General features: G+C 68.8%; 32 protein-coding genes and 1 pseudogene. 13 read left to right on the forward strand and 20 right to left on the reverse strand.

The features are described from left to right. Positions 1–114 precede the first annotated feature (114 nt). The 3 genes from AVL48_RS21275 to ndk all read right to left on the reverse strand — a co-directional run bounded on the left by AVL48_RS21275 (position 115) and on the right by ndk (position 4,800). Positions 115–3,459: a phosphodiester glycosidase family protein gene (locus AVL48_RS21275; protein ID WP_061988963.1), complete on the reverse strand. Its 3,345-nt coding sequence runs from the start codon at positions 3,457–3,459 to the stop codon at positions 115–117. A 131-nt stretch (positions 3,460–3,590) separates the two neighbouring features. Continuing rightward, positions 3,591–4,334, reverse strand: coding sequence for a maleylpyruvate isomerase family mycothiol-dependent enzyme (locus AVL48_RS21280; RefSeq protein WP_061988946.1), 744 nt, complete (start codon positions 4,332–4,334; stop codon positions 3,591–3,593). 55 nt (positions 4,335–4,389) lie between these two features. After that, positions 4,390–4,800 carry a nucleoside-diphosphate kinase gene (gene ndk, locus AVL48_RS21285; protein WP_037310703.1) on the reverse strand — a complete coding sequence of 137 codons (411 nt, stop codon included), beginning with the start codon at positions 4,798–4,800 and terminating at the stop codon, positions 4,390–4,392. 95 nt (positions 4,801–4,895) lie between these two features. On the opposite strand from ndk, the gene AVL48_RS21290 reads away from it, so the two are divergent. Then, positions 4,896–5,186, forward strand: coding sequence for an imine reductase family protein (locus AVL48_RS21290; protein WP_244162652.1), 291 nt, complete (start codon positions 4,896–4,898; stop codon positions 5,184–5,186). Here the strand turns inward: AVL48_RS21290 and AVL48_RS21295 are convergent. The 4 genes from AVL48_RS21295 to folC all read right to left on the reverse strand — a co-directional run bounded on the left by AVL48_RS21295 (position 5,140) and on the right by folC (position 10,111). Further along, positions 5,140–6,711: an alkaline phosphatase D family protein gene (locus AVL48_RS21295; protein ID WP_061988942.1), complete on the reverse strand. Its 1,572-nt coding sequence runs from the start codon at positions 6,709–6,711 to the stop codon at positions 5,140–5,142. The two genes, AVL48_RS21290 and AVL48_RS21295, sit on opposite strands and share 47 nt — an antisense overlap. Before the next feature lie 71 nt (positions 6,712–6,782). Beyond that, positions 6,783–7,796: a metallophosphoesterase family protein gene (locus AVL48_RS21300; RefSeq protein ID WP_061988939.1), complete on the reverse strand. Its 1,014-nt coding sequence runs from the start codon at positions 7,794–7,796 to the stop codon at positions 6,783–6,785. A gap of 243 nt (positions 7,797–8,039) precedes the next feature. Then, complete coding sequence (locus AVL48_RS21305) at positions 8,040–8,438, reverse strand: DUF4233 domain-containing protein (RefSeq protein WP_061988937.1); 399 nt, start codon at positions 8,436–8,438, stop codon at positions 8,040–8,042. Beyond that, positions 8,435–10,111 carry a bifunctional tetrahydrofolate synthase/dihydrofolate synthase gene (gene folC, locus AVL48_RS21310; protein ID WP_061988935.1) on the reverse strand — a complete coding sequence of 559 codons (1,677 nt, stop codon included), beginning with the start codon at positions 10,109–10,111 and terminating at the stop codon, positions 8,435–8,437. Before folC ends, AVL48_RS21305 begins: the two co-directional genes overlap by 4 nt. A gap of 69 nt (positions 10,112–10,180) precedes the next feature. On the opposite strand from folC, the gene AVL48_RS21315 reads away from it, so the two are divergent. Together AVL48_RS21315 and AVL48_RS21320 are read left to right on the forward strand one after the other, a co-directional pair. Further along, positions 10,181–10,810 carry a class I SAM-dependent methyltransferase gene (locus AVL48_RS21315; RefSeq protein WP_061988933.1) on the forward strand — a complete coding sequence of 210 codons (630 nt, stop codon included), beginning with the start codon at positions 10,181–10,183 and terminating at the stop codon, positions 10,808–10,810. A 107-nt stretch (positions 10,811–10,917) separates the two neighbouring features. Further along, complete coding sequence (locus AVL48_RS21320; RefSeq protein ID WP_061988931.1) at positions 10,918–11,793, forward strand: SGNH/GDSL hydrolase family protein; 876 nt, start codon at positions 10,918–10,920, stop codon at positions 11,791–11,793. 70 nt (positions 11,794–11,863) lie between these two features. On the opposite strand, the gene AVL48_RS21325 is transcribed toward AVL48_RS21320, so the two are convergent. Next, on the reverse strand, positions 11,864–14,497 hold the full coding sequence (locus AVL48_RS21325; RefSeq protein WP_061988929.1) for a valine--tRNA ligase: 2,634 nt from the start codon (positions 14,495–14,497) through the stop codon (positions 11,864–11,866). Positions 14,498–14,619: 122 nt separating this feature from the next. Between AVL48_RS21325 and AVL48_RS21330 the strand changes: the two genes are divergently transcribed. Together AVL48_RS21330 and AVL48_RS21335 are read left to right on the forward strand one after the other, a co-directional pair. Then, positions 14,620–14,943: a hypothetical protein gene (locus tag AVL48_RS21330; RefSeq protein ID WP_061988927.1), complete on the forward strand. Its 324-nt coding sequence runs from the start codon at positions 14,620–14,622 to the stop codon at positions 14,941–14,943. A 126-nt stretch (positions 14,944–15,069) separates the two neighbouring features. After that, complete coding sequence (locus AVL48_RS21335; RefSeq protein ID WP_061988925.1) at positions 15,070–17,382, forward strand: FdhF/YdeP family oxidoreductase; 2,313 nt, start codon at positions 15,070–15,072, stop codon at positions 17,380–17,382. Positions 17,383–17,495: 113 nt separating this feature from the next. Here the strand turns inward: AVL48_RS21335 and AVL48_RS21340 are convergent, their stop codons facing one another. From AVL48_RS21340 to AVL48_RS21350, 4 genes are read right to left on the reverse strand one after another with little or no spacing between them, the layout of a single operon-like run. Continuing rightward, the gene (locus AVL48_RS21340; RefSeq protein ID WP_061988923.1) at positions 17,496–18,902 is read right to left on the reverse strand and encodes an LCP family protein; all 1,407 of its coding nucleotides are present in this window, start codon (positions 18,900–18,902) and stop codon (positions 17,496–17,498) included. A gap of 48 nt (positions 18,903–18,950) precedes the next feature. Beyond that, positions 18,951–19,709 carry an SDR family NAD(P)-dependent oxidoreductase gene (locus tag AVL48_RS21345; RefSeq protein ID WP_208616293.1) on the reverse strand — a complete coding sequence of 253 codons (759 nt, stop codon included), beginning with the start codon at positions 19,707–19,709 and terminating at the stop codon, positions 18,951–18,953. Positions 19,710–19,728: 19 nt separating this feature from the next. After that, positions 19,729–19,857: an MFS transporter small subunit gene (locus tag AVL48_RS40580; RefSeq protein WP_279626671.1), complete on the reverse strand. Its 129-nt coding sequence runs from the start codon at positions 19,855–19,857 to the stop codon at positions 19,729–19,731. Further along, positions 19,854–21,215: an L-lactate MFS transporter gene (locus tag AVL48_RS21350; RefSeq protein WP_061988921.1), complete on the reverse strand. Its 1,362-nt coding sequence runs from the start codon at positions 21,213–21,215 to the stop codon at positions 19,854–19,856. Before AVL48_RS21350 ends, AVL48_RS40580 begins: the two co-directional genes overlap by 4 nt. Positions 21,216–21,317: 102 nt before the next feature. Between AVL48_RS21350 and fdhD the strand changes: the two genes are divergently transcribed. Then, a complete protein-coding gene (gene fdhD / locus AVL48_RS21355) occupies positions 21,318–22,148 on the forward strand; it encodes a formate dehydrogenase accessory sulfurtransferase FdhD (protein WP_061988919.1) in 831 nt (276 codons plus the stop codon). 2 nt (positions 22,149–22,150) lie between these two features. Here fdhD and AVL48_RS21360 read toward each other — a convergent pair whose 3' ends face one another. Further along, positions 22,151–23,590, reverse strand: coding sequence for a carotenoid oxygenase family protein (locus AVL48_RS21360; protein ID WP_061988917.1), 1,440 nt, complete (start codon positions 23,588–23,590; stop codon positions 22,151–22,153). 73 nt (positions 23,591–23,663) lie between these two features. Here AVL48_RS21360 and AVL48_RS21365 point away from each other — a divergent pair, with 73 nt between their 5' ends. Both AVL48_RS21365 and AVL48_RS21370 read left to right on the forward strand, forming a co-directional pair. Then, the gene (locus AVL48_RS21365) at positions 23,664–24,362 is read left to right on the forward strand and encodes a TetR/AcrR family transcriptional regulator (protein WP_061988916.1); all 699 of its coding nucleotides are present in this window, start codon (positions 23,664–23,666) and stop codon (positions 24,360–24,362) included. A gap of 96 nt (positions 24,363–24,458) precedes the next feature. Next, positions 24,459–25,397, forward strand: coding sequence for an alpha/beta hydrolase (locus AVL48_RS21370; RefSeq protein ID WP_061988914.1), 939 nt, complete (start codon positions 24,459–24,461; stop codon positions 25,395–25,397). A gap of 91 nt (positions 25,398–25,488) precedes the next feature. On the opposite strand, the gene AVL48_RS21375 is transcribed toward AVL48_RS21370, so the two are convergent. From AVL48_RS21375 to tig, 6 genes are all read right to left on the reverse strand, one after another. Further along, the gene (locus AVL48_RS21375; protein WP_061988912.1) at positions 25,489–26,379 is read right to left on the reverse strand and encodes a sensor histidine kinase; all 891 of its coding nucleotides are present in this window, start codon (positions 26,377–26,379) and stop codon (positions 25,489–25,491) included. Positions 26,380–26,483: 104 nt separating this feature from the next. Next, positions 26,484–26,864, reverse strand: a complete 381-nt coding sequence (locus AVL48_RS21380) for a hypothetical protein (protein WP_061988910.1) — start codon at positions 26,862–26,864, stop codon at positions 26,484–26,486. 118 nt (positions 26,865–26,982) lie between these two features. Continuing rightward, entirely contained in the window at positions 26,983–28,278 is a 1,296-nt protein-coding gene (clpX, locus tag AVL48_RS21385) for an ATP-dependent Clp protease ATP-binding subunit ClpX (RefSeq protein WP_061988908.1), read from the reverse strand. A gap of 260 nt (positions 28,279–28,538) precedes the next feature. After that, positions 28,539–29,210 (reverse strand): ATP-dependent Clp protease proteolytic subunit, encoded by a 672-nt coding sequence (locus AVL48_RS21390; protein ID WP_061988906.1) that lies wholly within the window; start codon positions 29,208–29,210, stop codon positions 28,539–28,541. Between the two features lie 27 nt (positions 29,211–29,237). Further along, positions 29,238–29,840 (reverse strand): ClpP family protease, encoded by a 603-nt coding sequence (locus tag AVL48_RS21395; protein ID WP_037310765.1) that lies wholly within the window; start codon positions 29,838–29,840, stop codon positions 29,238–29,240. Between the two features lie 206 nt (positions 29,841–30,046). Then, a complete protein-coding gene (gene tig / locus AVL48_RS21400; RefSeq protein ID WP_061988905.1) occupies positions 30,047–31,417 on the reverse strand; it encodes a trigger factor in 1,371 nt (456 codons plus the stop codon). A 463-nt stretch (positions 31,418–31,880) separates the two neighbouring features. Here tig and AVL48_RS21405 point away from each other — a divergent pair, with 463 nt between their 5' ends. The 5 genes and pseudogenes from AVL48_RS21405 to AVL48_RS21425 all read left to right on the forward strand — a co-directional run bounded on the left by AVL48_RS21405 (position 31,881) and on the right by AVL48_RS21425 (position 40,848). Continuing rightward, positions 31,881–33,902 carry a fatty acid desaturase gene (locus tag AVL48_RS21405; protein ID WP_061988959.1) on the forward strand — a complete coding sequence of 674 codons (2,022 nt, stop codon included), beginning with the start codon at positions 31,881–31,883 and terminating at the stop codon, positions 33,900–33,902. Between the two features lie 296 nt (positions 33,903–34,198). Next, positions 34,199–35,738: pseudogene (locus tag AVL48_RS21410) on the forward strand (sensor histidine kinase). Positions 35,739–35,742: 4 nt separating this feature from the next. Next, a complete protein-coding gene (locus tag AVL48_RS21415; RefSeq protein WP_082857719.1) occupies positions 35,743–37,650 on the forward strand; it encodes an ArnT family glycosyltransferase in 1,908 nt (635 codons plus the stop codon). A gap of 74 nt (positions 37,651–37,724) precedes the next feature. Further along, on the forward strand, positions 37,725–38,984 hold the full coding sequence (locus tag AVL48_RS21420) for a bifunctional glycosyltransferase family 2/GtrA family protein (RefSeq protein WP_061988956.1): 1,260 nt from the start codon (positions 37,725–37,727) through the stop codon (positions 38,982–38,984). Positions 38,985–38,988: 4 nt separating this feature from the next. Then, positions 38,989–40,848 (forward strand): ArnT family glycosyltransferase, encoded by a 1,860-nt coding sequence (locus AVL48_RS21425; RefSeq protein WP_061988903.1) that lies wholly within the window; start codon positions 38,989–38,991, stop codon positions 40,846–40,848. Between the two features lie 556 nt (positions 40,849–41,404). On the opposite strand, the gene AVL48_RS21430 is transcribed toward AVL48_RS21425, so the two are convergent. Further along, positions 41,405–42,373 (reverse strand): IS30 family transposase, encoded by a 969-nt coding sequence (locus tag AVL48_RS21430; protein ID WP_156515773.1) that lies wholly within the window; start codon positions 42,371–42,373, stop codon positions 41,405–41,407. Positions 42,374–42,459 lie beyond the last annotated feature (86 nt).

A 42,459-nucleotide genomic window follows, 5' to 3' on the forward strand; every position in this document is an offset into this window, starting at 1 on the left:
GCCCGCTGCAGCACCCACCGCGTCACCACCCTCACCAAAGCCATCCTCACCCTCGAACAAACACGATGAAAAAGGCTCATTGCAAATTTTGCTATGAAGGGGCCTTTCATTGCACTAGCGGACGGTGACCGACAAGCTCCGCGTCACCCCGTTGACGGTGACCGAAAGCCGCGCCACCCCCGGCCGCAGCGCGGTCAGGACCCCGGTCCCCGGGTCGAAGGACACGACGTCCCACGGCATCGCGGGCCGGAACCCGTCGGCGACGTGGGTGCCCCAGCCGCCCTCCCAGTCCGCGCTGACCGGGTACGACACCGGAACCTGACGCGTTCCCTGCGTCACCACCGCCCGGACGTCCGCCTTCTCCCCGCTTCCCAGCGACGAGGGCCCCGAAAGCGTGAGCGCGTCGACGTTCGGCCGCGTCTCGAACCGCACCGGCTGTGCCTTGTCCCCCGGCTCGAACCGGACCATCGTCCAGCCGACGAACCCGCCGTCACCGGGCGCGGCCGCGGGTGACTTCCCGGAGTTGCCGTTCACCAGATACGGCACGCCGTCCACCCGCGACAGGCTGAACACGCCCGCGTGCGAAGCGATCGCGGCCGCCTGCTTCCCCGATTCGCGCTCGAACGCGGTCAGCCAGCCGGTCAGCATCGCGGCCTCCTTGCGGTCGGCCAGTTGCGAATTCCCGGCGGGGCTCGGGTCCTTGACCGGGTGGTGCATCGCGACGGCCACCCCGCGGATCCCCCTGTCGGCCTTCGCGCCGTCCAGCGCCTCGCGCAGCAGCCGGATCTGGTCGAACCCGCCCGCGCGCAGGGAACCGCGGGAAGAGTCCAGCAGTACCAGGCGGATCCCGGCGACGTCGACGACGCGATGGGTCCGCCCGAACGCCGCCTGGAACTCCGTGAGCCCGTGCCCGCCGTCGGCTTCGTGGTTGCCGGGGACGTAGTACCAGGGTGCCTTGCCGACCAGTTCCGCGTCGATGATCGAGCGGGCCAGCGCGAAGTCGGCGGCCGTGCCGCGGTCGACGAAGTCGCCGTTGATCAGCACGAGATCCGGTTTCGCCGCCACCGCCTCGCGCAGCGCGCGCCGGGCCTGGGCGACCAGCGGGCCGTCCGGGGCGTCGGCGGTGAACTGGGCGTCGCCGACCACGGCGATCCGCAGGCCGCCGGTCGCGGTGCCGTCGGTGATCAGCGCCGGGTCACGCGGCGCCGGATCGGCCGGGACGCTCGCCGCGGGCGCGACCTCGAAGGTGAGGTCGTCGAAAACCAGCCGTCCTTCGTATTGCTGGTCCGGAACGTTCTCGACGGCGTAGAACTTCGTCAGCCGCTGCCCGTCGGGAAGACCCGCCGGGACCGCTGCCTTGACGTAGCGCCAGCCCGTCCAGTCCACACTCAGCGACAGGTCCACAATGGACGGAACGTTGGCCGCGTCGCGGAGTTCCGCCCGTAGCCAGGCGCCCTTCGCGTCGCCGTTGACCCACAACCCGATCCGCTGGGTGCCGGGCGGCAGCGTTATCGGCGCCGCCGAGTTGACGTAGGCCGCGCGCGTGGCGTTGGTCCCGTTCAGCCGGTAGTCCAGCGCCAGCCCGCGCCCGCCCTCACGGCCGGGAGCCTCGGACAGCGCGGCGCCGACGACGGCGGGGAAGACACTGGCCGTCCAGCCCGCCGGACCGTCCAAAGCCGCCGCCACGCGGGAGTCCGTGCCGACGGACGCCGCCAGATGCGTCGGCTTTCCGCCGACGGTGGCCGTGATCGCCGAAGCGCCCGACGCCTTCAACGCGGTGACCGCGAATCCGTCGTCCGACGGCTCGATCCGCACCACCGCGGGGTCGTAGTCGAGTTTGACGTCGTCGGGCTCGATCCATGTGCCGTAGCCGTCGGCGTCGTAGCCGTAGACCTTGAACGTGCTCCGCGCGCCCTCCCCCGACAACGCGACCTGCTCGGTGCTGGTGCCCAGCCGGACGGGTGGACCGAGCACGTTCAGCGTGGTCTTGCCCTGGACGCCGCCGCGCTTGGCGTAGACCTCGACGTTCGCGGGCGCGTCCGGCCGGAGCCGGTCGGCGTGCGCGGTGAAGACGCCGTCGGTCACGGTGCCGCGGAAGGGATTCATGCTGTGCCAGCGGGCTTCGCCGTCGACGGCGGCGCCGGTCTCGTCATGGCCTCCGGCGACGAGCTTCCGCGTCAGCCCGGAAAGTACGCGCGCCGCGTCGGCGGTGTCCTGCGCGGGACGGGGCGAAAACCCGCTCAGCCGACCGCTGCCGGGCACCGTGGCGACGCCGATGCCGTTGGGCACCAGACGTTCCCCGCCGTCCGACGGCGAATTGCGCACCAGCGGTGCCTTCTCGCCTTCCTCTCGGACGAGCATGGTCGAAGAACCGCCGCCGTCGAGGTTGATGGCGTCGTCCGCGCCGAGCGACTTCAGATGGCGGGCGAGTTCCAGTTCCGTCATGCCGCGGCTGTCGGCCTGACGGCCGTCGACCGTGGCCAGCCACATCTTCGTGCCGTCGGCGGAGAACCCGACCGCGGTCCGGGGGTGCATGGCGACGTTGTCGACCGGCTGGATCGCGCCATCACGCACCAGGACGACGTTGCCACCGACCGACACGGACAGCTTGCCCGCGTCGCTTTTCGGCGCGTAGGCGACGCCCACCCGGTCGCCGGTCTTCAAGGCGGACAACGTGTCCACGCCGCCATCACGGGCGAGCAGGACGGTGGCGCCCGCCGCGATCGGACCGTCCGCGGGCTGCGGACGCACCCGCGTGACGACGCCGTCGGAAACCTCGACCTCGATGACGCGCCGGGCCCCGGCGACCGAGGTCCGTCGCGAAGACGCGCCCCACAGCGGCGTGTAGACGCCGATCGCGTCGCCGCTCAGCACCGGGCTGTTGAAGTTCGACGCGGGGACGACGCGGCCATCGGGCAAGGTGACGGACGCGTCGAGGAAGACCTCCGCGAGGCGCGCCTTGCCTTCCTCGGTGATCGACGCGGTCAGGTTGTGCCCGCGCGCGGGCGCCGTCTGGAGTTTCCCGGCGTCGATGCCGACGCCGATCGGGGCGCCGCTGGCGTTGATGTCGAAGAAGTCGCCGTTCACCCCGGCGACCGCGCCACTCCTGGCGACCTGCTGCGAAAGCGGCGTCCGCGCGGAAACCGTGCCAGGGCTGAGATAAGTCGGTTTGAGGGTCTTGCTGGTGAGTTCGACGGCGAGGGTGTCGCCGCGGATCCAGCCCGCCGGGTCGTACCGGTCGAACTCGGTGAGGCTCAGCCCCGGTGCCACGCGCGAAGTCGCGCTGGTGGTGACGAGACCGTCGTCGGGCGCGGCCACGGCGTACGCGGACGGGCCCTCTTTCGCCGAGGACGCCGCCGGGGCGGCTTCGACGGGTGCGGGACCGAGCGGAGCGGCCAACGGATCGGCGGACACCGGCGCGGCGATCAGCGATCCGGGTAGCAGCAGGGCAGCGAGCAACAACAGGCGTGATTTTCTCACGAAGTACCCCACGATCGAGTGAGAGTCGGCTCAGCTCAGCACAGCGGACGCGAGCCGCCAGGAGAAGACCCGGAGGTGAACGTGAACCGAACGGCGTAGGGCGCTGAAGGTCAGGGCGTTAGAGGGCCGGCGAGGAAGGTCTCGGCCGCCGCGACGTCGCCGGTGATCTTCAGCCCCGATTCGGCGAGACCGACCCGCTGCCACAGCAGGAGGTCCAGTCCTTCGGCAGGCCCTTCGACGACGGCACCCGCGGTCTCGGCGGGATCGGCCGTTCGCGAACCGGGGACCTCACCTTCGCCCGGCGGTGTGATCAACCAGGCGTGTCCGGTGTCGGAGGTCTTCAGCAGCACCGGAACGGTGACCGCGGGCGGGGTGTGCCAGCGCTTCACCTTCGGCAGCATGCCGAGGAGGACCTCGTCCGCGCCATCGGCGGCGAGGTACGGGTCGAGGATGTATTCGGTTCCGGTCGCGCGGTGCGCGTCGAGCAGGTGCACCGCGGTCTCGTGAACCTGGCGGCGGAACCAGAAGGCCTTGGTCTTGGCCACGGCGGTGAAATTCCAGGCGCCGTCTTCCGGCGTCGCTTCGAGCAAGGCCTCGATCAAACCGCCCGCGGCCGCGCGGTACCAGGCGGCGAGATCCTCGTCCGGTTCGGTTTCGAAATCCTGCCGGGCGGGTTCACCGGTGCGCACGATCCCGGCCGCCCAGCGGTGGACGTTGCCGAGGTGGACGACGAGGTCACGCAGGTTCCAGTCGCCGCAGCACGGCACGGACGCCGCGTGGTCCCCGGTGCGCGCGATCTCCGCGAAACCGGTGGTGAGTTCCCGCAGTCGTGCCAGGTACTCGTCCGGTGTCATCGACCACCCCCAGATCCGTGGGTGGCGCGGTCTTCCCGCGCCACCCACGAGTGTGTCAGACCTCGGGGAACCAGAGCTTGAGCTCGCGCTCGGCCGACTCCGGGGAGTCCGAGCCGTGCACCAGGTTGTACTGGGTCTCCAGCGCGAAGTCGCCGCGCAGGGTGCCCGGCGTGGCCTTCTCGACCGGGTCGGTGCCGCCGGCGAGCTGACGGAAGGCGGCGATGGCGCGCGGCCCCTCGACGGCGATCGCGACCAGCGGGCCCGAGGTGATGAACTCGAGGAGATCGCCGAAGAACGGGCGCTCCTTGTGCTCGGCGTAGTGCTCCTCGGCGACCGAGCGCTCCACGGTGCGCAGTTCGAGGGCGGCGAGCTTCAGGCCCTTGCGCTCGATGCGCGAGATGACCTCGCCGACGAGGCCGCGCGCGACGCCATCGGGCTTGACGAGGACCAGCGTGCGTTCAGTCACGACGGTATTTCTCCTTGGGTGGGTTTCGTGCTATTCGCCCGGAGCCTACTGGGTGCTGCGCCACTCACTTCAGGTCGGACCAGGGAATGCCTTCGATGCGCTCGGGGTGCGCCTCGCCCCGCTCGCCGAGCGCGGCCATCGCGGTATTGAGCGCTCTGCGGTCACGCGGACGCGAAGCCGAGACCCTCCTGCCGTACGCCACCAAATGGTTCGAGCCGATCATCTCGGTGCTTCCGATGTACGCCAAGGAAATCGACAGCGGCGACTACTCGGATCCCGCGGCCTCGGTGGACCTCTTCCACACCGGCGCCGCCGACCTCGCCGTCTTGACGGAACTGCTCAGCGTTGGGGCTGAAGGGTCTTCGACCACAGCGAAGCGCCCGTAGCGTCCCTCAAGTCCACAGTGAGCGCACCGCTCCGTCCGTCGATGTTCACCTCGCCGAAGTGCTGGAACCCGTCGGCGGGCGACGTGTTCGCGGCGGGCGGGGCGTGCACGAAGACGGCCTCCGGCCCGAAGGTCGGGTCGAGCGTGTTCGGGCCGAACGCACCGGCGTTGAGCGGACCGGAGACGAACTCCCAGAACGGGTCGAAATCGGTGAACGACGCGCGATCCGGCGAGTAGTGGTGCGCCGCGGTGTAGTGCACGTCCGCGGTCAACCAGACGACGTTGCGTACCTTGCGCCGCGAGATCTCCCGCAGCACCCAGGCGAGTTCGGTCTCGCGGCCGCCGGGGGCGCCGGGCAGGCCGTTCGCGACGCCCTCGATGCCCTTGCCGTCCGGGACGGTCAATCCGATCGGAAGGTCGGCCTGGACGATCTTCCAGGTGGCCGTGCTGCGGTCGAGCGCGTCGACGAGCCAGCGCGCCTGGCGCTCGCCGAGGATCCGGCCGGGTTTGGTCTGGTCGGCGACGTTGGCGTCCTTGTAGGTCCGCATGTCCAGGACGAAGATCTCGGCGCGGGAACCGTGGCGGAAGTTGCGGTAGACCCGGCCGTCGACCGCCTGGCGCCGGTCGATCGGATGCCATTCGTGGAACGCCTGGAACGCGCGGGCGGCGAGCACGTCGACGCGTTTCTCGGTGTATTCGGGACGGTCGTCGAGGATTTCCCCCGGATACCAATTGTTGACTACTTCGTGGTCGTCCCACTGCACATAGGCGGGAACGTCCGCGGTGAACCGCTTGAGGTTGTCGTCGAGGAGGTTGTAGGCGAACTGACCGCGGTACTCGTCGAGCGTCTCGGCGACCTTCGCCTTCTCCGGCGTGACGATGTTGCGCCATACGCGGCCACCAGGGAGCGCGACGGTCTCGGTGAGCGGCGCGTCGGCGTACACCGTGTCGCCGCAGTGCAGGAACAGGTCCGGACGGCGGTCGGCCATCGCGCGATAGATCGTCATCCCGCCGCGTTCGGGGTTGATCCCCCAGTTCTGCCCGGCGACGTCGCCGGACCACACCAGGCGGACGTCCGAGCGGCCGACCGGCGCGGTGGCGAACCGGCCGGTGACCGGTTCGCTGCACGCGCGTCCGTCGAGGGCTTCGGCGGTCACACGGTAGTGGACCTCGGTCCCCGGTGCGAGCCCGGCGACGCGGACCTTGCCCGTGCCACCGGTGTCCGGGCTCATCACCGGCCCGCGCACACGGCGCGTGTGGCGGAAGGAGGAATCCCTGGAGATCTCGACGATCAGCCGCGAAGGCCGGTCGGCGCGAGACCAGACGATGCCGGAGCCGGTGGTGATGTCGCCGGATTGGACGCCGTGGGTCAGCACCGGGCGATCGCCGCGGATCAGCGGGGTTCCGGTGGCGCTCGCGGTGGCCGCCGCGGCCGTCGCGGGCAGGAGCAGTCCGCCCGCGACGGCCCCGGCGCCGGTGAGACCGGCTTTGAGCAGCGCGCGACGATTGTGGCGGGTTGCGGTCATGGCGCGGTTCTATCCCGTGGTGACGGCCGACGGGCCAACGGCGGTTTGCGCGGCGATGAACGAGTGGGCCATCAGAGGCTGTCCCGCAGCGGCACGGTGATCTGCTTGAGCCAGGTTCCGGTGGTGAAGTCGCGTGCCTTGATCACGACGGCGCGGTGGTACACCTCGATCTGGAGACCCTGGTTGAAGCCGCCGCCCAAAGATTTCTCGCCGCCCTTGCCGTCGTCCACCCAGCCGGTCTGCACGGCGCCGGTGTTGACCACCGTGAAGCCTTCGAGGTTGCCGCTGCCCGGAACGACCCGGCGGGTCACCCAGTCGGACAGGGTGAGGTCCCAATGGGTGTGCCCGGAGAACAGGAACACGTCGCGGTATTTGCCGAGAATAGCCAGCAGCCGGTCGGCCTGGAGGTAGTCGTTGAGGTAGAGCTTGTTGCGGGTGCCGGACACGGTGTTCGGCAACGGGTGATGGGTCAGCACCATCACCGGTTTGCGCCGGCGGTCCCAGTAGGCCAGCCGTTGTTCCAGCCACGCGAATTGCCGGTCGCTGAGCCACACCTCGTCCCACAGCTTCGGGTCGTGGTATTTGGCGTAGCGCTCGGTTCCGAGGCACAACACCGGAACCCCGCCGAACGACGTCTCCGAATAGACCGTGTTGCGCCCGGCGAAGTTGTAGAAACTGCGGAACAGCGAGTCCTCGGTAGTGCCGTTGGGCCAGCTCTCCTGAGCGAGCGTGTCGGGGTCCCGCCACTTCGGCACGTAGAACTCGTGGTTGCCGATGGCCCAGGCCACGGTTCTCGGATGCGGATGTTTGTCCAGCACCGAGCGCACCTGCGCGTACTCGAAGTCGTAGCCGCGCGGCGTGATGTCGCCCGCCACGCCGAGACCGGCGCCGTGCGGGTTGGTGGTCTCGATGTCGTCCAGGGCCTTGCCGAAATCGGCCAAGTCGCCCTGGATGTCGCTGATGATGTTGAACCGCACGGCCGGGCCGAGCGGGCCACGGCCGGGAGTGGCCTCCGCCGGGAGGCTCAGCGCGGCGGTCGCGGCCACCGCGCCACCCGTGGCCAGCATGAACGACCTGCGATCCATCGAACACCCACATTCAGTTACGCCGATATGAACGGGGCCAAAGGTAGGATGTTTAAGGTGATCACTGGTGACGTCGCGTGGGCCGGGGCGTGTACGCGTGGGGAATTTCGGGGTCCCGGCTGTACCCGGTACTCGGTCGAAGTACATGAAGGCCCCCTTCCTTGCGCCTGGCGCAAGAAGGGGGCCTTCATGTACTGGCGGAAGGTGTGAAGAGAGCCGGGGCGCCGGGCTCAGCCGTAGTGGCTACCCGGCCTGCTGCTGCTGACTCGGGAGCGTTCCGGCCGCCATCCGCCGCGCCACGTCCCGCCGCAGCCACAGCAGCCACAGCCAGATCCCGAGGAAGATCACCCCGAGGATCGCCACGGCGGGCAGCGCGACGAAGAACGCGATCAGCGCGACCTGCAGCACCAGCACCGCGGGCACCGCCCAGGGCTTCTTCAGGAAACCGCACAGCACGATCAGCGCGACCGCGATCACGATCACCGACCAGCCGGTGAGCGAACCGACGCCACCGCCGAGTTTCGCCACCACGGGCAGCGCGAGCGCGACGGTGATGCCCTCCATGATCAGGGAACCGGCCATCACGCCGCGGAAGGACTTCATGGGGTCCTTGGCCGGTGGCTTCGGGGTCTCGTCGCTCACGCCGGCTCCTTACCGAACATGGTCCTGGCTTCGCCCGCGGTGACGACCGAGCCGGTGACCAGCACGCCTCCGCCCGCGAGCGGTTCCTCGGGGTCGTCGCTCTGCTCGACGAGGCCGATGGCGGTTTCGATCGCGGAGTCGAGGCTCGCTTCGGCCACGACGCGGTCTTCGCCGAAGATCGAGATGGCGATGTCGTTGAGTTCGTCGAGCGGCATCGCGCGCGGGGACGAGTTCTTGGTGACGACGATCTCGGACACGACCGGTTCGAGGGCGTCCAGGATGCCGCGGGCGTCCTTCTCCGCCATCACGCCGACGACGGCGACGAGCCGCCGGAACGCGAACTCCTCGGCGACGGTGGTGGCGAGTGCCTTGGCGCCGTGCGGGTTGTGGGCGGCGTCGAGTAGCACGGTCGGTGCGGCGCGGACGCGCTCCAGCCTGCCGGGGGTCTCGACCTCCGCGAAGGCCTCGCGGACGGCTTCGACGACCAGCTGCCTGTCCTTGCCCGCGCCGAAGAACGCTTCGACGGCGGCCAGCGCGAGTGCGGCGTTGGCGGCTTGGTGCGCGCCGTGCAGCGGCAGGAAGATCTCTTCGTACACCCCGCCGAGGCCCTGCAGCTTCAGCATCTGCCCACCGACGGCGATTTCACGCTCCAGCACGCCGAATTCGCTGCCCGCGCGGGCGACGCTGGCGTCGACCTCGACGGCGCGTTCCAGCAGGATCTTCTGGACTTCGGGGTCCTGCTCGGCGATGACCGCGACGCTGCCGGATTTGATGATCCCGGACTTCTCCACCGCCGCCTTGGCCGGATCGCCGCCGAAGTACTCGACGTGGTCGACACCGATCGGGGTGATGACGGCGACGTCGCCGTCCGCGACGTTGGTGGCGTCCCAGGAGCCACCGAGGCCGGTTTCGATGACGGCGGCCTCGACGGGCGCGTCGGCGAAGGCCGCGAACGCCATCCCGGTGAGCACCTCGAACTTGCTCATCGGTACCGCGTCGGGTCCGCCCGCGTTGTCCACCATGGTCACGTACGGCGCGACGTCGCGGTACAGATCGACGTACGCGGCGGCGGAGATGGGGGCGCCGTCGAGCGCGATCCGCTCGGTGACCAGCTGCAGGTGCGGGCTCGTGTACCGGCCGACGCGCAGGCCCATGCGGGTCAGGAGCGCGTCGATCATCCTGGTGGTCGAGCCCTTGCCGTTGGTCCCGGCGACGTGCAGCACCGGGTACCCGCGGTGCGGCTCACCCATGAGGTTGACCAGCGCCGCGATGCGGGCGAGGGACGGCTCGATCTTGGTCTCGGGCCAGCGCAGGTTCAGCTCGGCCTCGACCGCGAGCAGTTCGCGGCGCGCCTGCTCGCCGTTCGGATCGGACGGGGCGGGTTCGTCGCCCGGATCGTCCAGTTCGTGCAGCTCCATCTCCTCGGGCGCGACAAGGTCGGGAACCGGGCCGAGCGCGAGGTTGTCCCCCAGCTGCCCGACTCCGCCGATGCCGCCGCCGGCACCGCCGCCCGCCTGGTACGCGGCGTCGGGTGCGTCCAGATCCGGGTCGGTGTCGTCGGACGGATCGTGGGCACGTGCCCCCAATTCGTCGACGCCGGCGAAACTGTCCAGATCTGCCAGGTCCGGGGATTCTGCGAATTCTTCGGAATCCCGGCCGTCACCTCGCGGCACGAACTCTCCTTTTGGCCTTACTCTCTGTCGAGCCGAGTCTACGTGCGGCTTTACTGGCACTCTCGACGCATGGGGTTCAACCACAACGATCACTACCACCCGCTGCTGCTCGACCAGCTTCCGCCCGGCCCGGGGATGGCGCTGGACGTCGGCTGCGGCGGCGGACGGTTCGCCCGGCGGCTCGCCGCGACCGGGATGCACGTCGAGGCGATCGACCGGTCCGGCCCGATGATCGACCTCGCGCGCGCGGCGGGCTCGCCGGGCCCCGGCACGATCTCCTACCGGCAGGCCGACGTCGTCACCGAGAAGCTGCCGGAGGGGGCGTACGACTTCATCTCCTGCCTCGCCTCGCTGCACCATGTCCCGTTCGACACGGTCACGAAGCTGCGGGACGCCCTGGTCCCCGGCGGGGTGCTCGCCGTGCTCGGCCTCGGCAGGCCCAGCACGCCCGCGGACTACGCCCGCGCCCTCGTCGCCTCGCCGATCAACGCGCTGGCCAGGGTGATCGTGTACGCGGGCGAGCGGCTGAACGGCGGGATCGATCCGCTGCCGACGGCGCCGATCGTGGAGACGTTCCCGCCGATGCACCGCATCCGGCGCGACGCGGCCCGGCTGCTGCCGGGGAGCGAAATCCGGAACCTGCTCTTCTACCGCTACCTCCTCGTGTACCGCAGGCGAGAAGACGATCACCTCATGTGACACCCCAAGCGGGTGAAGCCGGGGCCCGACCACCCGATCGGCGGCGCCGGACCGGCCGGATCCGGTTCATTTTTGAAAGGCCATCCAGTACGGAGATCGGGGTCCTCATGCGCTCAAGACGCGTCCTGTTCGCGGCCGTTTCGACCGTCGCCCTGCTGATCGTCTCCGCCACGGCGGCCACCGCCGCCGAGCGGTCTTACCGGAATTACGTCGCGCTGGGTGATTCCTACACCTCCGGCCCGCTCATCCCGCTCCCCCGGCTCGTTCCGCTCTTCTGCGGCAAATCGACCCAGAATTACCCGTCGCTCCTCGCCGCGGCGCTACGGGTGCGTTCCTTCACCGACATCAGCTGCGGCGGCGCCGACACCACCGACATGACACAGCGGCAGAACGTGACCCTCGGCAGCAATCCGCCCCAGTTCAGCGCCCTGCACGCGAACACCGACCTGGTCACCGTAGGCATCGGCGGCAACGACTACGGCGTCTTCGGCACGCTGGTCGGCACCTGTCCGGAACTGCGGGCGGGCGACCCCACCGGCAACCCTTGCCAGGACAGGTTCACCGTCGACGGCGTCGACACCGTCAAGGCCAAGATCGCCGCCACCGGCAAGAACGTCGAGAAGGTGCTGGCCGGGATCCACGCCCGCTCGCCGCGCGCCGACGTGCTCGTCATCGGCTACCCGCGGATCGCGCCCGAATCCGGCTACTGCCCGGACATCCTCCCCTTCGCCGAAGGCGACTACGCCTGGCTCAACGACGTCGAGAAGGCGTTGAATTCCGCGATCGAGAAGGCCGTCGCCGCCGACGGCAAGGCGTCCTTTGTGGACACCTTCGGTCCGTCCGCCGGACATGACGCGTGCGCGCCCCGCGGTGCCGCGTGGATCAACGGGCAGCACACGAAATTGCTCGCCGCGGCGGCGTATCACCCCTACCGGACCGGGATGGTGGGAGTGACCGGCGTGATCCTGCGTCACCTCCGCTGAGCCATCGCGCGTGCAATGAAGGGGCCTTTCATCGCGAATTTTGCGATGAAAGGCCCCTTCATTGCGCTCGTCAGGAGGCGGGCAGTGTCGCCAGCCGGGCGTTGATGCGCTCGATGTCGGCGACCGCGGTCTCCTTGCGGGCCCGGATCTTGCCGATCACCGGTTCCGGTGCCTTGTCGATGAAGGACTGGTTGCCGAGTTTGGCCTCGGCCTGCGCCAGTTCCTTCTCCGCCGCGCCGAGGTCCTTCCGCAGACGCTTGCGTTCCGCGGCGACGTCGATCGTGCCGGACAGGTCCAGCTCGACGGTGACGACACCGGTCGACAACCCGACCTCGATCGACGCGCTCGGCGCGAAGCCGTCCTCCGGCCGGGTGAGCCGGACCAGCGAGCGGATCGGCTCGTCGTGCCCGGTGATCTCGGCGAAGCCGTCACCCGACAGCCGCGCCGCCACCTTCTGGCTGGGCTTGAGGCCCTGGTCGGCGCGGAACCGGCGGACCTCGGTGACCAGTTTCCGCACGTCCGCGATCCGCTTGTCCGCCACCGCGTCGGCGTACGAGGAGTCCGCCACCGGCCACGGGGCGATCACCAGCGACTCGCGGCCGGTCAGTGCCGTCCACAGCTTCTCGGTGATGAACGGGATGAACGGGTGCAACAGCTTCAGCACCGTGTCGAACACGTGCCCCAGCACCGCGCGCGTCGCCGTCACGCGGGCCTCGTCACCCTGGAAGACCTGGACCTTCGACAGTTCCAGGTACCAGTCGCAGAGCTCGGTCCAGGTGAACTGGTAGAGCGTGTCGGTGGCCTTGGCGAACTGGTAATCCGCCAGGTACTCGGTCACGTCCTTCACGACGCCGCCGAGCCTGCCGAGGATCCAGCGGTCGGCCTCGGTGAGTTCCGCCGGGGCGGGCAGCGGGGCGTTCGCGTCCGCGCCGTTCATCATGGCGAATTTGCTGGCGTTCCAGAGCTTCGTGGTGAAGTTCCGGGAGCCCGCGACCCATTCCTCGCCGATCGGCACGTCGGTGCCCGGGTTGGCGCCACGCGTGAGGGTGAACCGCAGCGCGTCGGTGCCGTAGCGGTCCATCCACTCGATGGGGTCGACACCGTTGCCCGCGGTCTTCGACATCTTCTTGCCGTACTGGTCACGGACCATGCCGTGCAGCGCGATGGTCTTGAACGGCGCCTCACCGGTGGCGTAGAGGCCGAACATCATCATCCGCACGACCCAGAAGAACAGGATGTCGTAGCCGGTGACCAGCACCGACGTCGGATAGAACTTGGTGAGGTCCGGCGTCTTCTCCGGCCAGCCGAGGGTCGAGAAAGGCCACAGGCCCGAGGAGAACCAGGTGTCGAGGACGTCCGGGTCCTGGGTCCAGCCCTCGCCCGAGGGCGGCTCCTCGTCCGGTCCGACGCAGACGACTTCGCCGTCCGGGCCGTACCAGACCGGGATGCGGTGGCCCCACCACAGCTGGCGCGAGATGCACCAGTCGTGCAGGTTGTCGACCCAGTCGAAGTAGCGCTTCTCCATCTCCGGCGGGTGGACGTCCACCCGGCCGTCGCGCACCGCGTCGCCCGCCGCCTTCGCGAGCGGGCCGACCTTGACGAACCACTGCAGTGAAAGCCGCGGCTCGATCGGCTCCTTCGAGCGCTCGGAGTGCCCGACGCTGTGCAGGTACGGACGCTTCTCGGCGACGATGCGGCCCTGCTCGCGCAGCTTCTCCCGCACCGCGACACGGGCCTCGAAGCGGTCCATGCCGTCGAACTCGGTGCCGGTGCCCGCGATCCGGCCCTGCTCGTCCATGATCGTGATCATCGGCAGGTCGTGGCGCTGGCCGATCTCGAAGTCGTTCGGGTCGTGCGCGGGGGTCACCTTGACCGCGCCGGTGCCGAACTCCGGGTCGACGTGCTTGTCCGCGACGATCGGGATCCGGCGCCCGGTCAGCGGCAGTTCGACCTCGGTGCCGATGAGGTGCGTGTAGCGCTCGTCGTCCGGGTGGACCGCGACGGCGGTGTCGCCGAGCATCGTCTCCATCCGGGTGGTGGCCACGACGATCGCGTTCTCGCCGTCGCCGTAGCGCATGGAGACGAGTTCACCCTCGACCTCCTCGTGCTTCACCTCGGCGTCGGACAGCACCGACCGCAGCTCCGGCGACCAGTTGACCAGCCGCTCGGCGCGGTAGATGAGGCCATCGTCGAAGAGCTTCTTGAAGATCGTGTTGACGGCCTTGGACAGGCCGTCGTCCATGGTGAACCGCTCACGGGTCCAGTCGACACCCTCGCCGAGACGCTTCATCTGGGCGAGGATCCGGCCGCCGTGCTCCTGCTTCCACTGCCAGACGCGCTCGACGAAGGCCTCGCGGCCGAGCTCGCGGCGGCTGGTGCCTTCGGCGCGGAGCTGCTTCTCGACCAGGGCGTGGACCGCGATGCTCGCGTGGTCCATCCCCGGCAGGTACAGCGTCTCGTCGCCGAGCATGCGGTGGTAGCGGGTGATGGCGTCGATGAGGGTGTGCTCGAACGCGTGCCCGATGTGCAGCGAACCGGTCACGTTCGGGGGCGGGATGACTACCGTGAACGGCGGCTTGTCCGACGTGGGGTCGGCCGTGAAGTACCCGGCGTCTACCCAACGCTGGTAGAGCGAGGCTTCTTCGTCGGCCGGGTTCCAGGCACCCGGAAGGTCGGTCTGCTGCTGCTGGGCGTTCTCGGTCACAGTTGCCAAGTCTACGAACCCTCTCTGCCGAGTTCCTCACCGGCCGTGACGGGTGGCGGCCCGGGTAAGGTGGCCGGTGGAATTCGGCGACGAATCACGATCACCCGGGGGATCAGGGCCATATGGACGAAGAAGACCGGCGGATCGAGACCCATCCGGACTTGGTCGACCCGAACTGGCAGAAGCACGCGGAGCTGGACGCCTGGCTCGGTGCGAAAAAGGAACTCAAGAAGAAGCGCCGCAAGCAGCGGAAGGCGGGCGCGGCGGCGGGCGGTTACCGCGAGCCGGGTGCGAGCCGGTGGCCGGGGATCGCCGCGATCGTCGGCCTGATCGTGCTGGTCGTGGCCGCGGTGACGGTGAACGCGGTCCAGACCCGCGGGGTCAACGAGACGCCGTGGTTCCCCTATGACGAATCGCAGATCACCCGGCTCGTCACCGAGTCCTGACATTCCAGCGCGTTTCGTCCTCTGAATGCGGTACTTGCGTGTGCAAGTACCGCATTCAGAGGACGAAACGCGCCGTAGGCGGGGCCCTCGGTCGCGCTTGGGAACGTCTAGGCGCACGATGGAGCCATGACGCGCGAAGCACCCGCGAACGACGTTGACGAGACAGAGCTCGAAGTCGGGAAACCGAAGGGCTGGGCGGCCGGGATCCCCGGGGTCGCCGTCTCCTTGAAGCGCGGCATGGAGCAGATGGGTGCCGCGCGCACGGTGAAGACGCTGCGGCTGCTCAACCAGCGCGAGGGCTTCGACTGCCCCGGCTGTGCCTGGCCGGAGCCGCGCGAGGTCGACGGCGAGCACCGCAAGCTCGCGGAGTTCTGTGAGAACGGCGCGAAGGCGGTCGCCGAGGAGGCGACCAAGCGCCGGGTGGGCCGCGCGTTCTTCGCCGAGCACTCCATCCACGATCTGGCGGAGAAGACCGACTACTGGCTCGGCCAGCAGGGCCGGATCACCGAACCGTTCGTGTTGCGCGAGGGCGCGTCGCATTACGAGCCCATTTCCTGGGACGACGCGTTCACCCTGATCGCGGACGAACTGCGGGCGCTGGCAGACCCGAACGAGGCGATCTTCTACACCTCCGGCCGCACCAGCAACGAGGCCGCGTTCCTCTACCAGCTGCTCGTGCGCTCCTACGGCACCAACAACCTGCCGGACTGCTCCAACATGTGCCACGAGTCCTCCGGTGCCGCGCTCTCGGCCACCACCGGGATCGGCAAGGGCTCGGTGTCGCTCGCCGACATCCACAAGGCGGACCTGATCGTCGTGGTCGGCCAGAACCCGGGCACCAACCACCCGCGCATGCTGTCCGCGCTGGAGGAGGCCAAGGCCAACGGGGCCAAGATCATGGCGGTCAACCCGCTGCCCGAAGCCGGCCTGATGCGGTTCAAGAACCCGCAGAACGTCCGCGGCGTGATCGGCAAGGGCACCCCGCTCGCCGACGAGTTCGCGCAGATCCGGCTCGGCGGGGACCTCGCGCTGTTCCAGGCGATCGGGCACCTCTTGCTGCGATGGGAGCAGGAGACCCCGGGCACGATCGTCGACCGCGCCTTCGTCGAGTCGTCCACCGAAGGCTTCGAGAACTACGCGAAACACCTGCGGGAGATCGACTGGTCGGAGGTCGGCGCCGCGACCGGGCTGCCGCGCGAGCAGATCGAGCGGCTGGCACGGTTGATCGCGACCTCGGAGCGGACCATCTACTGCTGGGCGATGGGCCTGACCCAGCACAAGCACGCCGTGCAGACGATCTCCGAGATCGCCAACCTGGCGCTGGTCCGCGGCATGATCGGCGAACCGGGCGCGGGACTGTGCCCGGTGCGCGGGCACTCCAACGTCCAGGGCGACCGGACGATGGGCATCTGGGAGAAGATGCCGGAGTCGTTCATGGACAGCCTCGACGACGAGTTCGGCATCAAGGTCCCGCGCGAGCACGGCTACGACACCGTGGCCGCGATCCGCGCGATGCGGGACGGCAAGGGCAAGGTCTTCTTCGCCGTCGGCGGCAACTTCGCCTCCGCCACGCCGGACACCGAGCTGACCGAGAAGGCGCTCAAGTCGTGCTCGCTGACCGCGCACGTGTCGACGAAGCTCAACCGCTCGCACGTCGTCCCCGGCAAGACGGCCCTGATCCTGCCCACCCTCGGCCGCACCGAACGCGACACGCAGGCGTGCGGCGACCAGTTCGTCACCGTCGAGGACTCGATGTCGCAGGTGCACACCTCACGCGGGCGGCTGACCCCGGCCAGTGAGCATCTGCTGTCCGAAGTCGCGATCATCTGCCACCTCGCGGAGGCACTGCTGGGGGCCGGGCACGCCGTGCCGTGGCGGGACTTCCACCGCGACTACGACCTCATCCGCGAGCGGATCGCCCGCGTCGTCCCCGGTTGCCACGACTACAACGCCCGCGTCCGCGAGCCCGACGGGTTCGTCCTCCCGCACGCGCCGCGCGATTCCCGGCAGTTCAACGGAACGGCCAACGGCAAGGCGAACTTCACCGTCTCGGAACTCGAATATCCGCGAGTCCCCGAAGGCAGGCTGTTGCTGCAGACGATGCGCAGCCACGACCAGTACAACACCACGATCTACGGCCTTTCCGACCGCTACCGCGGGATCGAGGACGCCCGGCGCGTGGTGCTGGTCAACCCCGGCGATCTGGTCTCGCTCGGGCTGACCGACGGCGCGATGGTCGATCTGGTCTCGGAATGGCGCGACGGCGATCGCCGGGCCCCGCGGTTCCGGGTGGTTTCCTATCCGACCGCGCCCGGCTGCGCCGCGGCGTACTTCCCCGAGGCGAACGCCTTGGTGCCACTGGATTCGGTGGCGGACAAGTCGAACACCCCGGTGTCGAAGGCGATCGTGGTGCGGCTGGAACCGGCGACCGCACCTTAGGCCTGAACCCGGTACTGGCGCATTTCCCCACCGAGGAGGTCGTCATCACCGAGCCGGTTCAGCTGGGCCTTCCGGTCGCCAAGAACGGCGAGATCCCACCCGGGGAATGACCCTCAGTCGATACATCCCGCGGTGTCGGGGGTGATCGGCTGGTCGCCCTGACCGGGCGCTCCCCCGCCGCCCGAGGACGAACCCGGTCCTTTGTAGACCTGGCCCAGCACGACCTCGACATGGCCTGCCGCGACCGAATCGGCTTTCTGGACGTCCAGTCCGCCGAGCAGCTTCGCGATCTCCGCGGCGGGACCGGACGCGTCGCTGAACCGGACGACGGAAGTGCGGCGCCCGGCCTCGGCCTTGGTGTCCCCCCTGGTGAACCCCTTCTCCCCCACCACATCCGCGACGCGGGCGGCGAGGCCGTCCTTGCCGCTGGCGTTGACGACGTCGACCGTGGGCCCGGCGGGTGCCTGCGAGGTGGCGGCGGGCGGGGCGCCGATCAGCGAGGCGGCGAAGGCACGCACCTGGGCGGGATCCACCTGCACGGCGGTCCACGTGGGGTGCCTCGGGTCGTAGCGGTAGTCGGGGTTGACCACCGGGATCGTCTCGAACGCGATGCCGCCGCCGGAGACACCGCGCATCTGCCGTACGAAGTCGAGCAGATCCCACGAACCGTCGAGGATGACCGACCGCTTCACCGCGTCGATCAGTTCGGAGACCCGGGCGGGATTCGCCAGCGTCCCGCCCGACAGCACCTGCTTCGCCAGTCCGGCGAGGAACACCTGCTGACGGCGCACGCGGTCGAGGTCGCTGCGGGGCAGGTTCTTGCGCTGGCGGACGAAGGCGAGCGCGTCGGCGCCCTGGATCGTCTGCCGTCCGGCGGGGAAGTCCGCGCCGGAATCACGGTCCTTGGTGGCCTTGTTCAGGCACACCTCGACCCCGCCGACGGCCTTGCTGATCTCGTAGAAGCTCAGCAGGTTGACCTCGGCGAAGTGGTCGATCTTGAGCCCGGCGAGCTCCTCGACCGCCTTCAGGGTCGCCTTCCGCGCGGCGGTGATCGCCTGCTTGTCGATCTCGGCCTTGTCGGTTTTGCCCTGCTTGCGCAGTTCGCCCGCCACGGCGAACTTGGTCCGGCCGAAGATCTCGTTGATCTTGCTCTTGTCCTTCTCGCCCGGTTGCGCGACCCAGGAGTCGCGCGGGATGGAGAAGGCCTTCACCGCCTGTTGCCCGTTGGGGATGCGCAGCACGATGAGCGTGTCGGTCAGGTCGTCGCCGTTCGCGCCGGTCCGCAGCTCGCGCAGGATCTCCGGCGACAGCGGGTTGCCCTGGGCGTCGGTCCGCGAATCGCGGCCGACCAGCAGAATGTCCAGCGAACCGTCGGCGGGCCGCTCCCCTGGTTCCGGGGAATCGATGAGGTCCTCGCGGGTGACACCGTCCAGCGAGCTCATCGTCGTGTATCCGTACGCGGTCCCACCGAAAATGGCCACCGCGAGCGCGGCGACGAGGACCTTCCCCAGCTTGTGCACATTCCTAGGACGCACGAGAGGCCGCCGATGCTGCACAAGTGATCCACTTCACATCCGCAGATGCGAGGCCCCGTTCAGGTCGAGGATCGCCCCCGAAGCCCAGGTGGCCTCGGCGGAAGCGAGGTAGCGCACCGCGGCCGCGACCTCCTCCGGCGTCCCGACCCGGCCGAACGGGCTCTGCCCGCGCAGGGCCTCGCCGCTCTCGCCTTCGAGACGGCCGGCGACCCGGTCGGTGGCGGTGAACCCGGGCGCGACCGAGGTCACGGCGATGCCGTGCGGGGCGAGGGACACCGCGAGCGACTGCCCGAGCGAGTGCAGCGCGGCCTTGCTCGCCCCGTACGCCGGATGGTCGGGCTCGCCCTTGAAGGCGCCCCGCGACCCGATGTTGACGACCCGGCCGGGAGCGCCGCGCGCGATCATGTGCCGCGCGACGCAATAGGTCACGTTCGCGGTGCCGAGCAGGTTGACCTCGACCGTTCGCCGCCAGATCCGCTGCCAGTCCGCATAGGACACTTCGGCGACCGGATGGGCCGTCGCGGGCGACGTCGCGACGGCGGCGTTGTTCACCAGCACGTCGACTCCGTCCACAAGGGATTCGGCCTCGTCCGCGATCCGTTGCGCCACCTCGGGATCCGCGAGGTCGCCCCGTATGAGCCCGTGGCCATCGCCCGGAAGGCCACCGAAGGTCCGCTCGGCGTCCTCCCGGTTGCCGGCGTAGTGGACGACGACACGCTCGCCCTGTTCCGCGAAAGCACGGGCGATCGCCCGGCCGATGCCACGCGACGCCCCGGTCACCAGTACACCCACGGGCCGAACCCTACGCGGGTCAGCCACCGAAGAGCTGGACCACCTTCCGGAACAGTTCGTAGACGCCGTAGGCGAACGGGAGCGCCACCCACAGCCACGCCAGCACCATCAGGCCGGCGCGGCGGCGCTCGGGAGCCTGTTCGGTCATCGGGTCTCACTCCTCACGGCCGCGCCGGTCGAGCCGGGCTCGTGGAACTTCGGGTTCACCGGCCGCACCAGTTCGTTGGCCACGAAGCCGACGACCAGCAGGCCGATCATGATGAACAACGACGTCGTGTAGAGGTCGGGGCCGACCTTGCCCGCCGCCTGCTGGCTGTCGGCGATGGCGTTGACGATGAGCGGCCCGAGCACCCCGGCCATCGACCACGCGGTCAGCAGCCTGCCGTGGATCGCCCCCACCTGATAGGTGCCGAAAAGATCCTTCAGGTACGCCGGGACGGTCGCGAAACCGCCGCCGTAGAAGGACAGGATCAGCATGGCGCACAGGACGAACACGAGCTTCGAGGCGTTGGTGGTCAACGCGATCACGAGGTACAGCAGGGCGCCGGCGCCGAGGTAGAGCCGGTAGATGTTCTTGCGCCCCACCAGGTCCGAAGTGGACGACCAGACGAACCGGCCGAGCATGTTGGTCAGCGAGAGCAGGGCGACGAACCCGGCCGCGGCCGCGGTGCCGACCGGGGTCGGGGTCTCGCGGAAGAAGTCCGCGATCATCGGCGACGCCTTCTCCAGGATGCCGATCCCCGCGGTCACGTTGAAGCACAGGACCACCCAGAGACACCAGAACTGCGGTGTCCTGATGGCGTTGCGCGCCGACACGTTCGCGGTGGTGATCATCGCGTTGCCGTGCTCGGTCTTCGGCTCCCAGCCCTGGGGCTTCCAGTCGTCGGCGGGCACCCGGACCAGCAGGATCCCGAGACTCATGAAGACGGCGTAGACCAGGCCGTGCACCAGGAACGCGGTCGCGACCGTCCCGATCGACCACGGCGCCGCGCCCAGCATCTGCGCCGACCACGGGGAGGCGATCAGCGCGCCGCCACCGAAGCCCATGATCGCGATCCCGGTGGCCATCCCCGGGCGGTCCGGGAACCACTTGATCAGCGTCGACACCGGCGAGATGTAGCCGATCCCGAGCCCGATGCCGCCGATCCCGCCCCAGCCGAGGACGACGAGCCAGTACTGCGACGTCGCCACGCCGAGCGCGGAGAGCAGGAAGCCGGAGCTGAAGCAGACCATCGAGACGAACATCGCCCAGCGTGGACCGTTGCGCTCGACCAGCGTCCCGCCGAAGGCCGCCGAGAGCCCGAGCATCACGATGCCGAGCTGGAACGGGAGCGCGCTCTGCGTGCCGGTGAGACCGAGGGTCTTCTCCAGCGGGGGTTTGAAGACGCTCCACGCGTACGCCTGCCCGATGGACAGATGGACCGCCAGCGCGGCGGGCGGCACCAGCCAGCGGCTCCAGCCGGGTGGCGCGACGATGCGGGAACGGTCCAGGAAGCCGACAGCCATCCGGCGCCTCCGTACTCTGGGGATGTGCAGTGGGAATGTATTACTTAATTCCCGACGTTGCAGTAGCCAGGTGTGGAATGAACCGGCCAGAAGGGTGGACAAGTGGGCAGGGTGACGGTGCGCCGTCCGGTGCGGAAGATCTCCGCGAACCGTGACGTGCGACGGCCCGACGCGCTGGCGGCCGAAGAGCCGCTGGAGATCCGGGTCGGCGGCAAGGCACTCGCGGTCACCATGCGGACACCCGGCAACGACGTCGAATTGGCGCACGGGTTCCTGTTGTCCGAGGGCGTGCTCGCCTCCCGCGAGGACGTGGCGGTCGCCCGGTATTGCGACGGCGTCGACGATCAGGGCCGCAACACCTACAACGTGCTGGACGTCGCGCTGGCCGAGGGTGTCGCCCCGCCGGAGACCGGGGTCGAGCGCAACTTCTACACGACGTCATCGTGCGGCGTCTGCGGGAAGGCCGCGCTCGACGCGGTGAAGCTGCGAAGCCGGTTTTCCCCGGGGAAGTCCGAGTTCGCCGTGAGCACCGACGTCCTGTCCAAGCTCCCCGACACGCTGCGCACCCAGCAGAAGGTCTTCGCCAGCACCGGCGGGCTGCACGCGGCCGCCCTGTTCGACACCGAGGGGAACCTCGCCGTCGTCCGGGAGGACGTCGGCAGGCACAACGCCGTCGACAAGGTGCTCGGGTGGGCGTTGCAGGAAGGCCGGATCCCCGCGGGGGACACCGGTCTGCTGGTGTCCGGCCGCGCCTCGTTCGAACTGGTGCAGAAGGCGGCCATGGCCGGGATCGGCCTGCTCGCGGCCGTTTCCGCGCCGTCGTCGCTGGCCGCCGAACTGGCCGAGGAGAACGGCATGACCCTCATCGGTTTCCTGCGGGACGACAGCATGAACCTCTACACCGGCGAGCACCGCGTGCTCGGGCTCGGCTGACTTCAGGCGCCCACCCAGTTGCCGTGGAAGCCGTTCGGCACCCGGTCGGGCAGGTGCACGGCGCCGACGGTCTCCAGGGTTTCCGCGTCCAGGATCGTGAGATCGCTCTTCCGCGTCGCGGCGTCGTAGACGAACCCCATCAGCACGCCGTCGTCTTCGGCGGCGTCCACAGAGGACGGTACGAAGACGAACTCCCCGACCTGGGCGCCGTCGCCGAATTCCCGGCGCTGGACCGACCGCTTCCCCAGGTCGTGCTTCAGCAGTGCGCCGGAGGACGCCGATCCGTCCCCTGTGGACACCGAGTAACCGAACCGGTGCGGACGTCCGACCAGCCGCTCGTCCACGCGCGGGAACTCCTGCCCCTGGTCGTCGAGGCGTTCCTCGATCACCTTGCCCACGTTCAGGTCGACGGTCCAGCGATCCAGGGTCGGCGGTCCTTCGGCGGGCCCGCGCAGTTCGCTGTCGAACATCTTGGGATGCCGGACGATGTCGAGCACGACGCTGTCGCCGTCGTCGTAGGCGTTCATCGGATGGAACACGTAGCACGGCTCGACCTCGAACCAGCGGACGTCGCCGTTGCCGCCCTCCCTCGGCATGACACCGATCCGCGCCGGGTACTTCGGGTTCCACCGGTACGGGAAGTCCGCGTTGCCCCGGATGCGCTGGCGCAGCCTCGCGGTCACGGGGTCCGGCACCTTCACCTTGCCCAAGAGCGCGGACATCACCAGCCGGGCCGGGGTCCGCAGGAACGACGGGACGGACGCGGCGACGGCCTCTTCGACCTCGAAGGTGACCGGCAGGTCGTAGAAGACGACGTACTTCTCGGTCAGGGAGAAGTCGTGCATCATCGGTGATCCGGTGACCTCGATGTCGACCTTGCGCCGCGCGTGGCCCTCGGCGTCGATCACCGAGTACTGGACCTTGTTGCCCCAGCCGAAGAAGTAGGACACGGCGTGCAGTTCGCCGGTCTCCGGGTCGCGTTTGGGGTGGGCGGTGTAGCCGCCGGGCAGGGTGCCGTCGAAGTCGCAGGCGCCGACGGTGTCGAGTTCGTCGGTCAGTTCGAAGCTGGTGACGCCGCCCTCGATCAGCGCGAGGGTCTTGCCGGCATGGCCGATCACGCTGGTGTTGGCACCGAGGGAGGAGATCCCGGCAGCCGGCCCGCCCGCCCATCGCTCGCCGAGTCTCGCGGACATTCCGGGGGTGCGGACCCAGCGGTTGCGGTACCACTCGGCGCGCCCGTCGCGCAGCCGGACGCCGTGCACCATCCCGTCGCCCGTGAACCAGTGATAGGTCGCCGGGTCCACTTCGGACAGCGGGTTCGGCCCGTTCCGCAGGTACCGGCCGTCGAGGTACTCCGGGACGTGCCCGGTGACCGCCAGTTCGGTGATCGTGTGCTCCCGGTTGACCGGGGCGAAGTTGCCTTCGAGGAACTTGTTGCCCATCACGTGCCCCCTAGCGACGGATATAACGCGGTTATGCAGCCATTTATAACAGGGTTATGGAATACTGGCAAGCATGCCCCCGAAGCCCGCCGCCACCGAGGTCAAGGCCAAACTGATCGAAGCGGCCATCCGGCTGCTCTCGCACGGTGGCCCGGAGGCGCTCCAAGCCCGCAAGCTCGCGGCCGAAATCGGCGCGTCGACCATGGCCGTGTACACCCACTTCGGCGGGATGGGCGCGCTGGTGGACGAGGTCGCCCGCGAGGGATTCCGGCGGCTTTCGGCGAATCTGGCCAAGCTCCACGAGACCGACGACCCGGTGGCGGACATCCTCACGCTGGCCTTGGCGTACCGGCGGACCGTGGTGGAGAACCCGCAGCTGTACGCGGTGACCTTCGGCCAAAGCCAGCCGAACGGGCAGAAGGCGGCGCTGGGCGACATGACCGACGAGGAGACCCGGAAGCACCTCGGCGAGGAAGGCATCAAGGCCTTCAACTACCTTCTCCGCGCCGCGTCCCGGGTGATCGAGGCCGGCCGGTTCCGTCCCGCTCCGGAGTTCGCCGTCGCCGCGCAGCTCTGGAGTGCCCTGCACGGGTACATCACCCTGGAGGTCGCCGGTCATTTCGGCACCGACGACCATGGTGTGGACCACATCCTCGTGCCGCTGGCGGTCACGCTCGGGGTGGGCCTCGGCGACACCCTCGAAGCGGCGACCAGGTCCGCGCAGGTCTCGATCGAGTCATGGCGCGCGAAAGAAGGAAACGACGGCACCTGATCCGGCGATACCCCGGTCACAGGTCGGCGACACGTGCAACCTTCGAGCGGAAGCGCACGTCTGACCTGGTAGAAGAACAACGGGGAACGGGGACGGGTGAACGACGACGACCAGGGTCAGGCCACGCTGCCGGGGGTGCGGGACGCCCGACGGTGGCTGAGCCGTCGTTCCGTCCTGATCGCCGGCGCCTCCGGTCTCGGGGTCGCGGGTCTCGCCGCCGGGACGGCCAGCGGAGCCCTGCCGTTCAGCGAAGCGCTCCAGCGGGCACTCGGCGTCGCTTCGCCGACTCCGGCGACCCAACTGGGCAGCCCCCGTGTCGAACGCGTTTACTCCGAAGCCCGCGGCCGTGAAGTCGATCTCGTGCTGATGCTGCCGACCAAGGCGCCGCCCAAGGGCCTGCCGATGTCGCTGATGCTGCACGGCCTCCACGGCACCGCCCGGCACGCGGCCCCCACCGGGCTGCTCAAACAACTCGGCAGCGAGGTCGCCCGCAAGGCGGTGCCCCCGTTCGGGTTCGTCGCGGTCGACGGCGGGGACCACTACTGGCACGAGAACCAGCCCGGTGACAACCCGATGGCGATGCTGCTCGAAGAGGTCCCCCGCTGGCTGGCGGCCCGCGGCCTCGGCGGCCGGGACGGCCTGCCGTTCGCCGCCACCGGACTGTCGATGGGAGGCTTCGGCGCGCTGCTCTACACCCGCCGCCGGCTGGAACGCCGTCGCCCGCCCGCCGCGGTCGCGGCGCTCGCGCCCGCGCTGATCACGTCGTGGGCGGAGATGAGCAAACGGCGCGCGTTCCGGGACGCCGCCGACTGGAACTCGCTGGACCCGCTGCGCCACATCGACATCACCAAGAAGGTGCCGACCGGGATCTGGTGCGGCACCGAGGACCCGTTCATCGGCGGGGTGCGGAAGTTCATCTCCGAAGCGCGGCCCGTGGTCGCGCACACCGCGCGCGGCAAGCACGGCGACGCCTTCAACCGCACGGTCGTGCCGAGCCTGATCGCGTTCCTCGGCAAACACGTGCCGAAGAGCTAGGCTCAGGGGTCTGTCCACACAGGACACTTTTGGCAGGTAAGTGTCCGACTTGGGCAATATGCGTGGCCGCCGTGCGACTGGTGAACCACGGTCAGACGCGGAAGAAGATCCTCGTGACGGTGGAGCCCGGTCTGCGGTACTGCCGGACCAGATCGGCGACCTCGTTCACCAGCACCAGGCCGCGGCCGCCGATCTGCCCCGGTGTGGCGGGCCGCCTGCCCGCCAGCGGGTCGCTCAGCGTGCCTTCGTCGATGACCTCGCAGAGCAGGTAATCCCCGTCGCTCCAGACGCGGACGACACCGTGGCCCGAACCGTGCAGCACGCTGTTGGCGGACAGCTCCGCCACGGCGAGCACGAGATCCTCCACCCGGCCCGGTCCGAGTCCGTTCTCCTCGGCACAGATCTGCACGAAGTGGCGCACCGCGGAGAGCCTGCCGAGGTCGAACCGGAACGTGTCGGCCCGCCGCGGCTCGGGCAGCGGCAGGTTGTACTTGTCGACGACCGCGTCGGGGGCGTAGTCCTCGCTCGGACGATCCCCCTCGGTACCGGAGAGGATCGGATGGGTCCGTCGGGCGTCGGCCAAGACGTCGTCGTCGAGCCGGTTCCGGTCGTACGGGCACAGGATGCTGAGCTCACGGTCGCCGAAAGCGAAGTTGATCAGCGCTTCGTGCTGGGCGCACGCCGGGTATTCGACGGCCGACCGCCCGGCCCAGATCGGTTCGCCGATGATCCGGACCGGCCCCGGCCGGGTGTCGGCGAAGGCCAGGAGCACGCCGGGAAGGATGCGGCCCGGATTGCGGCCTGCTTGGGTCATGTCGATGAGTTCGACTTCGGCGGCCGCGTCACCCAACGCCTCTTCGATGAGGGTCAGGTTGGGGCCCGGAACGGCTACCGCGACGGGCTCGTCGAGCTTGAGCCCCTCGAGGATGTACGGAACCGTACCGTCCAAGTACTCGGAGTCACCGGAGTAGAGCAAACCCACATGCGAGAAGGGTCCCGCGGTGAGTGTCACTGACTCGTCTTACCCCGTTCGAAAGGTCTTGAAACCCTCCCAACGGAGGGAAATCCGAAAACGGGCCGGGCCGATCAGCCGAGCCAGCGTCCCGCCATTGAAATCAACCAGAATCCGGCGAGCGTCGCAGCGGCGAACAAGCCCGTCCAGGCGACGAGCACACGGTTCGTCTCCCCGCTCCGGGCGGCCTTGATCCGGATCAGGGCATAGCCCGATACGGCGAAGAACGGCAGCGGGATCAGCGGCAGCGGCGACAACCGGACGACGCCGGCCACCAGGCAGGTCGCCACCAGCACGCCCAGCGTGATCGTCAGCGCGCGCGGGATCCACGGGTGCCCGCGATAGGCCCCGATGACGATGCGTTCGGTGAGTTCGGTGAGTCCCCTGACCTCGCGCGGACTCGCGGCTGCCAGCTCGGGAGCCTCGTTCTCGTCCTTCGTGGAAGTCAGCGGCACCCTCGCATCCTATCCCGGTCGGCGTCCCCGACCGGACGCGACCGGAAAAACGATGCCCCGGCCGGAAAGCTCCGGCCGGGGCATCGATGACGACAGCGCGTCGTGCGGAGGCTCCGCCTCAGGCGGACTTCTCGCCGCGCTCGCTACTGCGACGACGGGACGGCTGACGCGCCACGATCGTCGGGTTCACGTTCTCGCGGACGGTCTGCTCGGTGATGACGACCTTCGCGACGTCGTCGCGGCTGGGGATGTCGTACATGACCGGCTGCAGGACCTCTTCCATGATCGCGCGCAGGCCGCGGGCGCCGGTGCCGCGAAGCACGGCCTGGTCGGCGATGGCCTCGAGCGCGTTCTTGGTGAACTCCAGCTCGACGTTGTCCATCTCGAAGAGCTTCTTGTACTGCTTCACCAGCGCGTTCCGGGGCGTGGTCAGGATGCTGACCAGCGATTCCTTGTCCAGGTGGGTCACCGTGGCCACGACCGGGAGCCGCCCGATGAACTCCGGGATCAACCCGAACTTGATCAGGTCCTCCGGCATCGTGTCGGAGAAGATGTCGCTCTCGTCGATCTCGGCCTTGGTGCGGATCTCCGCGCCGAAACCGAGGCCGCGCTTGCCGACCCGCTCGTTGATGATCTTCTCCAGCCCGGCGAACGCACCGGCCACGATGAACAGCACGTTCGTCGTGTCGATCTGGATGAACTCCTGGTGCGGGTGTTTGCGGCCGCCCTGCGGCGGCACCGAGGCGGTGGTGCCCTCGAGGATCTTCAGCAGCGCCTGCTGCACGCCCTCACCGGACACGTCGCGGGTGATCGACGGGTTCTCCGACTTCCGGGCGATCTTGTCGACCTCGTCGATGTAGATGATGCCCGTCTCGGCCCGCTTGACGTCGTAATCCGCCGCCTGGATCAGCTTGAGGAGGATGTTCTCGACGTCCTCGCCCACGTAACCGGCTTCGGTGAGCGCCGTGGCGTCCGCGATCGCGAACGGGACGTTCAGCATTTTCGCCAGCGTCTGCGCCAGGTAAGTCTTGCCGCAGCCCGTCGGCCCGAGCATGAGGATGTTGGACTTCGCCAGTTCGACGGTCTCGTCCTTGGAATCCTTCGGCCCGGCCTTGTCGTCGGACTGCACGCGCTTGTAGTGGTTGTACACCGCGACGGCCAGCGAACGCTTCGCGTCGTCCTGGCCGATGATGTACTGCTCGAGGAATTCGTGGATCTCGGCGGGTTTGGGCAGCTCGTCGAGCTTGACCTCACCGGCCTCGGCCAGTTCTTCCTCGATGATCTCGTTGCAGAGATCGATGCACTCATCGCAGATGTAGACCCCAGGGCCGGCAATGAGCTTCTTCACCTGCTTTTGGCTCTTGCCGCAGAAAGAACATTTCAGCAGGTCGCCGCCGTCACCGATCCGTGCCATGGCCGTTGACCTCGTCCCCTCCGGCGCACTCTTCACGCCTGAACTGCACGCCTGCGCTGGTGCGCCTGCACTGTTGCGCCTGACTCTCGTACCGCCCCGGTCACGGATGACCGCTCGGAGCCTCACTCATCGCCACTGACGGTACCCGCCCGATGCCGTCGGCGGGAGAACCAACGTCACATCTGAGCACGCCAGAAGCTGACCTTAGACCAGGGATCCGGTGCGTGTCGTCTCCCGACACGCACCGGTCCCGTCCACGATCAGCTGTTCGAAGCCTTCCGGTATTCGAGCACCTCGTCGACGATCCCGTACGCCTTGGCCTCATCGGCCGTCAGGATCTTGTCGCGCTCGATGTCCTTCTTGACATCGTCGGCGTCCTTGTTCGTGTGCTTGGCCAGGATGACCTCCATCTGGCGGCGCACCCGCTGGATCTCGTTGGCCTGGATCTCCAGGTCCGACACCTGGCCGTAGGTGCCCTCGGTGGCGGGCTGGTGGATCAGCACGCGCGAGTTCGGCAGCGTGAACCGCTTGCCGGGGGTACCGGCCGCCAGCAGCACAGCGGCAGCCGAAGCGGCCTGCCCGATGCACATGGTGACGATGTCGGGGCGGACGTACTGCATCGTGTCGTAGATCGCCATCAGCGCGGTGAACGAGCCACCGGGCGAGTTGATCAGGATCATGATGTCGCGGTCCGGGTCCTCGTGCTCGAGGTGCAGCAGCTGGACCATCACGTCGTTCGCCGACGCGTCGTCGATCTGCACGCCGAGCATGATCTGACGCTCTTCGTACAGCTTGTTGTACGGGTTCGACTCCTTGATGCCGTAGCTGGTGCGCTCGACATAGGAGGGCAGGACGTACCGCGACTGCGGCAGTTGGAGCCGCGACTGCGGCCCAGGCCCCTGCGACCCGATCGGAAGCTGGAAGTTGCTCATTGAAATTCTCCTGTGTGCCGGCGCGGATCAGCGGTTGGGAAGCGGGTTCTCGCGCGTGAGGACCTGGTCGACGAAGCCGTAGTCCTTCGCCTCCTGCGCGGTGAACCAGCGGTCGCGGTCGCCGTCCTTGACGATCTGCTCGACCGTCTGACCGGTCTGCTCGGCCGTGATCTTCGCCAGCTCCTGCTTCCACTTGCCGAACACCTCGGCCTGGATGGCGATGTCGGAGGCGGTACCGCCGACGCCCGCCGAGGGCTGGTGCATCAGGATGCGCGCGTGCTGCAGCGCGTACCGCTTGCCGGGCGTGCCGGAGGACAGCAGGAACTGCCCCATCGACGCGGCCAGGCCCATCGCGTAGGTCGCGACGTCCGGGCGGATCAGCTGCATGGTGTCGTAGATCGCGAAACCCGCGGTGACCGAGCCACCGGGCGAGTTGATGTAGAAGCGGATGTCCGACTCGGAGTCGTCTGCGTCGAGCAGCAACAACTGGGCGGTGATCCGGTTCGCGACCTCGTCGTTGACCTCGGAGCCGAGGACGACGATGCGTTCCTGGAGCAACCGCTCGAAGACCGAGTCGGTGAGGTTGAGCCCTGCGGTACCGGTCCGCGCCTCGGGCGTGTGCTGCGTCACGTCTGCCTGCCTTTTCGCCGACGGCGGCGTGGCCGTGCCTCGCCGCCGCTGTTGTGTCCAGATGCTGCGTGTCCAGATGCTGTTGCCGTCTCCAGATGCTGAAGATCTTGCAACCGACCCTAACGAACTTGGGCGGTGCAGAATGCCTGACACCGCCCAAGTTCGCTTACAGCTTTACGGTCCTTTTCACGAAGACCGGGTATTCCCTACTCGGCCGCAGTCTTCGCGGTCTCGTCGGTGACCTGCGTCTCCTCTTCTGCGGGGCCGAAGAGCTCTTCGAGGTCGACCTCGGCGCCGGAGGCGTCGGTCACGGTGGTCTTGCGGACCACCGAGGCCAGCGCCTTGCCGCGGCGGACGTCGGCGTAGATGGCGGTCAGCTGACCGGACTGCTGCGCCCGCTGGACGTATTCGTCCGGGCTGACGCCGAAGCGCTGCGCCTGGTAGATGATCCGCTCGGTGAGCTCGCCGTCGTTGACCGACGTCTGCTCGGCGTCGGCGATGCTGTCCAGCAGGAGCTGGGTGCGAACCGCCTTCTCCGACTCCTGGCGAACCTCGGTGTCGAACTCTTCGAGGGTGCGGCCTTCGGCTTCGAGAGCCTGGGCGAACTGCGCCTCGTCGTGGTCGAACGGGTGGATCGCGTCGTGCTTGCGATTCTCGATCTCGGCCTCGAGGACCTTCTCCGGGATCGCGACCTCGGTGCGCTCGAGCAGTTCCTCGAGGACCTTGTCACGGGCCTGAACGCCCTGCTGCATCTTCTTGACGCGGCCGAGCCGCTCGCGAAGGTCGGCCTTCAGCTCGTCGATCGTGTCGAACTCGCTCGCCATCTGGGCGAACTCGTCGTCCGCCTCCGGCAGCTCACGCTGCTTGATGGTCTGCACGGTGACGGTGACCTCGGCGTCCTTGCCCGCGTGCTCGCCGGCGACCAGCTTCGTGGTGAAGGTCTTGGTCTCGCCCGCGTTCGCGCCGATGATCGCCTCGTCGATGCCGTCGACGAGCTGGCCGGAGCCGATCTCGTAGGACAGCCCGGTGGTCGAAGCCTCCTCGACCTCCTGGCCGTCGACGGTGGCCGCGAGGTCGATCGAGACGAAGTCGCCGTTCTCGGCCGCGCGCTCGACACCGGTCAGGGTGCCGAAGCGGGCGCGCAGCTCGTCGAGCTGCTCGTCGACCTCGGCGTCGGTCAGTTCGACGTCGTCGACGCTGACCGAGAAGCCTTCGAGGTCGGGCAGCGAGATCTCCGGGCGGACGTCGACCTCGGCGGTGAACTCGAGCACCTCACGGTCCTCGAGCTTGGTCACCTCGAACTCGGGCTGGCCCAGCGTGCGGACCTCGCCCGCGCGCACGGCTTCCATGTACTTGGCCGGAATGACCTCGTTGACGACCTCGTCGAGCACCGGGGCTCGCCCGATCCGGCTTTCCAGCACGCGAGCCGGCGCCTTGCCCGGACGGAAGCCGGGAATGCGCACCTGCTGGGCGATCTTGCGGTAGGCGCGGTCGAAGTTCGGCTTGAGCTCGTCGAACGGCACCTCGACATTGATCTTGACTCGCGTCGGGCTGAGCTGCTCGACGGTGCTCTTCAACGTATTCTCCTCGAGCGGTAAACGATGTGATTGAGCATCCGCATGTGGTGCACAGCGGATGTCCCCTGGTCGCCTTGCAGACCGGGCTGTCCGAGTCTAGGCCCCGCGGATCGTCGGCCCGGGTCCGGGGCCGCCCCAGCGCCGTCGGACCCCTCGGCCCGCGCCCATCACAGGTTTCGGCCGCCGTCCGCCGAACCGGCCGTGGACCACCCGATCGGATCAGTTTCGGTTCTTCTCTGTTACGAAGCGGCCCTTTCCTGGACACGAATGCGGGCACGCTCCACCATCGGGCGCTTCCACGGGACGTTTCAGCAGGTCGTAGAAGTTTACAAACCAGTACTAATTGTCTACGGTGTGACAGCTTGTCCCGGTAGCCATCGACCGAGGGGACCGATCGATGACCGTCACCGCTACCCGGTCCGAGGACACGGGGGACCTCCCGGCGAGACCGGCGCGGCGTGGGGTGCCCACGCCGCGGATCCCGCTTCCGCTGGTCTCGGTGCCGACCGTCCTGCTCTTCACCGGCGGGGCCATGGTCTGGGCGGGCGCCACCTGGCTGGTGGTGAACGAGGCCGCGCCGCTGTCGGTGACCATCCCCCTGCACGCGCTGGTCACCTTCACGATGTTCACCGTGCTGCACGAGTCGACGCATCACGCGGCGGGACAGCTCACCTGGGTCAACGAACTGCTCGGCAGGCTCGCCATGCCGTTCGTGGCGACCTACGGCTCCTTTCCCCTGGTGCGCTACATCCATCTGGAGCACCACCGCAACACCAACGAGGACGCGCACACCGATCCCGACGCGTGGACCGCGCACGGCCCCTGGTGGCAGTTGCCGCTGCGGTGGCTGACCATCGATTTCTGGTACGCCCGCTTCTATGTGGCGCGGCAACGCACGCGGCCGCCGTCGGAACGGATCGAGACCGCCGCCGTCGTCGCGCTGAGCCTCGCGGTGTTCACCTGGCTGACCGCGACCGGCCACGGCTGGGAGCTGCTGGTGATCTACCTGATCCCGCAACGCGTCGGGCTGGCCGTGCTGGCCTGGTGGTTCGACTGGCTCCCGCATCACGACCTCGGCGCGCGGCGGCAGAACCGGTTCGGCGCCACCCGCGTCCGCGTCGGGCTCGAATGGCTGATGACGCCGATCATGCTGTGCCAGAACTACCACCTGGTGCACCATCTCCATCCGGCGATCCCGTTCTACCGGTACCTGCGGACGTGGAAGGACAACCGCGACGCCTACCTCGCCAGGGACGTCCCGATCGCGACAGCCTGGGGCCGCGAGCTGACGTCGTCGGAGTACCGCGAATGGCGTCAGCTGACCGGCGCGTTCACCGAAGAGCCGGCCATTGCCCAGCCCCCGCCCCGGCGGCCGAGCCGGTTCCACGCGCTGCGGGTCGCCGAGGTGCGGCCGCTGTGCGAAGGCGCCGTCACCGTGACGTTCGACGTGCCCGAACCGCTGCGGGAGACCTTCCGGTTCACCCCCGGCCAGCATCTCGTCGTCCGCGCGGAGGTCGACGGCGAAGAGGTCCGGCGCGCGTACTCGATCTGCTCGACGCCGGAATCCGGAGTACTGCGGATCGCGATCAAGCATCAGCTCGGCGGCGCGTTCTCGACGTTCGCCACCACCGAGCTGGAGGCGGGCGACGTGCTGGACGTCCTCCCCCCGCACGGCATGTTCACGCTACCCGCGGAACAGGGCCGCACCGGCCGGTACGTCGCGCTCGCCGCCGGCAGCGGGATCACACCGATCCTGTCGATCCTGACCGCGACCCTGCTGAACGAGCCGCACAGCCGGGCGACCCTCCTCTACGTCAACACCTCCGGCGCCAGCACGATGTTCGCCACCGAACTCGGCGACCTCGCGGCGCGGCTTGGCGGACGGTTGCACGTCGTGCACTACCGCACCGACGAGCGTGACCCGGATCTGCGCACGCACCGCGTCGAGAAGCCGTTCGACGCCGTCGGCGAAGCACTCGCGATCTCGCACGAGCGCTACCAGCGCGGCCGTCTCGACAGCACCCGGCTCCGCGCGCTGCTCCAGGCGCGGCTGCACCCGGCGAAGGTGGACGAGTGGTTCCTGTGTGGCCCGCGCGAACTGGTCGACATGGCCCGCCGGACGCTGGCCGACAAGGACGTCCCTGAGGAGAACGTCCACTTCGAACTCTTCCAGGGCGCGCTTCCCGTGCGTCCCTCACGGCGGCCGGGTTCGATGCTGATGGTGACCGCCGGCGGGAAGACCGTCGAAATTCCCGCGACCGTGGGCGAAACGGTGCTCAGCGCCGCGTTGCGGCACGGGGTCGACGCGCCGTACGCGTGTGTCGGTGGGGCTTGCGGGACGTGCCGGGCATCGGTGGTACGCGGCAGCGCGGGGATGGACGTGCACTACGCCCTCGGGGACGACGAGGTCGCGGCGGGCCGGATCCTGACCTGCCGCGCGGTGGCGACGTCGCCCGAACTGAGCGTGGACTACGACCGGCCGTGAGGGGTTTTGGGAGATCCAGGGTCCCCCCTCGGCAGCACCACCAAGTCACCACGGCGGCGCACGAAGGATCCCTTCACGCGACCCTTCCCGAAGTACATGATGGCCCCCTTCCTTGCGCCAGGCGCAAGGAAGGGGGCCATCATGTACTTCCCGCGCGCAACGCCTGAAGGTAGCGAAGGAGGCTTTCGCTACTGGGTTGCAGTCAATAGAACCCCACTTGGCACTCATCCGGTGGCACAGCGGGCTCACAGGTGGGACACACCGCGCGCATACGACCACGGCGCACGCTCGGGGGCATGGCAGCCGGATCGGTCTCCTCCACCGGCCCGCGCCGGTGGTCCCGGCCCGGGCGGCTTTCCCTGCGCGCCAAGCTGACCGGCTCGATGGTGCTGCTGCTCACCTTCGTCTGCCTGGTGATCGGCGTCGTCAGCGAGATCGCGCTGCGGTCGTTCCTCCTCGGTCAGATCGACGGCCGGCTCTCGGCCGCGTCGGCCCGCGCCCACGACTACGCGAACCAGCCGCCGGACGGCCTGCCCGGCCCGGGGCCTGATCCGCTCAACGCGCCCGGGCAGGCGTCGGGAACGCTGAGCGTGCGCTTCACCGGCGACCGGGTCATCTATGCCGGAGTGCTTTCGGTACAAGGACTTCCGCAGAGCCTCTCGGCCGAGCAGGAGGCCGGGCTGCGCTCCTTGCCCGCCGACCGGCCACCGACGACCCTGGTGCTCGGCGGCCTCGGTGACTACCGGGTGCGGGCCGTCTCGATTCCCGGCGGGGTCGTCGTCACCGGCCTTCCGCTCGAACCGGTGCAGGACACCTTGACGACCGTCGGCTGGATCCTGTTCGGGGTGGCGGCGGCCGGCGTCGTCGGCGCGGGGGTTCCTCGGCGCGGTCGCGATCCGGCGCACCCTGCGGCCGCTCGAACGGGTCGCGGCGACCGCGGGCCGCGTGTCGGCGATGCGGCTCGACCGCGGCCAGGTCGCGCTTTCCGTGCGGGTGCCCGAAACCGACACCGATCCGCGCACCGAGGTCGGCCAGGTCGGTTCGGCGCTGAATCTCATGCTCGGGCATGTCTTCCAGGCGCTGGAAGCCAGGCAGGCCAGCGAAACCCGCGTCCGCCGCTTCGTCGCGGACGCGAGTCACGAACTCCGCACCCCGCTCGCGGCGATCCGCGGCTACGCGGAACTCGCCGGCCGCGGGAGTGCGCTGGTGCCGCCGGAGGTGGCGCGGTCGATGTCCCGCATCCAAGCCGAGGCCGCCCGCATGACGACGCTGGTCGAGGACCTCCTGCTGCTGGCGAGACTCGACGCCGGACGGCCGCTTGAAGCGGGCCTCGCCGACCTCACCCGGCTGACCGCGGACGCCGTCGGCGACGCGCACGTCGCGGGCCCGGCTCATCGCTGGGAACTGCGGCTGCCGGACGGACCGCTGACCGTCCGCGGCGACGTCCAGCACCTGCACCAGGTGCTGGCGAACCTGCTGTCCAACGCGCGCACGCATACCCCGCCGGGTACCAGGGTGCGCACCACGCTGAGCCGCTCCCCCGGCGGGACCGCGGTGCTGACCGTGACCGACGACGGCCCCGGCATCGCGCCGGAGCTGCTGCCGAGTGTCTTCGAACGCTTCGCGCGCGGGGACTCCAGCCGCTCGCGCACGGCGGGCGGCACCGGACTCGGGTTGACGATCGCGTCGGCGATCGTGGTGGCCCACCACGGCACCATCGAGGTGCGCAGCCGTCCGGGACGCACGGAGTTCGCCGTGTGCCTGCCGGTGATCGAATCCCCACAGCGGGTACACAGCTCCGGCACAACCACACCCCAGGTCGGCATCCGACCCTGAGGCCATGACCCTCCTCGCCTCCCGCGACGCCGCCGACGAAGACACCGAAGACGCCGCCACGGCGGACAAGCCGTCCGATCCACGCTGGGTCCGGCCCTCCATCGCCGTGCTCTTGCTCGCCACGGCCGTCCTCTACCTCTGGAAGCTCGGCGAATCCGGCTGGGCCAACGCCTTCTACTCGGCGGCGGCACAGGCCGGATCGCTGAGCTGGAAGGCGTTGTTCTTCGGCTCGAGCGACGCCGCGAACGCGATCACGGTCGACAAGACACCGGCCGCGTTGTGGGTGATGAGCCTTTCCGCGCGCCTGTTCGGCGTCAGCGCGTGGAGCATCCTCGTGCCGCAGGCGCTGATGGGCGTCGGCTCGGTGGCGCTGCTGTACGCCACGGTGCGGCGGACGTCCGGTCCGGCCGCCGGCCTGCTGGCGGGCGCCGTCCTCGCGCTCACCCCGGCCGCCGCGCTGATGTTCCGGTTCAACAACCCCGACGCGCTGCTCGTGCTGCTTCTGATCGCGGGCGCCTACTGCGTCGTCCGCGCGCTGGAGAACGCGAGCCCCCGCTGGCTGGTGCTGGCCGGGGTCACCGTCGGATTCGGTTTCCTCGCCAAGATGCTGCAGGCGTTCCTGGTGCTGCCCGCGTTCGGGCTCGCCTACCTGATCGCCGCGCCGACATCGGCCCGGCGCCGCCTGCTGCACCTGTCCGGTGCTTTGACCGCGACGATCGTCGCGTCGGGCTGGTATCTCGCCGTCGTCGCGTTGTGGCCTGCCGATGACCGGCCGTACATCGGCGGCTCGCAGCGGAACAGCCTGTGGGAACTCGCTTTCGGCTACAACGGGTTCGGCCGCATCACCGGCGACGAGGTCGGCAGCGTCGGTGGTGGGGGGAACGGCGGCTGGGGCGGCACCGGCTGGGACCGGTTGTTCGGCACCGAGATGGCAGGCGGGATCGCCTGGCTGCTCCCGGCCGCCGTCGTCGCGCTGGCCGCCGGACTGTGGTTCACCCGCCATGCCCCGCGCACCGACCGCGGCCGGGCGGCGCTGATCCTGTGGGGCGGCTGGTTCGTGACGACCGCCGTGGTGTTCAGCTACATGAGCGGCATCATCCACGCGTACTACACGATCGCGCTCGCCCCCGCGATCGCGGCGCTCGTCGGGATCGCGGGCGCGCAGTTATGGCGCGCGCGAGGCAATCCAGCCGCGGCGGGCACCTTGAGCGCCGGGATCGGATTGACCGCACTGACCGCGTATCTCCTGCTGTCACGGCATTCCACGTGGTTGCCGGGACTGGCGATCGCGATCCTCGTGGCCGGGCTCCTGTTCGCGATCCTGGTCTTCGTCGCTTCGCGGCTGCCTGATGCCGTGAGGCGCCTGGTCGCCGTCGGCGCGCTGGTGACCGTTCTCGCGGGCACCGGCGCGTACACGGTCGCCACCGCGGCCACCCCGCATTCCGGCGCGTTGCCCTCGGCGGGCCCGGACACCGGACACGGTATGGGGCCGGGTGGTGACGGGATCGTCATCGGCGGGGCGGGCGGGCCGGTCGGACGCGGTGGAGCGGGCGGCGGCCTGCTCGGGACGAGCCTGCCCGGCGAAAACCTCGCCGCACTTCTTCGGAAGGACAGCGCGAACCACACCTGGACGGCCGCGACGGTGGGCTCCAACAACGCGGCGGGCTACCAGCTCGGCAGCGGGGCGCCCGTGCTGGCCGTCGGCGGTTTCAACGGCACGGATCCCGCGCCCACCCTGGAACAGTTCCAGGAGTATGTCCGAAGTGGACGGATACACTACTTCCTCGGTGACGGCATGATGATGCGCGGCGAGACCGGCAGCGACGCCGCCCAGCGCATCGCCGACTGGGTCGCGGAAAATTACCCGCCGACCACTGTGGACGGTGTTACCGTCTACGACCTGAGCCGGTGAATTCCGTGCCGGAACACAGCGACGGCACAGGCGGGACACAACCCGGCCTCAGCGCGATCCCCGAGATTGAAGCCATGACAGCCGCGATCCTCTCCGGCGCCGGCACCGGCCGCCGCCCCGCCATCACCCCGACCGGCTCCGCCGTGCTCGACGTCGTCATCCCGGTCTACAACGAGGAGACCGACCTCGAACCGTGCGTCCGCCGCCTCCGCGCTCACCTCGTCGAACAGTTCCCGTACCCGTTCCGGATCACCGTCGCGGACAACGCCAGCACGGACGGCACCCTCCATGTCGCGACGCGGCTGAGTCGCGAGTTCGACGACGTGGAAGTCCAGCATCTGGAGGAAAAGGGCCGTGGACGCGCGCTTCGCGCCGTTTGGTCCACTTCGGACGCTCCGGTGCTCGCCTACATGGATGTCGACCTCTCGACCGATCTGGCCGCGCTCGGCCCGCTCATCGCGCCGCTGCTGTCCGGGCATTCCGACCTCGCCATCGGCAGCAGGCTTGCCCGCGGCGCACGGGTGGTGCGCGGACCGAAGCGGGAGTTCATTTCCCGCTGCTACAACCTGATCCTCCGCGGCACGCTGGCGGCGAAGTTCAGCGACGCGCAATGCGGGTTCAAGGCGATCCGCGCCGACGTCGCCGAGCGGCTGCTCCCCCACGTGCGGGACACCGGCTGGTTCTTCGACACCGAACTGCTCGTGCTGGCGCAGAAAGCGGGGCTGCGGATCCACGAGGTCCCGGTCGACTGGGTCGACGACCCGGACTCGTCGGTGAACATCGTCGCCACGGCGACCGCCGACCTCAAAGGCATCGCGCGGCTGACCAAGGCGACCCTCACCGGCGAGATCCCGGTCAGCGGCCTGCGGGAGCAACTCGGCCGCGCGCCGATCCAGGTCCAGGCGCCGGGAGTGGCACCGAGCCTGGTACGGCAGCTGGTGCGGTTCGCGGCCGTCGGCGTCGCCAGCACCGTCGCGTACCTCGTGCTTTTCCTGCTGCTGCGGACGTTCACCGGCGCGCAGGCGGCGAACCTCGTCGCGCTGCTGGTGACCGCGATCGGCAACACCGCGCTGAACCGGCGGGTGACCTTCGGCATCCGCGGCCGGGAAGGCGCCGGACTGCACCAATTCCAGGGCCTCATCGTGTTCGGCCTCGGACTCGGGCTCACCAGCGGCGTGCTGGCGCTGCTGCACACGATGACGACGCCGGGACTGCCACTCGAGATCACCGCGCTCGTCCTCGCGAACCTCGCGGCCATCGTGCTGCGTTTCCTTCTGCTGCGCGGCTGGGTGTTCCGCTCCCGCCGTCAGCCCGCCACCGAGATGGAGAACTGAACCCATGACCACCGCGCTCGCTTCCCGGGCGGAACCCGGACCCGTCGAGGAAACCGCCGCGAAGCCACCGGACCGTTGGGTCCGCCCCGCCGTTTTCGGCCTGCTCGCCGCGACGGCGCTGCTGTACTTCTGGAACCTGACGGCCTCCGGTTACGGCAACTCGTTCTACGCCGCCGCGGTCCAATCCGGCACCCAGGACTGGAAGGCGTGGCTGTTCGGCTCCCTCGACTCGGGCAATGTGCTGACCGTCGACAAACCCCCGGCCGCGCTCTGGGTCACGACGGCGTTCGCACGGCTCTTCGGCTTTTCCAGTTTCACCGTGCTGGCCCCGCAGGCACTGATGGGCGTCGCCTCGGTGGGCCTGCTGTACCTGACGGTGAAGCGGACCTCCGGACCGGTCGCCGGCCTGTTCGCCGGTGCGGCGCTCGCCGTGACGCCGGTCGCCGCGCTCATGTTCAAGTTCAACAACCCCGACGCGCTGCTGACCCTGCTGCTGATCGTCGGCGGCTACTGCACGGTCCGCGCGATCGAGAAGGCGAGCCCGCGCTGGCTGGCGTTCGCCGGTGCCGCCGTCGGATTCGGCTTTCTGACGAAGATGATGCAGGCGTTCCTGGTGCTGCCCGCCTTCGGACTCGCGTACCTGATCGCCGCGCCTGCCTCGCTGGGCAAGCGGATGCTCCACTTGTTCGCGGCGGTCGTCTCGGTGATCGTCTCCGCGGGCTGGTTCATCGCACTGGTCGATCTGTGGCCGACCGATTCACGGCCGTACATCGGTGGTTCGTCCGACGACAGCCTGCTCGAACTGGCGCTGGGCTACAACGGTCTCGGGCGGATCTTCGGTATGGGCGGCGGCGTCATGGTCGGTGGTCCGGGCGGCGTCGTGAGCGGCAGCACGGGCGGCGGGAACGTCGGCTTCGGCGGCGAGAGCGGCCTGACCCGGATGTTCGGCGCCAGCTTCGGCGGTGAGGTGTCGTGGCTGCTGCCCGCCGCGCTGATCGGCCTGGTCGCGGGACTGTGGTTCACCCGGCGGGCCGCGAGGACCGACAAGACCCGGGCCGCGCTGATCGTGTGGGGCGGCTGGCTGCTCGTCACCTCACTGGTGTTCAGCTACATGAGCGGCATCGTGCACCCGTACTACGCCGTCGCGCTGGCGCCTTCGATCGCCGCCGTGGTGGCGGTCTCCGGGACCTCGCTGTGGCGCGGACGGGCGTATCTCGCGCCGCGGGTGTTCCTGTCGCTGATGATCGCGGCCGGCGCCGTCTGGGCCTGGATCCTGCTGGACCGCAACCCCGACTGGCTGCCCGCGCTGCGCTGGGTCATCGCCGGGCTGGGTCTGGTGACCGCGACGATCGTGCTCGTCGGTGTTCCGCCGATGCGCAAACTCGTCGCCGTCGTCGCGGTGATGGCCGTGCTGACGGTCGGCCTCGGCACCACCGCATACGCCATCGAAACCGCCTCACAGGCACATTCCGGCTCGATCCCGCTGTCCGGCCCGGTCACGAGCGACGCCACGGGGATGGGCCGGATGGACCTGGAAGAGGGCTCCTCGGCGGAGCTCGCCACCCTGCTCGCCGCGACCACGACGAAATGGGCAGCGGCGACGACGAGCTCGCAAGGGGCCGCGAGCCTGGAACTCGCGAGCGGGAAGGCGGTGATCGGCATCGGCGGCTGGAGCGGCCAGGACCCGGCGCCGACCCTGGCGGAGTTCCAGCAGTACGTGGCGAACGGTGAGATCGGCTACTACGTCGAGGGCGGCCGAGGCGCCGGTCCCGGCGGCGGGTCGGACGAAATCTCCGAATGGGTCGCCGCGAACTTCACCGCAACCACGATCGGCGAACAGACGGTGTACAAGCTGATCTCCTGACAATGGTCGGAGCGCGCGGGAACCTGGACGGCGTGAATCGGCCGTACCGCTGGGATCTCGTGCGCCCCGACCAACTCGGGACACTGCTGGAACGCGCCGAAAGGCCCTCGTCCGCGCCGGTGACGTGGAGCTGTACTTCGGCGGACACCGTGCACGACCTGTTGAGCGGAACGACATGGCGGGACCGGATCCACCAACTGCCGTTGTCGTTCGCCGGCATCTGCGACGACTTCCGCATTCAGTCGACTAAATGCGGTTCCCGTGGTTGCGCCGAGGAGTTCCGGCTTTGCGTTTGCAGTGCGAAGTGCGTCTGCCGGAAGGCAGTGCGATCCGAACCATGGTGCCGCGGTCGGCCTTGTGTAGTAGTGGGCCGGATCGAGATCGCCATGACCAGGGCCGAGCACGGGATGTCAGTTTCACGCACAATAACCGACCCACCTGACGAAATTACCCTTCAGGGTTTAATGTACACGGTTCATTGTTGCATAAAATTACGAACACAGGTTCGACCAGTTTTTGGTATTATCGGTGGTTTCAACTGGTGAGTGCACCACCTCTAGTCTAGCAACACTTTGCTGAACGCTTCGATCGGCTTAAGCCAGCCCAGCGTCTGCCGCGGCCGGTCGTTGAGTTCGTCTGCGATGGCATCGAGTTCGTCCTGTGAATACCCGGATAGGTCGGTTCCTTTAGGCAGGTACTGGCGCAGCAATCCATTGGTGTTCTCGTTGCTGCCGCGTTGCCACGGTGAGCGGGGATCGCAAAAATACACCGGCATTCCGGTGGCCATGGTGAACTTCCTGTGGCCGCCCATCTCGCCACCCTGGTCCCAGGTGACGCTGTTCTTGAAAACGTCAGGCAAGGTGGTCATCTTGGCGGCCAGCCGTGGGGCCACATTCTCGGCCGTGCGATCGTGAGGAATGCGCACCAGCATGACGAATCGAGTGCGTCGTTCGACCAAAGTCGCGATCTGCGATTGATTGTTCGCGCCGACGATCAGATCGCCTTCCCAGAATCCAGGCACGGCACGGTCCTCGGCCTCGGCCGGCCGCTCGCTGATCAGGACCATGTCCTTGATCTTGCCCCGCAGTTCCGCCCCTCGAGACCGGGCCCGTCGCTTGATCCTGCCTTGGCGTAACCCATCGGCCACCTCCGCCCGCAACGTCCCCTTCGCCTGCACGAACAACGCCTGGTAAATCGCTTCATGTGACACCCAGCGAGAATGATCCATCGGATGGTCGAGCCGCAACCTGTACGCGATCTGCATCGGCGACCACTTCTTCCGCAGCCCCTCATGCACCACGCGAGTCAGAAACGGCGATTTCAGCACCTTGCGTACCTTCGGGCGCTTCCGCAGACGATCAGCCCGGCGCTGCGCGACCAACGGCGAATATTTCTCCCGCCCACCGTTTCGATCAACCTCGCGGGACACCACCGAATGATCCCGCCCAATCCAAGCCCCGATCTCCCGAAACGACTTCCCCTGCCTCAACCCGAGCGCGATCAACTCGCGCTCCACCGACCGCAACGGAACACCACGCGACACGGAACACCCCTTCGCTACCCAGAACGATCATTATCCCCCCGCCGGTGCACTGACCATCTGAAGCCAAG

It is taken from the genome of Amycolatopsis regifaucium (assembly GCF_001613935.1).
Classification (GTDB): Bacteria; Actinomycetota; Actinomycetes; order Mycobacteriales; family Pseudonocardiaceae; genus Amycolatopsis; species Amycolatopsis regifaucium.

What these genes read in the sequence shown, in the direction of transcription:
- AVL48_RS21280 (WP_061988946.1), bottom strand. Translation starts at nt 4,334, where the DNA reads ATGACACCGGACGAGTACCTGGCACGACTGCGGGAACTCACCACCGGT.
- AVL48_RS21290 (WP_244162652.1), top strand. Translation starts at nt 4,896, where the DNA reads ATGCGCTCGGGGTGCGCCTCGCCCCGCTCGCCGAGCGCGGCCATCGCG.
- AVL48_RS21295 (WP_061988942.1), bottom strand. Translation starts at nt 6,711, where the DNA reads ATGACCGCAACCCGCCACAATCGTCGCGCGCTGCTCAAAGCCGGTCTC.
- AVL48_RS21300 (WP_061988939.1), bottom strand. Translation starts at nt 7,796, where the DNA reads ATGGATCGCAGGTCGTTCATGCTGGCCACGGGTGGCGCGGTGGCCGCG.
- AVL48_RS21315 (WP_061988933.1), top strand. Translation starts at nt 10,181, where the DNA reads ATGGGGTTCAACCACAACGATCACTACCACCCGCTGCTGCTCGACCAG.
- AVL48_RS21320 (WP_061988931.1), top strand. Translation starts at nt 10,918, where the DNA reads ATGCGCTCAAGACGCGTCCTGTTCGCGGCCGTTTCGACCGTCGCCCTG.
- AVL48_RS21330 (WP_061988927.1), top strand. Translation starts at nt 14,620, where the DNA reads ATGGACGAAGAAGACCGGCGGATCGAGACCCATCCGGACTTGGTCGAC.
- AVL48_RS21335 (WP_061988925.1), top strand. Translation starts at nt 15,070, where the DNA reads ATGACGCGCGAAGCACCCGCGAACGACGTTGACGAGACAGAGCTCGAA.
- AVL48_RS40580 (WP_279626671.1), bottom strand. Translation starts at nt 19,857, where the DNA reads ATGACCGAACAGGCTCCCGAGCGCCGCCGCGCCGGCCTGATGGTGCTG.
- AVL48_RS21350 (WP_061988921.1), bottom strand. Translation starts at nt 21,215, where the DNA reads ATGGCTGTCGGCTTCCTGGACCGTTCCCGCATCGTCGCGCCACCCGGC.
- AVL48_RS21360 (WP_061988917.1), bottom strand. Translation starts at nt 23,590, where the DNA reads ATGGGCAACAAGTTCCTCGAAGGCAACTTCGCCCCGGTCAACCGGGAG.
- AVL48_RS21365 (WP_061988916.1), top strand. Translation starts at nt 23,664, where the DNA reads ATGCCCCCGAAGCCCGCCGCCACCGAGGTCAAGGCCAAACTGATCGAA.
- clpX (WP_061988908.1), bottom strand. Translation starts at nt 28,278, where the DNA reads ATGGCACGGATCGGTGACGGCGGCGACCTGCTGAAATGTTCTTTCTGC.
- AVL48_RS21390 (WP_061988906.1), bottom strand. Translation starts at nt 29,210, where the DNA reads ATGAGCAACTTCCAGCTTCCGATCGGGTCGCAGGGGCCTGGGCCGCAG.
- AVL48_RS21415 (WP_082857719.1), top strand. Translation starts at nt 35,743, where the DNA reads ATGACCCTCCTCGCCTCCCGCGACGCCGCCGACGAAGACACCGAAGAC.
- AVL48_RS21420 (WP_061988956.1), top strand. Translation starts at nt 37,725, where the DNA reads ATGACAGCCGCGATCCTCTCCGGCGCCGGCACCGGCCGCCGCCCCGCC.
- AVL48_RS21425 (WP_061988903.1), top strand. Translation starts at nt 38,989, where the DNA reads ATGACCACCGCGCTCGCTTCCCGGGCGGAACCCGGACCCGTCGAGGAA.